This window comes from Pseudomonas sp. FW305-E2, assembly GCF_058782925.1.
On sequence record NZ_JBYSYE010000015.1, the window covers coordinates 56,980 to 109,900 of the forward strand.

69 protein-coding genes and 1 pseudogene (1 of these 70 cut by a window edge) are annotated in these 52,921 nt (G+C 58.8%); 50 read left to right on the forward strand and 20 right to left on the reverse strand.

Going from position 1 to position 52,921, the window contains the following annotated elements:
* Window positions 1-218, reverse strand: partial view of a phosphohydrolase gene (locus AC3WLP_RS13855; protein WP_232862742.1) — the start only. The gene continues 703 nt to the left of window position 1, outside the view; 218 of the gene's 921 nt are visible here — the first part of the coding sequence; the start codon lies at window positions 216-218; its stop codon lies off the left edge, out of view.
* A gap of 72 nt (window positions 219-290) precedes the next feature.
* Here AC3WLP_RS13855 and AC3WLP_RS13860 point away from each other — a divergent pair, with 72 nt between their 5' ends.
* Window positions 291-476, forward strand: a complete 186-nt coding sequence (locus AC3WLP_RS13860) for a hypothetical protein (protein ID WP_064490681.1) — start codon at window positions 291-293, stop codon at window positions 474-476.
* A 16-nt stretch (window positions 477-492) separates the two neighbouring features.
* Here the strand turns inward: AC3WLP_RS13860 and AC3WLP_RS13865 are convergent, their stop codons facing one another.
* The 6 genes from AC3WLP_RS13865 to AC3WLP_RS13890 are packed head-to-tail and all read right to left on the reverse strand — an operon-like array spanning window position 493 to window position 2,514.
* Window positions 493-723 (reverse strand): hypothetical protein, encoded by a 231-nt coding sequence (locus AC3WLP_RS13865; RefSeq protein ID WP_064490680.1) that lies wholly within the window; start codon window positions 721-723, stop codon window positions 493-495.
* A gap of 43 nt (window positions 724-766) precedes the next feature.
* A complete protein-coding gene (locus AC3WLP_RS13870; protein WP_027609605.1) occupies window positions 767-1,102 on the reverse strand; it encodes a hypothetical protein in 336 nt (111 codons plus the stop codon).
* Window positions 1,099-1,551 (reverse strand): DUF2591 domain-containing protein, encoded by a 453-nt coding sequence (locus AC3WLP_RS13875; protein ID WP_088512221.1) that lies wholly within the window; start codon window positions 1,549-1,551, stop codon window positions 1,099-1,101. The genes AC3WLP_RS13870 and AC3WLP_RS13875 overlap by 4 nt, the downstream gene beginning before the upstream one ends.
* Window positions 1,548-1,871 (reverse strand): hypothetical protein, encoded by a 324-nt coding sequence (locus AC3WLP_RS13880; RefSeq protein WP_088512220.1) that lies wholly within the window; start codon window positions 1,869-1,871, stop codon window positions 1,548-1,550. The genes AC3WLP_RS13875 and AC3WLP_RS13880 overlap by 4 nt, the downstream gene beginning before the upstream one ends.
* The gene (locus AC3WLP_RS13885; RefSeq protein ID WP_088512219.1) at window positions 1,868-2,137 is read right to left on the reverse strand and encodes a hypothetical protein; all 270 of its coding nucleotides are present in this window, start codon (window positions 2,135-2,137) and stop codon (window positions 1,868-1,870) included. The genes AC3WLP_RS13880 and AC3WLP_RS13885 overlap by 4 nt, the downstream gene beginning before the upstream one ends.
* On the reverse strand, window positions 2,134-2,514 hold the full coding sequence (locus tag AC3WLP_RS13890) for a hypothetical protein (protein WP_256596064.1): 381 nt from the start codon (window positions 2,512-2,514) through the stop codon (window positions 2,134-2,136). Before AC3WLP_RS13890 ends, AC3WLP_RS13885 begins: the two co-directional genes overlap by 4 nt.
* A gap of 143 nt (window positions 2,515-2,657) precedes the next feature.
* On the opposite strand from AC3WLP_RS13890, the gene AC3WLP_RS13895 reads away from it, so the two are divergent.
* Window positions 2,658-2,882, forward strand: a complete 225-nt coding sequence (locus AC3WLP_RS13895; RefSeq protein WP_088512218.1) for a hypothetical protein — start codon at window positions 2,658-2,660, stop codon at window positions 2,880-2,882.
* 12 nt (window positions 2,883-2,894) lie between these two features.
* Here the strand turns inward: AC3WLP_RS13895 and AC3WLP_RS13900 are convergent, their stop codons facing one another.
* The gene (locus tag AC3WLP_RS13900) at window positions 2,895-3,545 is read right to left on the reverse strand and encodes a Lar family restriction alleviation protein (protein ID WP_088512217.1); all 651 of its coding nucleotides are present in this window, start codon (window positions 3,543-3,545) and stop codon (window positions 2,895-2,897) included.
* A 71-nt stretch (window positions 3,546-3,616) separates the two neighbouring features.
* Here AC3WLP_RS13900 and AC3WLP_RS13905 point away from each other — a divergent pair, with 71 nt between their 5' ends.
* Complete coding sequence (locus AC3WLP_RS13905; protein ID WP_088512216.1) at window positions 3,617-4,276, forward strand: DUF2971 domain-containing protein; 660 nt, start codon at window positions 3,617-3,619, stop codon at window positions 4,274-4,276.
* A gap of 11 nt (window positions 4,277-4,287) precedes the next feature.
* Here the strand turns inward: AC3WLP_RS13905 and AC3WLP_RS13910 are convergent, their stop codons facing one another.
* The gene (locus tag AC3WLP_RS13910; protein WP_088512215.1) at window positions 4,288-6,072 is read right to left on the reverse strand and encodes a DNA cytosine methyltransferase; all 1,785 of its coding nucleotides are present in this window, start codon (window positions 6,070-6,072) and stop codon (window positions 4,288-4,290) included.
* A gap of 105 nt (window positions 6,073-6,177) precedes the next feature.
* On the opposite strand from AC3WLP_RS13910, the gene AC3WLP_RS13915 reads away from it, so the two are divergent.
* A complete protein-coding gene (locus AC3WLP_RS13915) occupies window positions 6,178-6,687 on the forward strand; it encodes a hypothetical protein (protein WP_143516701.1) in 510 nt (169 codons plus the stop codon).
* A 57-nt stretch (window positions 6,688-6,744) separates the two neighbouring features.
* Here AC3WLP_RS13915 and AC3WLP_RS13920 read toward each other — a convergent pair.
* Window positions 6,745-6,990: pseudogene (locus AC3WLP_RS13920) on the reverse strand (DNA cytosine methyltransferase); the annotation flags it as partial.
* 58 nt (window positions 6,991-7,048) lie between these two features.
* Between AC3WLP_RS13920 and AC3WLP_RS13925 the strand changes: the two are divergent.
* Window positions 7,049-8,017 (forward strand): DUF4238 domain-containing protein, encoded by a 969-nt coding sequence (locus tag AC3WLP_RS13925; RefSeq protein WP_088512214.1) that lies wholly within the window; start codon window positions 7,049-7,051, stop codon window positions 8,015-8,017.
* A gap of 31 nt (window positions 8,018-8,048) precedes the next feature.
* Here the strand turns inward: AC3WLP_RS13925 and AC3WLP_RS13930 are convergent, their stop codons facing one another.
* The 9 genes from AC3WLP_RS13930 to AC3WLP_RS13970 all read right to left on the reverse strand — a co-directional run bounded on the left by AC3WLP_RS13930 (window position 8,049) and on the right by AC3WLP_RS13970 (window position 12,622).
* The gene (locus AC3WLP_RS13930; protein WP_088512213.1) at window positions 8,049-8,864 is read right to left on the reverse strand and encodes a DUF2303 family protein; all 816 of its coding nucleotides are present in this window, start codon (window positions 8,862-8,864) and stop codon (window positions 8,049-8,051) included.
* A 24-nt stretch (window positions 8,865-8,888) separates the two neighbouring features.
* Window positions 8,889-9,236, reverse strand: coding sequence for a YfdP family phage-associated protein (locus AC3WLP_RS13935; protein WP_088512212.1), 348 nt, complete (start codon window positions 9,234-9,236; stop codon window positions 8,889-8,891).
* An 88-nt stretch (window positions 9,237-9,324) separates the two neighbouring features.
* Complete coding sequence (locus AC3WLP_RS13940; RefSeq protein WP_088512211.1) at window positions 9,325-9,783, reverse strand: hypothetical protein; 459 nt, start codon at window positions 9,781-9,783, stop codon at window positions 9,325-9,327.
* Window positions 9,780-10,049, reverse strand: a complete 270-nt coding sequence (locus tag AC3WLP_RS13945; protein WP_088512210.1) for a hypothetical protein — start codon at window positions 10,047-10,049, stop codon at window positions 9,780-9,782. Before AC3WLP_RS13945 ends, AC3WLP_RS13940 begins: the two co-directional genes overlap by 4 nt.
* Window positions 10,050-10,068: 19 nt before the next feature.
* A complete protein-coding gene (locus AC3WLP_RS13950) occupies window positions 10,069-10,452 on the reverse strand; it encodes a helix-turn-helix domain-containing protein (RefSeq protein ID WP_088512209.1) in 384 nt (127 codons plus the stop codon).
* Window positions 10,453-10,597: 145 nt separating this feature from the next.
* Complete coding sequence (locus tag AC3WLP_RS13955; protein ID WP_088512208.1) at window positions 10,598-10,903, reverse strand: hypothetical protein; 306 nt, start codon at window positions 10,901-10,903, stop codon at window positions 10,598-10,600.
* Between the two features lie 58 nt (window positions 10,904-10,961).
* A complete protein-coding gene (locus AC3WLP_RS13960; RefSeq protein ID WP_088512207.1) occupies window positions 10,962-11,183 on the reverse strand; it encodes a hypothetical protein in 222 nt (73 codons plus the stop codon).
* A 312-nt stretch (window positions 11,184-11,495) separates the two neighbouring features.
* Entirely contained in the window at window positions 11,496-11,744 is a 249-nt protein-coding gene (locus tag AC3WLP_RS13965) for a DUF1654 domain-containing protein (RefSeq protein ID WP_088512206.1), read from the reverse strand.
* 146 nt (window positions 11,745-11,890) lie between these two features.
* Complete coding sequence (locus tag AC3WLP_RS13970; protein ID WP_088512205.1) at window positions 11,891-12,622, reverse strand: LexA family protein; 732 nt, start codon at window positions 12,620-12,622, stop codon at window positions 11,891-11,893.
* A 30-nt stretch (window positions 12,623-12,652) separates the two neighbouring features.
* Between AC3WLP_RS13970 and AC3WLP_RS13975 the strand changes: the two genes are divergently transcribed.
* From AC3WLP_RS13975 to AC3WLP_RS14170, 40 genes are all read left to right on the forward strand, one after another.
* Window positions 12,653-12,886, forward strand: a complete 234-nt coding sequence (locus AC3WLP_RS13975) for a transcriptional regulator (protein ID WP_088512204.1) — start codon at window positions 12,653-12,655, stop codon at window positions 12,884-12,886.
* A 133-nt stretch (window positions 12,887-13,019) separates the two neighbouring features.
* Window positions 13,020-13,877, forward strand: coding sequence for a phage replication initiator YdaU family protein (locus AC3WLP_RS13980; protein WP_088512203.1), 858 nt, complete (start codon window positions 13,020-13,022; stop codon window positions 13,875-13,877).
* Window positions 13,867-14,661, forward strand: coding sequence for an ATP-binding protein (locus AC3WLP_RS13985; RefSeq protein ID WP_088512202.1), 795 nt, complete (start codon window positions 13,867-13,869; stop codon window positions 14,659-14,661). The genes AC3WLP_RS13980 and AC3WLP_RS13985 overlap by 11 nt, the downstream gene beginning before the upstream one ends.
* Window positions 14,661-14,957 (forward strand): DUF1364 domain-containing protein, encoded by a 297-nt coding sequence (locus AC3WLP_RS13990; RefSeq protein ID WP_070096471.1) that lies wholly within the window; start codon window positions 14,661-14,663, stop codon window positions 14,955-14,957. The genes AC3WLP_RS13985 and AC3WLP_RS13990 overlap by 1 nt, the downstream gene beginning before the upstream one ends.
* Entirely contained in the window at window positions 14,954-15,382 is a 429-nt protein-coding gene (locus tag AC3WLP_RS13995; protein ID WP_088512201.1) for a VRR-NUC domain-containing protein, read from the forward strand. The genes AC3WLP_RS13990 and AC3WLP_RS13995 overlap by 4 nt, the downstream gene beginning before the upstream one ends.
* A complete protein-coding gene (locus tag AC3WLP_RS14000; protein WP_088512200.1) occupies window positions 15,379-16,677 on the forward strand; it encodes a tyrosine-type recombinase/integrase in 1,299 nt (432 codons plus the stop codon). The genes AC3WLP_RS13995 and AC3WLP_RS14000 overlap by 4 nt, the downstream gene beginning before the upstream one ends.
* The gene (locus tag AC3WLP_RS14005) at window positions 16,674-16,994 is read left to right on the forward strand and encodes a hypothetical protein (protein WP_088512199.1); all 321 of its coding nucleotides are present in this window, start codon (window positions 16,674-16,676) and stop codon (window positions 16,992-16,994) included. The genes AC3WLP_RS14000 and AC3WLP_RS14005 overlap by 4 nt, the downstream gene beginning before the upstream one ends.
* Before the next feature lie 12 nt (window positions 16,995-17,006).
* Window positions 17,007-17,693, forward strand: a complete 687-nt coding sequence (locus AC3WLP_RS14010; RefSeq protein WP_088512198.1) for a hypothetical protein — start codon at window positions 17,007-17,009, stop codon at window positions 17,691-17,693.
* A gap of 177 nt (window positions 17,694-17,870) precedes the next feature.
* On the forward strand, window positions 17,871-18,779 hold the full coding sequence (locus AC3WLP_RS14015; RefSeq protein ID WP_088512197.1) for a hypothetical protein: 909 nt from the start codon (window positions 17,871-17,873) through the stop codon (window positions 18,777-18,779).
* A 79-nt stretch (window positions 18,780-18,858) separates the two neighbouring features.
* Window positions 18,859-19,179 carry a phage holin family protein gene (locus AC3WLP_RS14020; RefSeq protein WP_088512196.1) on the forward strand — a complete coding sequence of 107 codons (321 nt, stop codon included), beginning with the start codon at window positions 18,859-18,861 and terminating at the stop codon, window positions 19,177-19,179.
* The gene (locus AC3WLP_RS14025; protein WP_088512195.1) at window positions 19,179-19,517 is read left to right on the forward strand and encodes an HNH endonuclease; all 339 of its coding nucleotides are present in this window, start codon (window positions 19,179-19,181) and stop codon (window positions 19,515-19,517) included. Before AC3WLP_RS14020 ends, AC3WLP_RS14025 begins: the two co-directional genes overlap by 1 nt.
* Window positions 19,518-19,676: 159 nt before the next feature.
* Window positions 19,677-20,153 carry a terminase small subunit gene (locus tag AC3WLP_RS14030; protein WP_088512194.1) on the forward strand — a complete coding sequence of 159 codons (477 nt, stop codon included), beginning with the start codon at window positions 19,677-19,679 and terminating at the stop codon, window positions 20,151-20,153.
* Window positions 20,154-20,156: 3 nt separating this feature from the next.
* A complete protein-coding gene (locus AC3WLP_RS14035) occupies window positions 20,157-21,836 on the forward strand; it encodes a terminase large subunit (protein ID WP_014591182.1) in 1,680 nt (559 codons plus the stop codon).
* Window positions 21,833-21,994, forward strand: coding sequence for a hypothetical protein (locus AC3WLP_RS14040; protein ID WP_085983377.1), 162 nt, complete (start codon window positions 21,833-21,835; stop codon window positions 21,992-21,994). The genes AC3WLP_RS14035 and AC3WLP_RS14040 overlap by 4 nt, the downstream gene beginning before the upstream one ends.
* On the forward strand, window positions 21,987-23,297 hold the full coding sequence (locus tag AC3WLP_RS14045) for a phage portal protein (RefSeq protein WP_088512193.1): 1,311 nt from the start codon (window positions 21,987-21,989) through the stop codon (window positions 23,295-23,297). The genes AC3WLP_RS14040 and AC3WLP_RS14045 overlap by 8 nt, the downstream gene beginning before the upstream one ends.
* Window positions 23,298-23,300: 3 nt before the next feature.
* Window positions 23,301-24,158 carry a head maturation protease, ClpP-related gene (locus AC3WLP_RS14050; protein ID WP_088512192.1) on the forward strand — a complete coding sequence of 286 codons (858 nt, stop codon included), beginning with the start codon at window positions 23,301-23,303 and terminating at the stop codon, window positions 24,156-24,158.
* 2 nt (window positions 24,159-24,160) lie between these two features.
* A complete protein-coding gene (locus AC3WLP_RS14055) occupies window positions 24,161-25,345 on the forward strand; it encodes a phage major capsid protein (protein WP_076402804.1) in 1,185 nt (394 codons plus the stop codon).
* Window positions 25,346-25,392: 47 nt separating this feature from the next.
* On the forward strand, window positions 25,393-25,926 hold the full coding sequence (locus tag AC3WLP_RS14060; protein ID WP_158249200.1) for a hypothetical protein: 534 nt from the start codon (window positions 25,393-25,395) through the stop codon (window positions 25,924-25,926).
* 3 nt (window positions 25,927-25,929) lie between these two features.
* The gene (locus AC3WLP_RS14065; protein WP_088512191.1) at window positions 25,930-26,271 is read left to right on the forward strand and encodes a head-tail connector protein; all 342 of its coding nucleotides are present in this window, start codon (window positions 25,930-25,932) and stop codon (window positions 26,269-26,271) included.
* A complete protein-coding gene (locus AC3WLP_RS14070; RefSeq protein ID WP_088512190.1) occupies window positions 26,268-26,594 on the forward strand; it encodes a phage head closure protein in 327 nt (108 codons plus the stop codon). The genes AC3WLP_RS14065 and AC3WLP_RS14070 overlap by 4 nt, the downstream gene beginning before the upstream one ends.
* Window positions 26,595-26,602: 8 nt before the next feature.
* Entirely contained in the window at window positions 26,603-26,782 is a 180-nt protein-coding gene (locus AC3WLP_RS14075; protein WP_088512189.1) for a hypothetical protein, read from the forward strand.
* A gap of 3 nt (window positions 26,783-26,785) precedes the next feature.
* Complete coding sequence (locus AC3WLP_RS14080) at window positions 26,786-27,286, forward strand: HK97 gp10 family phage protein (RefSeq protein WP_088512188.1); 501 nt, start codon at window positions 26,786-26,788, stop codon at window positions 27,284-27,286.
* Window positions 27,279-27,665: a DUF3168 domain-containing protein gene (locus tag AC3WLP_RS14085; RefSeq protein WP_014591175.1), complete on the forward strand. Its 387-nt coding sequence runs from the start codon at window positions 27,279-27,281 to the stop codon at window positions 27,663-27,665. The genes AC3WLP_RS14080 and AC3WLP_RS14085 overlap by 8 nt, the downstream gene beginning before the upstream one ends.
* Window positions 27,666-27,720: 55 nt before the next feature.
* Window positions 27,721-28,218, forward strand: a complete 498-nt coding sequence (locus tag AC3WLP_RS14090; protein ID WP_088512187.1) for a hypothetical protein — start codon at window positions 27,721-27,723, stop codon at window positions 28,216-28,218.
* Between the two features lie 12 nt (window positions 28,219-28,230).
* Window positions 28,231-28,560: a hypothetical protein gene (locus tag AC3WLP_RS14095; protein ID WP_088512186.1), complete on the forward strand. Its 330-nt coding sequence runs from the start codon at window positions 28,231-28,233 to the stop codon at window positions 28,558-28,560.
* Between the two features lie 334 nt (window positions 28,561-28,894).
* Entirely contained in the window at window positions 28,895-29,335 is a 441-nt protein-coding gene (locus AC3WLP_RS14100) for a hypothetical protein (RefSeq protein WP_088512184.1), read from the forward strand.
* Window positions 29,336-29,408: 73 nt separating this feature from the next.
* Window positions 29,409-32,624 (forward strand): phage tail tape measure protein, encoded by a 3,216-nt coding sequence (locus tag AC3WLP_RS14105; RefSeq protein WP_088512183.1) that lies wholly within the window; start codon window positions 29,409-29,411, stop codon window positions 32,622-32,624.
* Between the two features lie 46 nt (window positions 32,625-32,670).
* A complete protein-coding gene (locus AC3WLP_RS14110) occupies window positions 32,671-33,255 on the forward strand; it encodes a hypothetical protein (RefSeq protein WP_088512182.1) in 585 nt (194 codons plus the stop codon).
* Window positions 33,255-33,860, forward strand: coding sequence for a hypothetical protein (locus AC3WLP_RS14115; protein ID WP_076402815.1), 606 nt, complete (start codon window positions 33,255-33,257; stop codon window positions 33,858-33,860). Before AC3WLP_RS14110 ends, AC3WLP_RS14115 begins: the two co-directional genes overlap by 1 nt.
* Before the next feature lie 2 nt (window positions 33,861-33,862).
* Window positions 33,863-34,261: a DUF6950 family protein gene (locus tag AC3WLP_RS14120; RefSeq protein WP_076402816.1), complete on the forward strand. Its 399-nt coding sequence runs from the start codon at window positions 33,863-33,865 to the stop codon at window positions 34,259-34,261.
* Window positions 34,258-42,921 carry a phage tail tip fiber protein gene (locus AC3WLP_RS14125; protein WP_088512181.1) on the forward strand — a complete coding sequence of 2,888 codons (8,664 nt, stop codon included), beginning with the start codon at window positions 34,258-34,260 and terminating at the stop codon, window positions 42,919-42,921. The genes AC3WLP_RS14120 and AC3WLP_RS14125 overlap by 4 nt, the downstream gene beginning before the upstream one ends.
* A gap of 50 nt (window positions 42,922-42,971) precedes the next feature.
* Complete coding sequence (locus AC3WLP_RS14130; protein ID WP_232862769.1) at window positions 42,972-43,976, forward strand: hypothetical protein; 1,005 nt, start codon at window positions 42,972-42,974, stop codon at window positions 43,974-43,976.
* 9 nt (window positions 43,977-43,985) lie between these two features.
* A complete protein-coding gene (locus AC3WLP_RS14135) occupies window positions 43,986-44,582 on the forward strand; it encodes a hypothetical protein (protein ID WP_103340212.1) in 597 nt (198 codons plus the stop codon).
* Window positions 44,582-45,181: a tail fiber assembly protein gene (locus tag AC3WLP_RS14140; RefSeq protein WP_232862770.1), complete on the forward strand. Its 600-nt coding sequence runs from the start codon at window positions 44,582-44,584 to the stop codon at window positions 45,179-45,181. Before AC3WLP_RS14135 ends, AC3WLP_RS14140 begins: the two co-directional genes overlap by 1 nt.
* Window positions 45,182-45,242: 61 nt before the next feature.
* A complete protein-coding gene (locus AC3WLP_RS14145; RefSeq protein WP_088512179.1) occupies window positions 45,243-45,473 on the forward strand; it encodes a hypothetical protein in 231 nt (76 codons plus the stop codon).
* Entirely contained in the window at window positions 45,470-45,919 is a 450-nt protein-coding gene (locus tag AC3WLP_RS14150) for a structural protein P5 (RefSeq protein ID WP_088512178.1), read from the forward strand. Before AC3WLP_RS14145 ends, AC3WLP_RS14150 begins: the two co-directional genes overlap by 4 nt.
* Entirely contained in the window at window positions 45,916-46,422 is a 507-nt protein-coding gene (locus AC3WLP_RS14155) for a DUF2514 domain-containing protein (RefSeq protein ID WP_076402823.1), read from the forward strand. Before AC3WLP_RS14150 ends, AC3WLP_RS14155 begins: the two co-directional genes overlap by 4 nt.
* A gap of 178 nt (window positions 46,423-46,600) precedes the next feature.
* Entirely contained in the window at window positions 46,601-47,395 is a 795-nt protein-coding gene (locus AC3WLP_RS14160) for a DNA adenine methylase (protein ID WP_076402824.1), read from the forward strand.
* Between the two features lie 79 nt (window positions 47,396-47,474).
* A complete protein-coding gene (locus AC3WLP_RS14165) occupies window positions 47,475-47,687 on the forward strand; it encodes a hypothetical protein (protein WP_076402825.1) in 213 nt (70 codons plus the stop codon).
* A gap of 28 nt (window positions 47,688-47,715) precedes the next feature.
* Window positions 47,716-47,922 carry a hypothetical protein gene (locus AC3WLP_RS14170; RefSeq protein WP_076402826.1) on the forward strand — a complete coding sequence of 69 codons (207 nt, stop codon included), beginning with the start codon at window positions 47,716-47,718 and terminating at the stop codon, window positions 47,920-47,922.
* Here the strand turns inward: AC3WLP_RS14170 and AC3WLP_RS14175 are convergent.
* On the reverse strand, window positions 47,885-48,604 hold the full coding sequence (locus AC3WLP_RS14175) for an SOS response-associated peptidase family protein (RefSeq protein WP_088512533.1): 720 nt from the start codon (window positions 48,602-48,604) through the stop codon (window positions 47,885-47,887). The two genes, AC3WLP_RS14170 and AC3WLP_RS14175, sit on opposite strands and share 38 nt — an antisense overlap.
* A 102-nt stretch (window positions 48,605-48,706) precedes the next feature.
* Here AC3WLP_RS14175 and AC3WLP_RS14180 point away from each other — a divergent pair, with 102 nt between their 5' ends.
* The 5 genes from AC3WLP_RS14180 (at window position 48,707) to AC3WLP_RS14200 (ending at window position 52,321) form a co-directional block, all read left to right on the forward strand.
* Window positions 48,707-49,135 carry a LexA family protein gene (locus AC3WLP_RS14180; protein WP_041166989.1) on the forward strand — a complete coding sequence of 143 codons (429 nt, stop codon included), beginning with the start codon at window positions 48,707-48,709 and terminating at the stop codon, window positions 49,133-49,135.
* Complete coding sequence (locus AC3WLP_RS14185) at window positions 49,125-50,399, forward strand: Y-family DNA polymerase (RefSeq protein ID WP_088512177.1); 1,275 nt, start codon at window positions 49,125-49,127, stop codon at window positions 50,397-50,399. Before AC3WLP_RS14180 ends, AC3WLP_RS14185 begins: the two co-directional genes overlap by 11 nt.
* Window positions 50,400-50,442: 43 nt before the next feature.
* A complete protein-coding gene (locus AC3WLP_RS14190) occupies window positions 50,443-50,613 on the forward strand; it encodes a hypothetical protein (protein WP_256596062.1) in 171 nt (56 codons plus the stop codon).
* Between the two features lie 408 nt (window positions 50,614-51,021).
* Window positions 51,022-51,924, forward strand: a complete 903-nt coding sequence (locus tag AC3WLP_RS14195) for an endonuclease/exonuclease/phosphatase family protein (protein ID WP_143516700.1) — start codon at window positions 51,022-51,024, stop codon at window positions 51,922-51,924.
* Complete coding sequence (locus AC3WLP_RS14200) at window positions 51,917-52,321, forward strand: hypothetical protein (RefSeq protein WP_088512174.1); 405 nt, start codon at window positions 51,917-51,919, stop codon at window positions 52,319-52,321. The genes AC3WLP_RS14195 and AC3WLP_RS14200 overlap by 8 nt, the downstream gene beginning before the upstream one ends.
* The last annotated feature ends 600 nt before the right edge of the window (window positions 52,322-52,921 follow it).

Genomic DNA, 52,921 nt, shown 5'->3' on the forward strand with positions numbered 1-52,921 from the left:
ATGCTGTTGGCCTTCCAGCTCAGCCTGGCCATGACTTCGTACTTGTAACTGAAGTCGACGATGATCACGTCTTTGTCGGTGACATCAGGTGGCTCCTGACCATGCACGCCGGCAACGAACTCAACCTGCTCGCCTAAGGCCTTGCGGACGACCCAGGCGCCGCCGAAGCCGTCAGCGCAGTTGCCATGGTAGATGCACATCGTTTTGCGTTCAGACATAGAGGTTCCTCGCCCGCGCACAGCGGCGGGCACGCATGTTTAAATAGTGCCCCCAAAACAAGGAGCATTGAAATGGCAAAGGAAGTCAGGAAGCCATTTGGCTATGTAGCGGTCACGCTCATACCCACGGGCATCGGGTTCGTTATGGGCGGGCTGCTGTCTGACCAGCCGGCATTCCTCTACAGCGGCCTGGGCATGGCTATACCTGGGGTGTTGCTAGCCGCGACGCACTTCTGGACGACCCGTCGGCGGGCTTGAGTGGTAGGGGAAGGGGTTAACGCTTCTCGAGGTCGGTGGTGACGGCTTCGACGATCACCGGGCCCAGGATGCGGGTTGTGGCGACGTGATCCTTGAAGACGTTATTCAATCGCCCAATTGCCGCTTCGCGTGCTTGGCGGTAGACCTGGTCCAGGGTGCAGTCCGGGCCCCATGAGCCGAGATTCGTCATCTCGATGGTGATAGTGACTTTCGCGCCGGTGCTGGTTCGTGCGTGCGGCTTGCTCATCGCGGCCCCCTGTAGATCAGGTAGGCCATGTAGGCGAGGGCGATCATGGCTTCCACCTCTTGCCCACGCGGTACACCATCATCATGTTGTGATGGAGCGGAACTTTGAGGACGTGGTCGAAGAACTCGCCCTTTCCAGAGATGAATCCGGTAGGCACTTTGGTTCCCCCAGCGCCGAATTCACGCCAGCATTCTTCGCCGCCGTTCTTTTCCCAGTAGGCACGCTCGCGCTTTGGAATCTCATCGTAGGTTTTTTCGAACACGGAGATGTCCGGGATATCGCAGATCCGGCGCCATGCGGGATTGCGTTTGCACCATTCAGCAGCATGCTGAGAGGCTTGATCGACAGAGTAGAATTCCTTGGTACTTTGTTCGGTCATGACATCAGCTCCTTCGGCACCTGGACTGAATCGCCGAACTCAAGCTGGGCGATTGCCTGCATGGCCACGGTCAGTGGGTTATCGGGGTGGTGGAATGCCGTGCGGCGGTGCTTGCGCTCCTTGCCAAAAATCGTGCTACTCCAGACGCCGGCCTCGTAGTAGCCGTTGCGCTTGTCCATGTAGCCAAAGTTGCGGTGCACGGCGCTTTTCGGTGGCGACAGCGAAACTTGATACTTCTCGATAAGCTTCCCGCCCAGAGCCCAGTCTTCCCACGGATTGAACCGCTTGGTGTGCTCGATGGCTTGGCCCTGGTACCGGGCGAATACCCGCCAGGGGTTTCCGTACTGCGGCGGGACCAGTTCAAGGTTCAGCCCTTCGGCCTTGCCAACGGCCCAGCCCAGCGCCTCGCCTACCAGGTCTGAAGTCTTCACTTCGATCAGCTCGTTCATCCTCGGCGCCTCTCGGGGTTGCCATAGATGTCGTATTCCGGGCGTCCTGGCGGGTAGGCTTCTGCCGTCAGAGCCTGGTCGATGGCCGCTCGCAAGTTCTCGTTGTAGTTTTCACCGAGTACCCGCCGGTTTGGCTTGCCCATGTAGTGGCCAATGATCTCGATGCCAATGCAATAGTCGCCGTCCATGCCATTCGAATGACTCTCGAAACTAACATCCCAGCAGCATGACTCCAGCGCGTTCAATCGCTCGCGGTCGCGGCGCAACTCCTCCAGATCTGCGCTGGAAACGATGGTGAAGTGGCTTTTCTTCCTGCTCACAGCTGATACCTCTCATCAATCCAGCGCCCAGGCGCCAGTGCGGGTGTAGGTTCGGGTTGTGTTTCGTGCGGGGAGAGCTGGCGCTCGTTGCCGGCCTGCAGCTGGCTGTCGGGGATGCAGCTGATGCCGCCCTTGTAGTAGTGGCCGCTGTATACCCAGCAGGTTACGGCGCGCTTGTCGTCGTGGATGACCTCGACGTTTGGGGTCACTTGTTCTGCGCTGGCGCCGGTGGCCAGCAGCAGGAGGCAGAGGGCGAGGCGGGTCATTGCTGCACCTCCACGCTGGGCATCAGCTCTTCGGCCAGAGCTTTCGCCATGCCTACGGGCCACCAGTAGAGCGGACGCTGATATCGCGGGTTTCGCGTCTCGCGGATGATCAGGCCCTTGCTTTCCAGCGCCTTGAAGGTGCTGAGCACCGAGGACGCGCCAAGGCCCAGCCGACCACCTACTTGCCAGGTCAGGCCGCCGAGGCCGAATACGCACGCTTCGTCGCCTTTCAGCAGCTTCTCGCAATCCTGCTGGTACAGGTGTGGCGTCTTGCTCCGGTAGCGGACCGCGTTGTCTCGACCGATGTCTCGCAGTGTCTCGAGAACATCCTGCTGCCGATCAGTGAGCTTCAGGGCCGCGGCCTTTTCTTCAGGCATGACTTCGTCCTTGGCCGCCATATCGCGGCAGTGAATAGAGGGGAGAGGGGTTACAGCGGAGAGTACAAATGTGCTCTTGTGTGTTTTTCACATCCGGGTCATCAGGTGGGGACTAGACTGAGCTTCCCAACTGGAGAGCAGCCATGACCACAGAAAGGGTTGTGCATTTGGAACACGCGCTGGCGGCGGTCTTTGCAGCAGCGGAGCAACAGGGCATCGACATCGGTGAACTGCGCCGCCAGGCCATTGGCGGGCTCATAGGCAACACGTCCTGGCAATGGGTAGATGCCGAGCTGGTGCCTGGCGCAATCGCAGAGATCGAAAGTGCTCTCTGGCTGCTGGAGCAAGAGCCAGAGGAGGCTGGTTAAAACGACTTTATTTCAGGCCTGCGCAACTGGCGCGCTCGACTCTGCGCTGGCGGATAGGGCTTTGTAGTCCCTGGCAATTGCTTCAACGACCTCAGCGTATGGATGGTCGCGCCAGAAATTGGCGTGATCTACGACGCGATCCAGCAACCCATCCCGCTCGGCCAGCTCGGCGCGCTGGGATTCGATGATGGCCAACTTGTCTTTGCAAGCCTTGCTTAGCTTGCGCAGCAGGTCCTTCAACTGTTTGTTTTCCCCGCGCAGCCGCTCAACATCGCCAGGATCGGTGTGGGCGTAGAACTCCTCGACAATGTACCCATCTCGCAGCGCTATCTCGGCGCTGCGTTTGTGCACGGAGTAAAACCAGCCCCTGGCAGGGGTCTTCCTGTATCTCCAAAGCACCGGCTCGCCCTGGTGCTGCTGGGCTCTCGAATTCCACAGCTCGACCGCCTTGTCGCGGCCTGGCTGCTCCTCGCCTTCATTCTGCGCTACGCCCACTGGGCCACAGGCCAGGCAGGCCTCATGCGGACCGGTCAGGCCTTGGCAGATCACCACTGAAGCGTCGTTGTCTAGGCGCTCGATGAGTACGTCCTGCTGGCCGCAGAAGGGGCACGGCAGCAGTTCGCTGACCATCTCTGTGTTGCTGGATCGGTTTTCTGTGGGCATGGGGATGTCTCGTGGGTATATTTAGCTCATAACTATTATTCGTCGGATGATCTAGGAAGTGAGTCAATGCCATGATGGTTTATCATTTTTGCAATGAGCAGTACGGGCTACAAAATATCGAAAAGTCTAGATTAAAAGTTGCGACCGTAATGGATCTCAATGATCCATTCGAAATGATGTGCCTCTCTTCAGATGACCCGAAAATCAGAGAGGGTCTAAGGTTTTTCAAAAAACGGGTGGCTGATATCTATGGAATGCTTTGCTTTAGCAGAACATATGCAAGTCCTGTTCAATGGGGGCATTACGGCGATAGGCACAGAGGATTATGTTTGGCTTTTGAAATAGACGAAGAATCCCTCGATTTTGTTGAGTATCTTAGCGAGCGAATGATTTTTGACGCGAATGAATACCTTAGCAAGACCAAAGACCAGAAGTCTGAATTCATGCGGCGTCAGCTTCGGATAAAGCATTTAGAGTGGTCTTACGAGAAAGAGGTGAGTAAAATATTTTCATTAGACAAGGCTGAGACTTCTGGGGGGCTGTACTTTATGCCCTTTGCCGCTATCGGAAAGCTTTGTCAAGTAATTGTTGGCTGCAACTCATCACTTGAGAAGTCAAAGCTTTCTGCCGTTCTAGAGAGCCATCATCCTGAAGTCGAAGTTTTCAAAGTCAGGACTGCTTTCAAAGGCTACGAAATTGTGAGAAATCGCAACGACAATCTCTGGAAGTGAATATTTTTCACTTATGCTGCCAGTCGTTGGTATAGTTCAATGAGGTCCGAGGCGTTGGCTGCAACCAGTGCCCGAGCTTCGTCCTTGCAGACGCTGTTGCCCAGCAGCTTCACTTGGTTAGCTCCTGAAATTTCTTTCCAGTACAGCTGTCCTGTTTCCTCGTCGATGAAGAGCCCGCGGTCGATGATGTAGTCAGCCCGGAAGCCTTGGGCGCGCTTCAGCTCGTGCGGCTTGAGCATGCGAAGCGTGATGTCGACCATAACGTAGTCGTCGACCATCACCACGTCGGCGTGCTCGGTGAAGTGCTGCGGAAGGTATTTTCGCATGAACGCAGCGCACTTGCGGGCGCCGGCCAGTTGCTCTTCTGTCAGCGTGTGCGTTTGCAACTGCACGACCTGCACCACGGCCATGCGATCCTTCGACGGGATGGTGTGCATCGGCTCTCGCATAGAGATGCCGTCTTTCTCGGCACCGTAGTACTTGACCAGATAGGCCGTGACCAGCCGCTGATTGGAGCCCTTGCCCAGTATCGTCGAGAAGGGGTCTACTGCACTGCGGCCATCGCCTTTGTAAAACCCGCCGTTCGCCTGCTCGAGGTGGGCTGACGCTATGGCGTGGTGCCCGCCACTCTGGGTGATGCAGCCGACCGGTTTGGCCATTGGGGCACCGACGCAACCGCTGCGCAGGGTGACCAGGTTGGCAGTGATCAGCGCGAAGTGTCCGCCCTTGACCTGGGCCACTTGCGTCCGGAGCGGCTCTTCGGCATCGAAGGTCCGCTGAGTTGAACCATTGGCATGCTCTGTCAGGCAGCCGGCCACGGCCATTGTTGGCTGCACCAGCGCGTGATGGGTGCCGCCCCCACTGATTGTCGAGACCGGATCGGCGACGCTGTGGGTGCTGGTGTGCGACTTCGAAGTGCCGCGCATAGGGACAATGAACGGATCGTTGCTGGCCAGGGTGTGTCGCCACAGCCCTTTGGCGATGCGATTCATGGTGTTCTCCACCAGAGCATCGTCGCGAAAGATCGTGCGCCCCTGCAGCTCCCAGTCAATGCACTCGGCGGCAGACCGCCAGGCTTTCTGACCCTTGCCCGGGTTCTTGTGGTGCGTCGGCGCCGGCCAGACGATGGGCTTACCATCGCGCCGGGCGATGCCGTACAGGCGCTTGCGGATCGTTGGCGCACCCTGATCGGCCGCTACGCGCACCTGGTGTTCGAAGTTGTAGCGAAGGCCGCGCACCAGTGCTTCCTTGGGTACGTGGTCGCCGATCTCGGCCATGATCTCAGGCAGGTCCGGGTGATCCTCGGGTATGCCGTTGCCCAACACGTTCACGAAGGCCTGGAACGTCCTGCCTTTCTCGGCCTTGATCGGCCGTCCTTCGTCGTCGAGCGGCCCCCAGTCGGCGAACTCCTCCACGTTTTCGAGGAAGATCAGCCGCGGGCTGGTCTGGTAGGCCCAGCGGAGGATCACCCAAGCCAGGCCGCGAATCTTGCGGTTGCGCGGCTTTCCGCCCTTGGCTTTGCTGTGGTGCCGGCAGTCGGGCGATGCCCACAAGATGCCGACCGGCTGACCCTTGGTAGCCAGGGCCGGGTCCACCTCAAACACGTCAGCCACGTAGTGCTTGGTGTTCGGGTGGTTGGCACGGTGAACAGCCAAGGCGATTGGGTTGTGGTTGACAGCCACATCCGGTTCGCGGTACGCCTCAGCGATGCCACTGCTGGCGCCGCCGCCTCCGGCGAAGAGATCGACAACCAGCTCCTTTTCGAAGGGCAGGGCGAGGGAGGTTATACAGGTCATTTTGTTGTCCTTGCGTGCAGGCGCCGCCCTCGCCGGGGTGGCGTGATTCATTTAATTGGGATATTTGTGATCGCTTCAGCGTGGTACTGGCAGTGAGGGGGGGTAATGAGCTGGGAATGCATTTCGTATTGGATTGAAAGTCACCCAGGGCTCGCTTCTTGGGTTCAAGCGTTCGGCTCAATTGGTGCAATTTTTGTTGCGATCTGGGTATCAGGCGGAGACAGGCGCCACAGAGCAAAAGTTGAAAAGGCAGCACGTCGAGACGCCATAGATAGAGCCATTTCAGCCAGTGAACACGCGAGAAAAATTACCAAGAATAATCACGACTTTTTCTCTTGCACCCGTCCGCCTTCAGGCGAAGTGCCAAGATATCTGGCTGTGATTGATCATGCCGCTGCGCGAATTAGGGACGTATCCGCAAGCCCTGGCGTTGATAGCGAAGTGCTAGGTCACGTCTCCGAGGTAAGCAGTGCTCTGGTCGACGTGAAAGGGTTGGTGGAGCAAACAATGAAGTCTGCTGATGGAACCGCGCTGGTCGACCTAGGATATCTAAAAGGGAATGTCGATCGAATCGACCGTGCAATTGATAACTTGAAAGCTATCCGAACCAGCTAAGCGATGTCGGCCTACTTGACTACACCTTCGTTGCGAGTGGGCAGGGTTGCCCGACTACTTGCCGCGTGCCTTGGCGTGGCCCTGGCAGCAGGGCGAGGCAAGTTGGATGTCGTGGGACGGCACCTGCTCCCAGCGCGCCTGGTGTAGGTCCTGGCAAACGTGCTCCGTGTCGGGGTGATCGGCGCTGTGCCATTCAACGGCTACCGGCCAGTGGTGTTCCGCCCAAAGTACCTGGACGCCTGTGGCGCGCGCGCCGGTACTCCATCCGCCGAGGCCGGCGAATAGGTCGATTGCGGTAGTCATAGGTTGCTTTCTCAGGTGTACTATTCCCGATGTAGGGACGGGCTATGGAAAAGGACTAATGAGCCGGGAAATTTTTGTAAAAAAAAGACATCACTATGTCTGGGCTCACTACATAAGAAACTGGGCAGTTGATAAGCATATTTTCTATGTGAGCCCTAAGGGAAGGATTTCTCAAGCTAACGCCAATGCATTAGCGGCTGAGAAAGAATTTTATAGGATCAGTCACCTAGATGATGACGACATTAAATATGTTTGGTCTTGGATTGAAGAATCTGAGCCAGGTTTAAAAAAGCTCCACATTGATTTTTTCCAAGATTTCATCGTTCGGGCTGGGCTGGTAAAAATGGCATCTAGGTTGTCTGCATCAGACGAGGTGCAACTGGCATCGGATGCTATAGAGTTCAACTCTCTTGAAGATGTACACTCGAATTTTGAGTCTGGCGCCAGAGAAGTGATGGATCATCTGTCCGCAGGAAGGGGAGAGGTTCTATATAATGATCAGAGCATGCTGGACCTGTGCACTTATCTCGGGCACCAGCTGACTCGGACAAAATTTTTTCGAGACAAGACACTAGGTGCTATCAAGGCCAATTTGTCAGGCAGTGCTGAGCACGCTCGATACCTGTACTTGACTGAGAAAAATTGGTGGTATGTGAATTTTCTGCAGGGGCTGAACGCAGGGTGGTCATTTTACTCTACCCGGAAAAACAAAAAAATTATATTTCTTGTTAATAAGACGGACGTGGGGTTCGTTACCAGCGATAATCCGGTAATCAATATTCACCCCAGCGTCGATATTCTTTTGCCGGGACAGGCTCCTGTTAGCATGGATTTGTTTTTTCCTATATCGCCTAGATATGCAATCATGATGAACGAATCGAATCATTACATGCATATGGAGAAGGGTGTTTCCGTAGATGATGTAGTTCTTTTAAATAAAAAGGTTGCGCGAAGTGCCTACGAAAGCATTTATGGGAGTCAGAGCGATGTTTTGAAAGCGATTAATTGGAAGCCGCAGGCAAAATAGGCGATCCGGCAGTACCGGATCGCTCACTGGTCTATTTCGAGTCAAAAAGCCCAAGAACCAATTTTGCGGCGGTACCGACCTTTGCATCTAGAACAGCCTTGAATTCCTGAGCGATGGTCTCGCGCTGGGCTTCTTCGCCGATCCAGCGCAGTTTCAGCACAGGCTGCGCGCCGCCGGTGATGACGGAAACGCGCAGGCGAATCACTTGCTCACCCAAGCCTTCGAACGGAATTACCTTGAAGTCCAGCCAGGCCGGCAGGGTTTCTTTGCTGCTCGCCTCGATCTGGTCCATGGTGCTGCGGCTGGCACGGGTCTCGCCGACGGCGTGATCGCTTTCCGAAGACGCCTTCACGGTGATGGTGCGAACTGCGGCGATCGCTTTGGCGATGGTCATGGTCTCGCCATTCTCATCGGTCGCCGACAAGTGCTGGTTCCAGTCTTCGATCCAGTCGCTCATGGCCTTCTGCGCCAGGCTATGGCCACACACCGCCTGAACGGCTGCAAATGCGGCTGATGCCTTGAGCCGCAGCACGGCGCGGTCATCGGCATGGCCTGGCTCTTCGGCTGTACCGATGTTGAACAGCACGATGCAACTCATGCTGTCTTGGTCGATGAAACCTCGGGCGGCCGGGGCCGCGCGCTCAACGACGTAGGCACTGTAGTCGGCCAGCGAGTGGGTGGAGTAGGTGCCACGGAAGCGGTTGCGGCCTTCCTGGTAACGTTCCAGATCAACTACGTTGAAGTTTTGCGGCACGACGACAACCGGGCCCAAGGCCGGCAGGTCGCGACCAACCGCGGCAATGGTGTTTTCCTGGATCAGTTCGAGAGCTTCTTTGCTGAGAGACATGCGCTTTTCCTTGTAGGTGCTGAGTTACGAGCGTGGGTGAACTGGTGCTTCTTCACGGGTGAAGAGCTGGTCGTGTTTTTCCGGGAACAACGAAATGTTGCCGCCGGTTCCGACGTACATCGGGGTGTCCAGGCTAGTGTTCTCGCTTCGGTCGCCGCGCTTAGTCGGCACCTTGTAGGCGAGCTTGTGCTTGATCTTCACCTGGTGAGAGTCGCCGATCTGGCTGAAGTCCAGGGTGATGGTGATCTTCCCTGGCTTACCGTGATCGACGACGCCCGCGGCTACCTCGGACAGGGCGTGGCCAATCTGGCTGGCGAAGGCGCCGCCGTTGAGTTCGTTGAGAAATTCGCTGGTGTCGGTTGGCTTAGGCATTTCTTCGTTCCCTCGGGAGGTATGCCGCTGGGCGGCAGATTGATGTGCTGCTGGCGCCGGCCGTGCCGGACGCGCGCGGTGATGCGTTTCATGCTGCTTTCTGCTGATTCCAGGCGCCGACAGCGGCAAAGATCTTTGCGGCCTCTGCTTCGTCGAGCGTTGTGTCTGTGGATATGGCGATCCAGCCGGCCGCCAGCAGGTGATTAGGGTTGGCGGTGGCCCGCAAGTCCATGTAGGTCGACTCAATCACGTCGGTCAGGTGCTCGGCGCGGTAGTTACCTTGGGGCGCGACCTCGATCGACTTGTGGTACCGCTCCCCGAACTCCGTCCGGCAAAGCACGCTGAGATAGATGGTCCAGCGGTGCGGGATGTCGCAGACCGCGTCGACGACTTGCCGCACGCAGATCTGCTTGAGGTTCTTCCAGTTGATCAGCACCTGCTGGCCGCTGGGGTCGATGTTGACCACCGCCGCATGGTTTGCCGACACCAGGGCCCTACAGGTCCGCTCCAGCCTGGCCCGCATGTTGTGGGGTTTGCGCTTGCTCATTGCCGCGTGCCTGTTTTGCTGGCCGCGCCGGCCTCCATCGCATCCACGAACCGCAGCGCGGCCCGGTAGCTAAATGCGAAGCCCTGCACCGCGCCTGTGGCGATCTCAACCACATCCCACGTTCCGCCCTTGCCAGATGCCTGGTAGCGCGGTGCCTGCTGGCCCACCTTGGCGTGCGCCTCGGTCCTGGCTGACTTGCTGCGCTCGAGCAGGGCCGCGAGCACGGCAATCTTCTGCTCGAAAGCGGGGTGCATTGCTGTCTGCATGGGGTGATCCTCGGGTGGGTCAGGCGTGGTATTCGAAGGCCTCGGCCTTGCGAACGATTCGAACTTGGGCGGTGCGGCGCTCCGGCGTGCGGCGATCGCGGCGCATTGGGTCGCTGTCATCGATCACCGCGTGCATGGTGATGAGGGCTGCCAAGGCGATGCAGAGCGGGCTGATGATCTGGCGGCGCATGGCTTCGGCTACGGCCGCGGCACGGCGGGCAACGCCCAGCTTCAACATGGCGTCGCCGATGCGCTTCTCGACACCGCTTTCGCTGATGCCGAAGTGCCTGGCTATCTCCTTGGTGGTGAAGCCCTGGGCGACATCGAGGATGCATTGCAATTCGCGAGGCGCCAGGCCACGGCCGAGGTGGCCGATCCATGCGCCGATAGTGATCGTGTCCATGATTTGCTCTTGCGGGGTGGCTGCATTGGTCGTGACGCTCGCTGCCGTCTACCTCCCGGACCAAGGGGAGGGCGAACGCCACGACCGATACAGCCTGGTGATGGGGAACCAGGTGGATCGGGCTGTCTCTCCAGCTGTCAGGGAATCAAATAATTGCAGTCAGCGAGCGGGTGCCATCAGCGTGCTGTGTGGTGATGTTCATGCCGATGTGATGCGGCGCGCTTCGTTGAATCGCCACGGCGGCCTTGCTGAAGCGCTCATCGAAAGCGCCTTCACCATCAGGCAAATGAGAGGTGCAGGTCAGGCGGGAGCAGTCTTCGCCGTTCGGGCCTTCACCATCGTGGGCGATGTTGAAGCTGGCGATCATTGCAATGCCGTGCTCACGGCAAACGCCGATGATGTTCTGCATCAGCGGGCTGATTCGGCTGTCGTAGATTTCTTCTTTGTTCACGGTGATGCCCTCGGGTTGATTTCCCGTCTGGCCCTGTCGCTAAGGCCAGCCAGTGAAATCAGGCAGCACTAGCCAGTTCCGCCTGGGCCTGCAGCTCAGTCACAGCCTCGTCCGGCGTGCAGCCGTCTGCGTATAGGTCATGCAGGTCGCTTTCTTGCTGCGAGCCCAGGGCGACCTGGTGGCCGAGCAGATCGGACGCCTTGCCGATCCAGCGGTAGTAGGTGCGCTCTTCAGCGTCTGCGCGGCATTCATCAGCCGCCATGGTTGCCATGTTGAACATCGTGAATCCCTCCGATTGATTTCCCTGATGCCCCTCTGGAGAAGGGCATCGAGGAAATCGGTGTTGCTCAGCAAACCTGCGGGCCGACATGTCGAGCGAGGAAGCTTGCTGCGTTGCGTACTGTCCACCAGGGCTCAACGGCCGGCTTAACTCGGCGCCTAGTGGCTCATCTGCTGGTTTTTAAAGAGCGGTGGCTGCCGGAGCCGCCAATAACCTGTGTTATGGATCGAATGATAACTCAGGTTTTCACGCTGTCAATAACTCAAGTTATAAATCTAGTCAAAAAAAAGCCCGCACATGGCGGGCAGGTGTTCATGCTTCGGTAAATCCTCGCCATCCGATCCGGACGAGGCCTGATTCCAGGGTTTCGATCGTGATGCCTGAAGTCTCCTCCAGGTCGGAAATCAAGCGCTTCCAGTCCGCAGGTGATTCATCTGCGCTCGGCTTGACTTCAACAAACTGTCTTTTCTGGACGTGAGGTGAAGCGATCGCTTGCTGGATGCGGTATCCGAGCCGCTCGTAGGACAGGGATGGGGAATGTGAGAAGGCGGGCTGAAGCATGATTGAAAACTCCCTTTTACTGTGTGTGCATACAGTTATCCGTCGCGGAAGGAAATTTCAATAGCCTTGAGCTAATTTTATTTAGCTTTCGCTTATTGCTTGCGAAAAAAAGCCCAGCATTACGCTGGGCTATCTGGAAGGGCGGGTTAGAGCTTGATGGTAGCGCGTACCACAACCCCTACGATTCTGCAGCCTTCCATGCACATTTCCATGGGGTAGGCCGGATTGAGGGGCTTCAAGAACCTTCGCCCCCCGTCTTCTACCAGTTTCTTGAACGTCGCTTCGTTGCTATCAGCAAGCTTGGCAACGACAAGCTTCCCTGGAATGGCCTCGGCTTCGGTGTCGACCAGGATCAGCATTCCTTCCGGGATGCTTGTGCCGACAGGGGAGGTCATCGAGTCGCCTTTAACCTCTAGCCAGAATGCGACCCCTTTCGAATCGTAATCTGACATTTCATAGCGATCCGAGAAGCCTGGCGGAAATGGCTCGACAGCTTCTGCCCAAGCGCCCGCAGCTACCCAGCTGATCACCGGATACTTGAAAGACTCGGGCTGCTCACTCAGCTCCCTGACATTACTCGCTTCACGCTGCGCGCTCTGGCCGGATGCCAACCATTCGGCAGTAACTCCAAGAGCCCTCGCTATTTCAAGCAGCTTTTTGGAGGTCGAGTTCCGACCGCTTTCAAGGTGCTGGATCGTGACCTGGCTTACTCCCGATTTCTCCGCTAGCTGAGCCTGGCTGAGGCCAAGTGCTGTGCGTCGTTCAAGGATTCGGTCTTTGAGCATTTCGGAAGGTTTGTTCATGCCTGCAAGGGTAAAACACACGTTATTACTCATCAAATAACATGTGTTTGCCTTATCTATAACTTGAGTTATCATCGAGTGTACGATCCATTGAGGCACGCAGACATGCCGAACACAGAAAGACCAATTGACCAGGTCGTGCGCTTGGCCGGAGGCCAGGCAGAGCTCGCACGAAGATGCAAAACCAGCCAGCCGCGCATTTGGCAGTGCGTACATCGTAACCAGAAGGTACCGGCAGATCTGGTGATCCCATTTGAGAAGGCGGTGGACGGGAAAGTCACTCGCCATCAGCTAAGGCCAGACCTTTATCCGACAGAGGATCAGGCCGCTTCGTGTTGAGCATTTTGCAACGACTGGCGTTGCGCCAGTAGTGGGGCCGTCCAGCTGTTCAGGCATCCAGTAGCTAAATAGCAGACGAAAAAAAACCGCCTGGCAGGGCGGCTTTCTCTACAGCTTCAAACGAGATCAAAGCATGACAAACATCGTCCCACTTGACAAGTCCAGGGGGTTCACCCGGATGGACAACCAGCTCATGGATGGCCTGCTGGCTATCGATCTCCCAGCCCGGGAGATGAAGATTGTGCTGTACGTGGCCAAGGTCACCATCAACTTCGGTGCGGGCGCCCAGCGCATCCCGGCTACCGAAATCGCGAAAGCCATCCACGCTCACCCAGATACCGTGTCGAAGGCGATTTCCAGCCTGCTGCGCCGAGGCGTATTGTTCCGCGAGGGTGGTGCCCGTGGCAACATCGGTGTGAATGACCCGAAAGACTGGGTCTATGTCACTGAGCCGAAACAGACCAAAACAGCCGAATCGGCTCAAGTGGTCCGAATCGGCGAAGACTCGAAACAGACCAAAACCGCCGACTCCCTTCTTTATTCTAAGAAAGGAACCCCCTATGTAAATCTTCCTTCGGAAGATGTTACATGCCCCCCCAGTGAATCGGGGCAGTCCCCGGCGAAGGCTGAGCGCAAGGCTCCCTTCGGCAAGGTAGCGATGCTGGCCGACAACCCGCATGACCTGAGCGAGGCGCTGATCGCTGATTACCTAGCTATCCGCAAGGCCAAGCGTGCGCCGCTGACTGCACGCATCTGGTCGGCGCTGAATTCCAAGCTCGATCGGTGCAAGGCCTTCGGTGTTCAGCCCAGCAAAGCGATGGAGATCGCCATCGAGAGCGGATGGCAAGGTTTCGAAGTGGAATGGGTCACCAAGCGTTTTGCATCCCAATCGCCCGCCCAGGGCAAGCCCAACAGCCGTCACCACGGCTTCAACGACCGCGACTATCACGATGGCCTTATTCCACGGGGGGATGGCTCCTATGCGTTCTGAAAAAGTGGTTCACCTGTCCAGCATTGCCGGCCCGCAGGTCACCTCCATGGCCATGTGCGAAGAGCATGGCCCGTATGAGGCAACTACCCACCAGGTACTCAACCACACCTTTCGCTCTCCATGCCCAGGCTGCAAGGCGGCGCAGGTTGCAAAAAGCCAGGCCGAGGACGTCAAGCGTCAGCGTGTTGACCTCGCCTACAAGCTGGGTGACTCGCTGATTCCAAAGCGATTCAAGGACAAGACCTTCGACAGCTACGCGGTGAGCTGCGACGGCCAGCAAAAGGCCAAAGCGCGCTGCGAACGTTACGCCGCCGAGTTTGATGCCAACCTGGCCGCCGGGCGCTGCCTAATTCTGGTGGGTAACCCCGGCACCGGCAAAACCCATCTTGGGGTGTCGATCGCCCAAGCGGTGATGGCCAATTCCACCCATACGGCTGCCTATCGGACCCTTGGTGGAATCCTGCAGGCCATCCGCGCCACGTTCGATGGGGGTTCCGGCCAGACCGAGGGGAGCATCCTTGACGCATTGATTCGCCCGTCACTGCTGGTTCTCGATGAAGTCGGAGCGAGCAAGGAGGCCCCCAGCGATTTCGAGCTGAGCCGGCTGTTCTCGATCATCAACGGTCGCTACGAGCGGATGCTGCCGACCATCGTGATTTCCAACCTTGGCGCGAAGGAGTTGCCAGCGGCTATGGGCGAGCGATCGGCCGACCGGCTGCGGGAGGGCGGCGGCATCGTCCTGCCGTTCGACTGGGCGTCCCACCGCGGGCGGGAGTCGATCTGATGCGCCAGTCCAAGCTGACCAAGGCCGCGCGCGGGCGTGAGTGCCAGGTGCGCATCCCAGGCGTATGCAACGGCAACCCCGAGACCACCGTACTTGCGCACTATCGCCTGGCGGGCACCTGCGGCGTCGGCAAGAAGCCGCACGACCTGCAAGGCGCCTGGTGCTGCAGCGCTTGTCACGACGCGTGCGACGGACGCAGCCGGGCAGTGGATCGCGACACCGCACGCCGGTACCACGCCGAGGGCGTCATGCGCACCCAGGCGCTGCTGCTCAATGAGGGGGTGCTGATCGCATGAATTCGCCCGCCATTCGCCCGTTCAGGGCCAAGCCGACTCGCGTCAAGCCCGTCGACCGGGAAGGGCAGGAGCAGGCCGCGCTGATGCAGGAGCTGCAACTACGCTACCCGCAGGCTTACAAGCTGATCTACCACGTCCCGAACGGCGGGCACCGGGTCAAGGCAGTGGCTGCCAAGCTGAAGGGGCAGGGCGTGAAGGCCGGTGTGCCTGACCTGGTGCTGCCCATGGCGCGCGGTGGCTACTTCGGCCTGTACATCGAGTTCAAGGCCATGCCGCCCTATGACGCGCCGGTATCCCCGAGTCAGGACGCCTACCTGCAGGCGCTCGCCGACCAAGGCTACCTAGCCATCGTTTGCCGGGGCAATATCGACGCGGTCGAAGCGATCCGCGCCTATCTGCTGCTGCCTGCCACGGTGGCCGCATGAGCGCGACCCGTGAAGTGAAGCTGAGCGAAGCCGAAGTGCGCCGGCAGGCCGCCGACAAGTCGGTGCGCGACCTGCGCGATCCGCGTCACCCTGGCCTGTACCTGCGCTTCTGGAGCAACCGCGAGCGCGGTACCTGGCACCTGGTGCGCGGCAAGAAGTGGGTGCCGATTGCCCGTTGGCCTGACCTGACCGTGTCGGCGGTGATTGCCGAGCTGCCTGCGCTGCGTCAGCGTTTGCTGCGGGACCCGGCGACGGCGCCGGTGGTTTCCGGCATGGCCACCGTGGGCCAGCTGCTGGACTGGTACGGTGACCGCATGGCCCGTGACCGCTCGTTGTCGGCTAAGCGCAAGGCCGGCGCCAAGTCCGCGATTGCCCAGCACCTCAAGCCGCGCCTGGATGATCTGGCCCTGGCTGACGTGTCTGCCGATGCGTTGGACAAGCACCTGATGTGGCCGTGCCAGGCCGAGGTGTCGCTGTCCTACCTGCGGCAGATGTTCGCGCTGTTGCTGACCTCCTTCCGCCAGGCCCTGCAACTGGGCCTGATTGACCGAAACCCCATGGCCGGGATGCGCTTCAACGACTTCACCAAGGCCAAGATCCTGCCCAAGGCAGCCCGCCTGCGTGACGTGCAGTTGCCGGAGCTGATGCAACAGCTTGCCCAGGCGTTCCAGCAGGAGCCGGGTGACGCCATGCTGGCCCTGATGATGCTGGCCCACGGCACACGGATCGGTGAGACCCGTATGGCCCGCTGGAACGAGATCTCGCTGGCGGCTGCCGAGTGGTTCATCCCCGCTGCCAATGCCAAGACACGCACCGAACACCGCTTGCCACTGACCGCCCAGGTGCAGGCGCTACTGACTCGGTACCGGGCTATCCAGCAGGCCGAGGGCTACGAAGGTGTGTACCTGTTCCCGAATCGCCGGGGCCTGTGCCTGAGCGAGACGCAGGCCAGCAACGTGTTCAAGCGCCTGGGGCAGGGTGAGTGGACCAGTCACGACCTGCGCAAGGTGTCCCGCAGCACCTGGACCGACCTCGGCATCGACGGCCACATCGGCGAGATGCTGCTGAACCACAAGCTGGGCAAGATCGCCAGCACCTACATCCACACCCAGGCCATGCAGCAGCGTCGCGCCGCGCTGGAGAAGTGGCACGCCTGGCTTGATCGGATCGGCTTTGCAGCCATTCACGGCCTTACCAAGGCCTTATTTGAAATTTCGCAGAATTCGCCAGAGGCCACAGCAGCCGTGGCGCCGAACGACCTTACCGCATTTGTAATTAGCGAGGATTCAAAGTGACAGGGAAGAGCCATGGCCCTGCCTTCAAGAAGGCTGTGATCAGGTTGGCTCATTGCCCTTTGTGCCGCGGGAGAGCGGTCACTCAGGGTGTGTTTCACGAACTGCCATGCGACCACTGCAACGCCTCGGGCTTTGTAGCGGCAGCAACCGGAGAAGCCCTGCCCCTAGATGAACTGGTGACCCAGCTCAGCATGAGGCTACGGGCAGCGCTCCGGCAGATCGAGCAGTTGAAGAACCCTCAGGCATCCGGGCCTGAGGCTACATATCAGGGAAGCAACCGGCGCGGCGCCGGCGGCACCAACTACACCGGGGATTGAGGGGGAAAGACCATGGTTTACAGCAGTGTTTCGGGTGCAGTCGTTGCCGCTCTGGCGGCGGGCGAGAAGGGTTCGGCGAAGGCCCAGGCTTGGCAGAAGCTGTACAAATCGGCTGAAGAGGAGGGTGGGTGCTTGGCCTCACTGGGTGGGCGGTCGGACGGCATCGATCGCACCCAGGTCGATTACTGGCTGTCGGCGCGCTTGCATCACATGCTCAAGGGGCGGCACTGGGATGCCCTGGTAGCAAAATACAGCACCAATAAGGCGAAAAAGGTGCAGGCGATCACGCTGATCCGACCACTGATCGCGAGCCCGGCACCGGCACTGTTCATCTACAAGGCAGTGACAGCCTGGGCCATCCCAAAGCTCAAGGGCACACGCCGGAAAGCGCCGCAGCCTGTCTCGGTCGAGATCCCGCTGGACGCATCGGCTTGGCGTGTTGCAGTCACTGTGGTTGCTGCCGTGGCTGCCGGCAAGGCAGCCAAGAAGCGTGTCGAAGCGCTCGAAGAGGATGTGATCATCCTGCCGGACAGCTTCTATGACATGAATACCTGGGATCTCGATGCCACGCCGGAGTCGACGCGCCGTCGCTGGAGGCTTGAGATTAACGAGAAGCTCGACGGGATGATCGACGACGCGCTGGCAGAGGTTCGGGTGATATTGGAGGCCGAAGGTCTGCTGAATAAAGAGGCTGCATGATTGCCTGTTGACATCAGTGAGCGACTGAGCGAAATTATCTCCATCCTGTCATTCCTGCGCACGTTGAGGACTGACCCGAGAAGCCCAGCCATAGTGCTGGGCTTTTTCGTGGTCAAGCTGATAGCAAAATGATGTCTGGAAATGTAGAGTCCTTTCGCACTGAGAAAGGAGTCTGCTGTGAACGATATCGTTGTCTCTTTACCGCTCGCGTTCTACTTTGATACCAAGACGCCTGTACCTATCCCTGAAATCATCAAGTCCCTTGATGGCCTAGATAAGCTGGCGAAATCGTTACCAAGATTCTTCACTGAGCTCAGCGGCGCGAAAATCGACGGTGTCGAGCTTAAGGTCGAGCGGATTGAGACAGGTAGCCTCAAAGAAAACTTCGAATGCCTCTTGATGTTCCTGACAGAGGCAGAGAAGGAAAAATTCAAGGTATGGCTTCAGGGGACGAAGATGGGGACGGGGCTGCGGTATGTGGCTTGTGCTGGTGTGGTAGCGGCCGCCTTGACCATGGTGGCTGTAGGAGCGGTTGCGGCCTACGACAGCTTCACTGGTGGTAATACTCCATCGATCCAAGCCAACAACAATACGATCATTAACATCGGCGCCGACGCCCTTTCTGTGTCGGAAGACCAGCTGAAGAAAGCGATCGACGCGGCTTTGTCCAAAGACAAGAAAAAAGCAGTTGCTGCTGCCATGAACTTCATTGCCCCAGCCGGTACTGAGAACGGCGGAACCCTATACGCGGGTGACAAGGGCGCGGAGTTGAACGTTTCCGTCGAAATGGCGCGTGACACTCCGCAGGCTCCGGATTTCAAAGTTAAGGACCAGGTGCTGGCTTACGAGCGGGTTCCCGTCTCAATCAGGGCGCTTGATCGCGACAAGGAAGACACCGGCTGGTGGGTCGTGCTACCGACCATATCTGCTGAGAAAAGGCTCCGGATGACTTTTGCTGATGATGCCGATACCGCTAAAGCTAAAACTGAGTCCGAGATCGTAGCTGACGTGCTGGTCACCTACAGCCAAGACTTCAGCCAAGGGACTTTAGTGCCGAAGGGCGTCGAGATTCAGAAAATTTACTAGCGGTACCTAGTTTCACCAACAAGCCCTGGCAATTGTCAGGGCTTTTTCATTTGTGCTCCCCGCAACGGGAGGAACCGAGATGGCCCATATGCCAGAGAAAGACCCATCCTTCTGGGTGCTTGTACTAACAGCCCTAAGAGAGAACGGCCTGGCGATGGGCCTGACATTCGCCCTGACCTGGTTGCGTATTCAATACGATGGCCAAGAAACTCGCCCAGTCCGGCAGCTGATTGAGGCCACTCTTGGCGCGTTGATCGTGATGGTGGTCGGTCTGACCGTGAAGGAGTTCGGCCTCAGCATCGCTTGGTCGTTCGCCACCGCTGGCTTTGTCGGCGTGCTTGGCGTTGAGCAGGCTCGCCAGCTTGGCAGGCGCTGGGCGGAACGGAAGGTCGACGGCTGATGGCCAGGCTCAAGACACTCGGTTCTCGCATCAAGGAGAGCACAGGCTCAAGGATCAAGGCGGTGACGCCCGGCAGCTGGCGTAGCGGAATGACCAGCTCCCAGCGTGGTTACGACTACAAGTGGCAGAAGGCGCGGGAGCAGTACCTCAATGACAACCCGCTATGCGTCTACTGCGAGCGGAACGGCCGCACAACTGCGGCCAGGGTTGTCGACCACATCGTTGCTCACCGTGGAGACATGGTTCTCTTCTGGGATCAGACCAACTGGCAGAGCCTCTGCAAGCCTTGCCACGACTCCGTCAAGCAGGCCGAGGAGGCGGCTGGCCTGGGTGGCTGACACGTCAGCGGATCGCCGAAACTCAATGCGGCGATCAAGAGGCACGCCAGTGACGTTCCGCGAAAGGGGTAGGGGGGGGCAAAAGCTTGGGATTCTCATCTAGCTAGACCGCCACCGACCCCACGTACACATTTTTTCCCGTTTCAGGAAAAGTTAACCATGGCTTTAACCGACAAGAAGCGGCGGTTTGTTGACGCTTTGTTGTCGGGGGCCTCAAATCGCGAATCGGCGATCGCCGCCGGATATTCCGAGAAGACCGCGTCGCAAGCGGGCTCCAAGCTTGCGAAGGACCCCGATGTCCTCGCAGAAGTCGGGCGCCGGTTGAAACAAAAGCAGGCTTCCAGCACCGAGGTTAAACCCTCCCGAAAAGTTAAAGATGAACAGCCCCAAGACCTACAGACCGGCGAGCTGTCGTTAACCGAGACCGACGACCCGCGAGCCTTCCTTACTGAGCTCATGAATGCGGAAGGCGCCGACATGCGCCTGCGCTTGGAAGCGGCAAAAACCCTTATGCCGTATTCGCACGGCAAGGTCGCGGACCAGGGCAAGAAAGAGCAGAAGGCCGAGGCCGCGAAACAGGTCGCCAAAGGCAAGTACTCCCAAGGCAAGCCGCCCCTCTCCGTAGTGAAGAATTGATCTATGCAATGGACAACAGCCTGCCCGGACTGGTGGAGGTGCCTGGCTGCGGGCGAATCAATCATTCCTGATCCGCTGTTTCCAGACGAAGCAGAAGCCGGCCTTGAGGTGTTCAAGGGGCTGAAGATCGTTGATGCCCCGGGCAGTCCCACCATTGAGGCCGCCTGTGCACCGTGGGTCCTGGCGTTCGCCGGGGCCATCTTCGGAAGCTACAACAGCGAGACCGGCGAGCGCCTAATTCGGGAGGTGATGCTCTGCATCCCCAAAAAGAACAGCAAATCCACGATTGCTGCCGGGATCATGCTGACGGCGCTGATCCGCAACTGGCGGCTTTCGGCTGAGTTCATCATTTTGGCGCCGACCAAGGAGATTGCCGACAACTCGTTCATCCCGGCCAAGGACATGGTCAACAATGACGACGAGCTGAAAGCGCTGTTGCATGTCCAGCCGCACCTGCGGCTGATCACCCATCGCGAGACCGGCGCCACCTTGAAAGTGGTGGCTGCGGATAGCGACGTGGTTGGCGGCAAGAAGGCGGTCGGCGTCCTGATCGATGAGGCCTGGCTGTTCGGCAAGAACCCCAAAGCCGCTGACATGATCCGCGAGGCCACTGGTGGTCTGCTGTCGCGACCTGAGGGCTTCATCATCTGGTTGACGACCCAGTCGAACGAGCCGCCGGCTGGCGTGTTCCGCTCCAAGCTCAACTACGCACGCGGCGTGCGTGATGGTCGGATCGACGACAACCGCTTCCTGCCGATCATCTATGAGTTCTCTCAAGAGATGATCAAGAGCGGCGAGGCGCGGAAGCCTGAGAACTTCCACCTGGTCAATCCGAACATCGACTACTCCGTCGACCGACCTACGCTTGAGCGCCTGTTTATGCAGGCTGAGCTGGACGGCGAGGCTGAATTGCGCGGCTTCCTGGCCAAGCACCTCAACATCGAGATCGGCCTTGCGCTGATGTCCGATGCTTGGGTCGGGGCAGAGTTTTGGGAGCCGCAAGGAGCAACGTGGCTAAACCTCGATGAAATTCTCACGCGGTGCGAGGTCATTGATGTGGGCGGGGACGGCGGTGGGCTTGATGACCTGCTAGGTCTTGCTGTGATGGGCCGGGAGGCTGGAACCCGCAGGTGGTTCCACTGGGCTCACGCCTGGGCGCACCCTTCGGTTCTGGAGCGCCGCAAGTCAGAAGCGCCACGGTTGAGGGACCTAGAAAAGGCAGGCGACATCACCATTGTGGAGCGCATCGGTGATGACGTTGAGCAGTTTGCGGCCATCGTTGCCCGCGTCAATGACACCGGCCTACTCGACAAAGTTGGCCTCGACCCGGCTGGCATCGGGGCAGTACTCGACGCGCTTGCGGATGCTGGCGTTGAGGAAGACAAGATCGTGGGCATCTCGCAAGGTTGGAAGCTCACCGGTGCAATCAAAACCACGGAACGCAAGCTTGCCGAGGGCACGCTGCTCCATTGTGGTCAGCCGCTCATGGCCTGGTCCTGCGGAAATGCCAAGGGCGTGCCTTCAGCCAACGCCTTCTTGATCACCAAGCAAGCATCGGGAACCGCAAAGATTGACCCGTTGATGGCAACTTTCAACGCTGTTTCGCTGCTGAGCCTGAATCCAGAGGGCAGGGGCGGAATGGATAACTTTATGGCAGGCATTCGGGATCCACTGATCGCATGAACGCATTTCATATTTTCATCGCCTGCGCAGTGATCGCTTTCTGCTTAGCATGCGGCGGGGTCTGGATGCTGGCTGGTACCGGCTGGGCTTTGCTGGCGGGATCGCTGAGTTTCTTCTGCATCGCCGGCTTCATCCGCAGAGGGCTTGTCAGTGATTAAAACCCTATCCCAGGCATTGGGGGCTGCTGCCACCAAGCCTTCAGCCAGTATGAGTGAATGGCTGGGCAAAACCATCAAGCTGTCGGATGGAGGTTTCTGGAGTGCCTTCAACGGCGCCCAGTCCAGTAGTGGTAAGTCAGTCAGCGTCGATAAGGCCATGCGCCTTTCTACCGTGTGGGCATGCGTTCGGATCATCTCGACCTCGGTAGCAGGCTTGCCGTTGAGCATATACCGGCGCATGCCAGATGGCAGTCGCGAGAGTGCGCGAGACTTCCCGCTCTACGATGTGGTGCACACCAGTCCCAATGAAGACATGGCTGCGTTCCATTTCTGGCAGGCTGTCGTCGCCTCGATGCTTTTATGGGGCAACGCTTATTGCGAGATCCACCGGTCAGCCGGGCGTGTGATTGCCCTGGATTTCCTGATGCCATCGAGGGTCGATCTTGAGTTCGACGATGATGGCCGGCTGAGGTATTTCTTCAGGCCCCGAAAGGGGGCGAGGCGAGAGATCCAGCGGCAGGACATGCTGCACATCCCGGCCTTTACCCTGGATGGGCGAGTTGGCCTTTCTGCTATTCGGTACGGTGCGGATGTGTTCGGTTCGGCAATGTCGGCAGACGATGCCGCCAACAGCACTTTCCGCAACGGCATGATGCCCACGGTCGCATTCTCGGTCGACAAGACGCTGAACCCGGCGCAGCGCGTCGAGTTCCGTGAGTACGTGAAGACGATCTCCGGGGCGTTGAATGCAGGCAAGAGCCCTGTGCTTGAGCAGGGTGTGAAGCCGGAGATGATTGGTATCAACCCCGCCGATGCGCAACTGCTGGAGTCGAGAGGGCACAGTATCGAGGAGATCTGTCGATGGTTCGGTGTCCCTCCCTGGATGGTGATGAAGACCGATAAGGGAAGCAACTGGGGCACAGGACTGGAGCAGCAGCAGATCGCGTTTCTCACCTACTGCATCATGTCCTTCACGGCGCCAATTGAGCAGTGTGTGAACAAGTGGTGCATGACGGCCGTTGACCGGATCAAGTTCTATGCCGAGTACTCGCTTGAAGCATTCCTGCGTGCAGATAGCGCAGGCCGTGCGGCCTATCTCAGCACGATGGGGCAGAACGGCTACCTGACTCGAAACGAGGGGCGGCGGAAAGAGAACCTTCCAAGCATGCCTGGTGGCGATGTGCTGACCGTGCAATCGAACCTGGTGCCGCTGGACCAACTGGGCAAGCAAAACGATGGGCAGGCCGCCCGGGCCGCACTGATGAACTGGCTGCAAGAGCCGGAAAGCAAATCACGGGAGTAATCCATGAAACACAAGATCCAGTCTCGCGGCCTGCGCAGCGAGATGAGCCCGCGCGCGCTCGACAAATGGAATCCCGCGATCCAGGCGGCCGTTGAAAACACTTCGGACACCATCACGGTGTACGGCGTGATTGGTGAAGACTGGTATGGCGAGGGCGTCACGCTGAAACGAATCGATGCCGCCTTGCGGGCCATCGGCGAGCGCGACGTGACCGTTTACATCAACTCGCCGGGCGGCGACATGTTCGAAGGCATCGCCATATACAACCGCCTCCAAGAGCACAGTCATGAGGTCACCACCAAGGTGCTCGGCATGGCGGCCAGCGCTGCCTCGATCGTTTTTCTGGCTGGCAAGAAGCGAGAGGTGGCCAGCAGTGCCTTCCTCATGATCCACAACTGCTGGACCTGGCTTGCCGGAAATCGCAACTACTTGCGCGACATCGCCAACGACATGGAGGAGTTCGACGCCGCGATGGCCGACCTCTATGCCGAGACCAGCGGGCAATCGGCGGAGGACATGGCCGAACTGATGGACGACGAAACCTATATCCGTGGCAAGCGTGCCGTGGAGCTTGGCTTGGCCACCGGGCTGTTGTCGTCCACCGAGGTAACCGAGCGAGAAACCGAAGATGCCGCCCAGGCCAATGCACTCAAGGCCATGGATGTAGCCCTGGCCAAAGGTGGCATGACTCGCTCAGAGCGTCGCGAACTGTTCGCCAATTTCAAGTCCGGCATGCCTCGCGCTGCCGGCAGGGGTACGCATAACGCTGCCCCGCCCGATAAGCCTCGCGCTGTCGCGCCAGACCTCTCCGCCTCTCTGAGCGCGGCAACCAACATCCTCAATTCTCTGAAAGGAAAGTGACCATGGACTTTGAAGCCCAAGTCAAGGAACTCAACGCCAGCCTCAAGGGCATTGGCGATCAGATCAAAAGCCAGGCCGAGGCCACCGAGAAGCAGATCAAGGCCTCCGGTGAAATGAATATCGAAACCCGCGCCAAGGTCGATGAACTTCTGACCAAGCAGGGCGAGCTTCAGGCACGCCTGGGCGAGGCCGAGCAGAAGCTCGTGAACGCCAGTCGCGATCGCAATCATCAAGAAGAACCGCAGAAGTCGGTTGGCGCGCTCGTGATCGAAAGCGAAGAAATGAAGGACATGAATTCGTCCTTCCGCGGCTCTCGTCGTGTCTCTGTACCGCGGGCTGCTATCACCACCGCAACTGGCGGCGACCTAGTAGAGACTCAGCGCTTGCCGGGGATCATTGCTCCGCCGCAACGCCGACTGACCGTCCGCGACCTGGTCGCGCCGGGCACCACCGAATCGAACTCTATTGAGTACGTCCGTGAAACCGGCTTCACCAACAACGCCCGTACCGTGGCGGAGACCACGGCCAAGCCATACTCCGACCTGACCTTTGGCTTGGCCACTGCGAATGTGCGGACCATCGCCCATTTGTTCAAAGCCAGCCGGCAGATGCTGGACGATGCCAAAGCCCTGCAGAGCTATATCGACGGTCGGGCACGGTACGGCCTCAACATGGCGGAAGAAGCTCAGTTGCTTTACGGCAACGGCACTGGCGTGAACCTGCAGGGCCTCATGACCGTTGCGCAACTGTACGCCGCCCCGGCTGGCGTAGCTGTGGTGGGCGAGCAGCGCATTGATCGCCTGCGCCTGGCGCTGCTGCAGGCCGAACTGGCCGAGTTCCCATCCGACGGCATCGTGCTCAACCCGATCGACTGGGCGGCCATTGAGCTGACCAAGGACGGGGAAGGCCGCTACATCATCGGCCAGCCTCAGGAAGGCACCAACCCGAAACTCTGGAATCGCCCTGTGGTTTCTACCCAGGCCATGACCCAAGACGACTTCCTCGTCGGCGCGTTCAAGCTCGGCGCGCAGATCTTCGACCGGATGGAAATCGAAGTGCTGATCTCGACCGAGAACAGCGACGACTTCGAGAAGAACATGGCGACGATCCGTGCTGAAGAGCGTCTGGCCTTCGCCATTTACCGCGAAGAGGCCTTTGTGACCGGCCAGCTGACCGGCACGCCTTAACTCTTCGTAATGTGGCGTCAGCAATGGCGCCCTATTGGAGTACTCCGATGGCACGTAAACAGGAAACACCCGCTACCCCGGTTGAGGCGAAAGTCCCTGCCGAGGCCACTGAATTCAGCACCGGCCGGACTGAAGGCTCCGGCTCTTCTCCATCACCTAACGCTGCACTCGCGCCAGAACAAGGTGAGGCGGGGGCTCCTGCAGCTGCTTTAGGTTCAGCGGAAGGCTCAGGCCAAGTGACACGAGAAGGACAAGCAACCGCGGGCTCTGGAGTGGATGTAATTGAGCCCGACCAGGGTGCCGGTGCTGATGTCTCCGTTAGTGGCGCCGCGGCATCCGAAGGCGCGAGCCAAGTAGCTTCAGACTTGACTGATAGCGGCCTCGATACTGATCCGTTGGCCGAAGGCGATCAGGTCGCGGCAAACCTCAATCCAGCGACTCTTCAGATTTATCCGCTGCGGTCGTACATGGATGAAGGCGAGCTTCGCCGTCGCGGCGGTCCAGCGTACACGGTAGCCCGCCGCCATGCTGAGGATCTGGTGCAGCGGAAATTGGCATCACTTGAGCCGCTGAAGGAGTAGATGATGTCGGTTATCAGCATGTCCATCGCTCGGCATCATCTCCGGGACCCCGACGATGCTGACGAATACCTGGAGCTCCTGATCGAGGCGGCGGAAGGGCAGGCGATGGACTATCTGAACCGCCGCTTTTATGCCGATCAGCAGGCGCTGGATGAGGCAATCGCTTCCGGCGAGGCTGGCGACTCTCCCATGGTCAGCAACAAGCAGATCAACGCTGCCTGTTTGCTGATCCTCGGCCACCTGTACGCGAACCGTGAGGACGTTGTGATCGGGACCATTGCCACCGAGTTGCCGAAAGGCTCGGTGGCGCTCCTGACCCCTCATCGTATTGGGTGGGGCGTATGAGAGCCGGTCCGCTACGTCACCGTTTTCAGGTGACGTTCCCGCACGAGGAGCGCAACAAGTCCGGGGGCGCCACGGTGACCTGGCTGCCCGCAGCTCGCCCCGAAATGTGGGGAGAAATACGGACGCCCAGTGGTCGGGTAGCGCCTATTGCTGAAAAGCTTGAGGCCGTCGTATCTGCCGAGATCATCGCCAGGCCGCGCGCCGACATTGCTGCCGGCTGGCGAGTCACCCGGCGCGGGGTCACTTACAGGGTCGAGGCTGTATTGCCTGACAATGAGAACACACTGATGCGGCTACTGTGCTCATCGGTACCCAACCCATGAGGTCAATCATGAAAATCCAAGCATTGGGCCCGCTGACCGGTGCGTCTGGCGAGCGCGAGAAGGGCGAAATCTTTGACGTGAAGAAGGAATATGGCGAGGGCCTGATCGCCCGTGGCTACGCGGTGGAAATCAAAGATCAGCCGGCCGCAACCGAAAAGCCCGCGAAGGCCGTCCAGGTCAAGGAGTAGGCTATGGCGCGCCGGTCCAGCATTCGCGGCGATATCCGGCTGCGCCGAACGCTGCGCAATATTCATAAGACGATGGACAACGAACTTCAGCCAGCGATGCTGGAGGCGGCAAACCGGATCCTTGAGACGCAGCGGCAGCTCATGCCCAAGGACACCGGGGCAGCAGCAGCAGCGTTGACGGTGTACGTTTCGCCGAGTGGCCTGGACGCCCAGATCGGCATCCGTGGCAAGCGCGCCAACAGGAAGTTCTACTACCTGCGCTTCATCGAGTACGGCACCAAGGGCTACCTAGGCGGGAAGCGCGCAGGGAATCGTAACCGCAAGGCCACCAACAAAAGTGACGGCACGCATTTTTTCGGCAAGTACCCTGACATCCCAGCCAGGCCCGCGCACCCGTGGCTTCGACCGTCGATGCAGGTCAACCGTGAGTACGTGATGGCAGACGTCGAAGCGGCCGTTCGCCGCACGTTGCGCAAGGCAAGCCAGGGGGTAGGCAATGGCTGATCCATCACTGGCCCTGCAGGAGGCTATCTTTGCCAGGCTTCAGGCCGAGGTTAGTTGTCCGATCTATGACGGCGCCCCTCTGAACGCGGACATGCCGTACGTCTCCATTGACCGAGAGGTCTCGGTAAACAGCAGCCCAATCTCGGGCCGAAAGCGCGAAACGCGCCTGCTGTACCTATCAGTCTGGTCCGATGCCGTGGGCCAGGCGGAGGTCAAGCGCATCAACGGCGAAGTCATCGCCGCTTTGGACGAGCGCCGGCTGCCGTTGGAGGTTGGCCGCGCGGTTTCCGTCCGGGTTGAGCAGGCCGACGCCCAGCGCGATGCCGACGGCATCACCTACCAGGGTTCGATCACCGTCCGCGTGATCACCACCCACTGAACCACCCAACGGCCGCTCCGCGGCTTTTATCCAATGTGCCTTTGGAGGACTCCCCATGGCCGAAGACAACCTAAATACAGCTGCTGGCTGCCGCCTCTTCATCGGTGGCAAGACCGGCGCAGATACGGAAACCGAATACAAGGCCGATACCTACGTCGAAGTGGGCGAGATCGAGGACCTGGGCGAGTTCGGTGACACCTTCAGCAACGTGAATTTCACTTCGCTGAAAGACGGGCGCGTGCGCAAGTACAAGGGTACCGCTGATGCTGGCGACCTGACCGTTACTGTCGGCTTGGATAGCGGTGATGCTGGCCAGCGCGCAGTGAAGACTGCTCACAAGGACCGCAGCAAGGGCGATTACAACGTCAAGATTACCCTGAACGACGGTGATCCGACCGCTACCCCTGTGATCAACCCGACCACCTTCTACATGCGCGTCAAGGTGATGAACAACACCGTTGCACCAGGCGCCGCTGACAATGTGGTACGCCGCAACATCACCATGGGCATCAACTCCGACGTGCTGGAAATCCCGGCCGCCGCCGTTGCCTGATAGGGGGCTTCTGTGAGCAAAACTCTGCACGGTACCGTGACCGTCAAGCTGGGCGATGAAGAGTTCACTCTCCAGCCAACCCTAAAGGCAGTTCGTGCTATCGAAAGTCGCTTCGGCGGCCTGCGCGGGGCATCCGCAGCCCTGCATGCAGTAGGTGTAGATGTGGTGGCATTCATCATCGCCGCTGGCGCTGGCATGGATGGGAAGGCTGCCGAAACGCTGCCCGAAAAGGTCTGGCAGGAAGGCGTGGCTGGGCTGACACCGCCAGTCACCAAGTATCTCGGCGCGCTATACAATCCGCGAGGCGGTGACCCGGGAAAAGACCAAGCCGGAACGGCGTAAGCGCTGTCGAGGAGGGCAGCTACGTCGACCGGCTGTATGGGATAGCTACTGGCTGGATGGGCTGGGCGCCGGATGTGGCGTGGTCTACCCCACTCCCTGAGCTGTTCATGGCCATGGATGCCAGGATTGAGTGGGCGCAGATGACGAACCCATTTGGGGGCGGCACCAAGTCCGGTGGAGGCGAGAAACCAAGGCCGACGACAGTTGCCGACAAGCTTCGCCAGGCGCTGACTGGGCGGAATCGGTGAGGCGTTTATGGATTCATTGGCCTCGACGCCTTTTTGGTATTTTCCCACGGTGTTAGATTGCCACCCTATTTCAGGGAGGGTGAAACATGCGAAAAGCAGCAGGCATAGGCTTAGTGGCATTGATGGTCGCGGGTTGCGAAACCACAGCGGTTGACCCGGATCAGGCGAAGGAAGTGCCCCTTTCGGACGTCCATGCATTCGGCAAGCAGCGAAGCCTGGATGACGCCAGGATCGTGTTTACCCAGGATGCCGGAGCCATGAGCTGTTTTGGTGCAGGTATGTCCATCTACCTGGACGGAATACTGGCAGCGGAGACTAGCCAAGGTCGTACCGTTAAGTTGTTCCATGCGCCTGGGCCAATGCAGCTGAGCATTAAGAACAATGCCAGGTGCGCTGGCGGCGGCCAGGTCGGACTTTTGCTGGATCTCAAGCCTGGCTATTCGTATCAGGTCCGGGGTTACCGCGATATGTGGGACAAGCCATCGCCTATGCTTTCAGCCCCTTCGCCGTACAGATACACCAAATAATCAGCTCCTGAGCTCAGGCCTGCTGAAGACTGATCTTGAACCCGCTTCGGCGGGTTTTGTTTTTGGGGAAGCCATGGCTGATCAACAAGTCCAAGGTATGCTCGTTCAGATCGAGGCTACCACTGCGCAATTGCGGCGAGAGCTGGCAAACGCAGATCAATTGGTATCAAAGACCAGTCAGGCGATTGATCGCAACCTGGCCACTGTTGATTCAGCTTTTGACCGAGCAGGGACGGCAGCCCAGAGCGCAGGGGCGATCATGCGCGGCGCATTTGCCGCGGTTGCCGGGGCGGGCTTAATTGGTGGAATCATCAAGCAGGTTGATGCCTATGGGCAGATGTCTGATCGGTTGAGGGCGGCCGCAGGGAGTGCGGATGAATATCAATTGGTGCAAGAGCACCTGATGCAGACTGCCCAAGAGACGTACCGGCCACTTGCCGAAGCCCAAGAGCTCTACATCCGCACGGCAGATGTGATGCGCACCCTGGGCTTCAACACCCAACAGACGCTCGACATTACGGACAGCTTCAGCTTTCTCTTGGTCACCAACGCCGCTTCTGCGGATAAGGCTAGCTCGGCCCTAGATGCTTACTCCAAAGCGCTAGCGACAGGGAAAGTGGATGCGGATGGCTGGATTTCTATCCAGGCGGCGATGCCGACAGTGGTTGCCGCAATTGCTAGCGCGACAGGAAAGAGCACCGACGAGGTGCGCAAGCTGGGCAGCGAGGGCAAGCTCGCTCTAGATGACATTAATATCGGCCTGCTGAAAAATGTTGAGGTAAATCGCAAAGCAGCGGCGGACATGTCTACCAGTGTTCAAGATGCCTTGAACAACATCAGCAACGCCACCGGCACCTTCCTGGGTAAACTGGAGGAGCAAATCGGCGCTGTCGCTGGGGTATCTAAGTTCTTGGTACTGCTGGCGGACAATGTTGACTTGGTAGCGGTAGCGATGGGAGGTGCAGGCGCCGCAGCTCTTACCACATATGCTGCAAAAGCCTACGTCGCTGTGAAAGCGCTGTTGGTTCAGAGGGCCGCTGCGGTTAGGAGTGCAGAAGCAGCAGTAATCGCTGCTGACGCTCAAAGGCTTTTCGCTCAAGCGCAACTGCAGCAAGCTGAGGCTTCTGTGGCTGCGGCTACAGGCCTGCAGCGTTTGACCTTAGTCCAGACGCAGCTAATCCCAAGGCAGGCGGCGCTCACTGCCTCAACTGAGGCCCTAGCCATTGCTCAGGCTAGCTTGGCTCAAACAACTATCCGCGGCGGTTTCCTTGCTGCACTGGGAGGCCCAGCGGGTCTTGCCGTGCTTGCCGGTACAGCTGCCGCCAGTTTCCTGCTGTTGCGGGACAACTCGGACTCCCTCGAAAAGAAGCTCGGCGACCTGAGTGACCCCCTCGACAAGCTGGTCGATCGCTTCAACAAGCTGAACAGCGCGACCCAGGCTGTGGCGCTGCGCGAGCTTCAGGGCAAGATCGAAGATACGCAGAGTCAACTGTCTCAGGTGTCGGGCTCGATTGCCGATCGCTTCGAGAATGATCTGCGTGGTGTCGGAGCAGCTGGTGTCGACGGCCTGATGACTGGTCTGGTGCCAATGCCTACGGAGGCTCAAAAAGCGCTCGACCTAGTGCGCGACGCGGCGAACGATTTCGCCAAGGGCGCGGTTGTGGACTGGAAAGCAGTCGCCGACCAGGTGCGTAGAGTTCCCGGCGTAACCGAAGCGATGGCCCAGGCCATCGAAACGGGGCAGATCAAAGCCTCCGACCTAAGTAGTGAGCTGCAGAGCCTGAAGACCAGGCTCGCCGAGTTAACTGGCGAGACGGATCGCAACACAGCCGCCACGACGGCCAACAATGCCGCCAAGACCGGCATGACTACCGCGGGGCAGACTTATCTAGACACGCTGCAGAAACAGCTTGCCGGCCTGCAAGACAATGGCGACGCTACCAAAAGTGCCAATAGATATCTTGCGGAGCATACCGATCTCACCGAAACCGACCGACAGGCAATCCTGTCGGCGGCGAGCGCGATCGAGGCGCAGAAGAAGGCGAACCAAGGGGCCAAGCAGGAAACCAAGGATGCTACCTCGGCGCAGACCAAGCTCACCCAGCAGCTCAAAGAGGCGGAAACCGCATACCAGCAGCTGAAGAAAGCCTACGACCCGGTCGGCGCAGCGTCCGATGATTTTCAGAAGCAGACCAAGAGTCTCGACTTGCTGCTGGCGCAGAAGAAGATCACGACCGGGGAGTACGGTAAGGCTATCGGCGCACTTGCCGAACAATTCAATAATGCCGTGCAGGCCTCGACCGGCCTGTCGCGGGCCATGAAGTACCAGGCCGATCTGGAGCGCCAGTTGGCGCTTGCCCAGCAACAGGGCGATGCCGCAGCTGCAGCGATAGGTATGGGCGATAAGCGGGCCGGCCGTGCTCAGTCGCGCCTGGCCCTCGAGCAGGAAAACAACAGCAAGATCCTGGCCCTGCGAGACGAGCTGGCTACAGCCAGCTCCGAGAAACAGCGCCAGGAGCTTGAGAAACAGATTGCCTTGAGGCAAGAGTACGGGGCCAAGCTTGTACAGGTCCAAGAGGACACCTTCGTCAAGATCGATGCGGCCCAGTCTGGCTGGAACAATGGCGCATCAGCTGCCTTGGAGAACTATCTTGATAGCGCTTCTGACGTAGCTGGCCAGACGCAGGAGTTGTTCTCCAATGCCTTCGGCAACCTGGAAGATGGCATCACCCAATTCGTGAAAACCGGCAAGTTCCAGTTCAAGGACTTCGCCGACTCGGTGATTGAGGATTTGATTCGCATCCAGGTACGCCAGGCGGCTGCCGGCTTTCTCAGCTCGGCGTTCGGTTTCCTTGGTGGCGGTACCCAGACACTTGGCCAAGGCACGACCGGCTTCAGTGAAGTCATCCCGAATGCCAAGGGTGGGGTCTACGACTCGCCCAGCCTGTCGGCCTATTCCGGTGGGGTTTACGATAGCCCGCAAATGTTCGCCTTTGCCAAGGGCGCTGGTGTCTTCGCTGAGGCCGGGCCGGAGGCGATTCTGCCCTTGCACCGTGGCCCTGATGGCTCCCTCGGCGTCATGGCTGCTGGTGCCAGCGGCGGAGGCGGAGAGTCGTCCATCAGCTTTGGCGGTATCACCCAGCACATCCAGGTAGGGGGGCAGGCCAATGCCGCAACTATCGCCGATGTTAGACGCGCGGCAGAGCAGGGCGCCCGCGATGGCTACGAGCTCATGCTGCGTGACTTCAAGACCAATGGCGCCGGGCGGCAGATGCTGCAGCGGCGGTAACTATGCTTGGCTCGCTTCGGCGGGCGTTCTTTTTTTGGAGTGACCAATGGCGGAGGAATGGCCCGAGGACCTGGAGCCCACTGAGGTCACCTGGGGCGTCGTCTACAACAACCGAGGGTTCACTTCCTCGCTGTCGAATGCCCAGCAGATCGTGGCTCAGCCTGGCTCCTACTGGAAATGCACCATGACCTTCGGCTTCCTGTATGAAGAGGATGAGCGCGAGCTAACTTCGCTTCTGGGCCGCCTGCACGGCATGTTCGGCACGGTGAACATTCCATACCTCACTCGCACGCGATCCGACAACATTGGCGCGCCGACCGTTGCGGTAGCGAATGCGCAAGCAAGTAGCATGCAGTTGCAGGGCCTGCTGGCCAGCAGGAAAGTTTTCAGTCGGGGCGATCTCATCACGATCAGGGGCGAGATGTTCGAGATAGTGGAAAATGCCACTTCTGACGCTGCCGGAAAGGCCGTGGTTTCGGTGAACAAGCGAATCCGCAAGCTGATAGCCGCCGGCAGCGCAGTCGAATACAAGAATCCCTATTGCGAAATGCGCCGCATGGATGACACCAACGAGTGGACCGCCAAGCCGGTGGTGTCGAACTCTACCCTACAATTTCGGGAGGCATTCTGATGGCCAGTGGCGTGTTTCCTTTCAGCCAAACCGTTGTCGACATCATCGCCAAAGGTAACTTCATGGCGGTCTATGCCTGCCAGCTGGACTTCCCTGATGGGATGGTCTTTGCGCACACCGGTACCGGCGACCTGGTGATCGACGGCATCACCTATCAGGGTGTAGGCAGCTTCGGTGCAGTAGGCCAGTCGCAGGAAAGCAGCAACTCGGGATCGCCGATGTCCGTTGACCTGACGCTCAACGGCCTGGATACCCAAATCATTACCGAAACCTCACTGAAGGGCTGCCGAGGCCGCAACGGCAAGCTGATGTTCGTTGTGTTCGACGAGGATGGCACCTACGCCGCCGACATCCTGTTCAGCGGACGTATGGATGCCGCCAAGTTCTCCTACGCCGGCAATGGCGAGGCAGGCAACAGCATCACGGTTCCTCTGATCGACCGGATGGCCGAATGGAACCGAACTGGTACCGAGCGCTGGACCGACGAGAACCACCGCGCGCGCCGGCAGGATGACCGTTTCTTCTTCGCGATCGCCCAGATCGCGGACTGGCCCATTTACTGGGGCGCCTCCAAGGACGCGCCGAAGTTCACCTACGAGACATAGCCATGCGAAAGCGCGATTGGACGACACAGCTTGCCAATACGATCAAGGCCGCCATCGAGCGGCCTTTTTCATGGGGCGAATTTGACTGCTGCCTGTTTGCCGCTGACTGCGCCCTGGCTGTGTGCGGTGTGGACCCCGCCGAAGCCTACCGCGGCTGCTACTCGTCCGAGGCCGGGGCCAAGCGCTTGTTGAAGAAGCTGCACGGCTCGCTGGAGGGAGCCTGGGACGCCTGCTTCGCCCGCATTCCGCCAGGCCTGCTGCAGCGGGGCGATATCGCCCTGTACGACGGGCCAAACGGCCGGGGTGTGGCGGTGTTCTGGGCTGATGAGTTCTGGTCGGTGTCTCCCGAAGGAGTCTGCCGTATCGAGTGTGAGCCGTTGACGGTGTGGAGAGTTGAATGAGTTCAGCAGTCAGCAAGGTTGCCCAGATCGCTGTCGGTGCGGTGATCGGCTTCGTTCAGGGTGGGCCATGGGGAGCTGCGGCCGGTGCGGCCTTGGCCTTCTACGTGTCGTCGCAGCAGGACAAGCTTGATACCGGCTCGCTGCGTGCCAGTGAACCATCCAGCCAGACCCTGCGCTCGTCGAAGGCAGCTGCCCGGTTTGTGTTGGGCCGCGTGAGCACCGGCGGCGTGCTGGCTTGGGGGCAGGAGCAGGCCGGCGACCAGACCGATGGCGAATGGTTGCACATGGTCTATGTCCTGTCCGAGGGGGAGATCGACGGGCTGGAAGACATTTTCCTGGGGGAGGAAGTGATCGCGGCCTATGGGGGCCATGCTTCCTACGAGCTGGTCACCAACCCGACCCAGGTGAACGCCTTCCTCAAAGCCAACAGCCCGGATTGGCGAGATACCCAGATCGGCCGAGGGCTGTCGTTCGTGCGCGTGTCGTTCAAGTACAGCGCCGAGAAGTACCCGTCCGGCATCCCGGATGTGCGCTTCGTGATCCGCGGTCGCCGGGACATCTACGACCCCAGGATTGGCAGCGCCGGCTATAGCGAGAACACCGCACTGCACATCCTCTGGTTCCTGCGGAACCGCTGCGGTGTGCCGGACGACGAGATCGTGTTCGCCAGCTTTGCCAACAGTGCCAGCGTTTGCGACGAGATGGTGGCTAACCCGGATGGCAGCACCGCCCCGCGGTACCGCTCTGGCTGCGTGATCGGCGCGGATGAGTCGCGCACTCAGGTCATGCAGAAGCTCGAGGCTGCTTGCGGTGGCAAACTGATCCGTGTCGGTGGCCGCTGGATGCTTCAAGTCGGGGCCTATTATGGCCCGTATGACTTCGAGATCACCGAAGACATGGTCACCGGCACTGTTACAGGCAGCTCTGAGCCGTCCAACGATTCGGCACTCAACACCGTGCGCGGCACCTTCATTGATCCGTCGCAGGCTTGGGCCGAGACGGACTACCCCGAAGTGTCGATCAGCGAGTGGGTGATTGCTGACGGTGGCGAGGCGGCAGAGACCCTGTCGTTTTCCTATGTCAGCGACCCTTATCAGGCCCAGCGCCTGGCCAACATCGAGCTGCGTCGCCGCCGGGCTGGTGGAACCTTGTCGATTCCCATGAACTTCGCAGGTTACAACTGCCGGCCGGGCCGATCGGTGAAGGTCAACCTGCCTTCGCTGAACATGGTTGGCGAGTTCATTGTCACCGACTGGTCCATGAGTGCTGACAGCGGCTGCACCGTGTCGGTCTCGCAGAACGAGCCGGCGATCTTTGACGATGCCGTGGGGCAGCCATACAACCCTATCGGCTTCATCAGCCTGCCAACAGGCGGCCTGGGCAGCCCAACCGGGCTAACCTGGTCCACCCAGGACAACGCTGAAGTGGTTCAGGGTACCCTGTCGTGGCTGGCACCCAATGGCGTGGTTACCGGTTACGCCATTACTGTGCGGCAGGGAGCGACTGCGGTTCAGGCTCAGCAGGTGCCGGCCACTACCTTGCAGCTGCCTCTTTCTGGTCTGCCGTCTGGCAGCTATACGATGAGCGTTGCCGCCGTCGGCCCGCTGACCCGCTCCGGTGAAGCCAGCATTGCCGTGGGCATTGACGGACCGCCGATTCCGGAGTCGTGCGTGGTTCAGGCCACCATCGACACCATCACGCTGATCCCTGGCAACGCGCTGCATGGCTTGAACGGCGGCACCTACGAGTACTTCTTCTCGACCACCCCTCAGGCAACGCAAGGCGAGTATCTGGGGCAAGGCCTGACCCTGACCCATACAGGGCTGGCGTTCGCCACTAACTACGCCTATTTCGTGCGCTCGAAGAACGCATACGGTGTGAGTGCATTCCTAAAGGTGGTCGCCTCCACGTCGACGAGCGTGGACAACATGCTCGATGCGTTGAAGGACAAAATCGATAACGGCCAGCTCGCCCCGGCTTTGCGGGAAGAAATCGCCTTGATCTCCGGGCCGCCCGACCTTCCGGGGTCGGTCAACAGCCGCCTGGAAGAGTTGGACGAGCAGGTCATCGAGATCACCGACCAACTGGGCGAGGCGGTCACGCAGGTTCAATCCAACCTCGACACCGCTACTCAACAGGCTCAGCAAGCGATCGACCAGGTGGCCGAGGCAGCCCGGCAGGTGCAACAGGACCTCGACGAAGCCACGCAAGACCTGCAGGGCCAAATCGACAGCGTCAGCCAGATCGCCAAGTCGCTGCCGTACAACGCCGACAAAACCTACACGTCTGGCCAGACTGTGCTGGGGACCGATGGCAAGCTCTACCAGGCGTCGAAGGCGGTACCGAAAAACACCGCGCCGCCGAATACCAGCTATTGGACTGATGTCGGCCAGGTTGTGCAGTCGGCGAACGGGCTTGCCGCCCGCGTGCAGACCGTGGAGACCAAGGTTACCAACCTGGAGGGCACCACCACTTCGCAAGCCACCCAGCTCACCGGCTTGCAGTCCAGCCTGACCACCACCAACCAGAACGTCACGGCGGCTCAGCAAGCGGCGCAGGATGCGGCGACCCTCGCGGGCGGCAAGGGCAAGGTCATTGTCCAGGCTGCAGCGCCTGCTGTTGCTGACCGCTTGGCGCAGAACCTCTGGATCGATACCACCAGCAACGCCAACACGCCGAAACGCTGGAGTGGCAGCGCTTGGGTGGCGGTCACCGACAAGGTCGCGACGGATGCAGCCGCTGCAGCAGCGAATGCACTGACTGTGGCGCAGACCAAAGCCGATGCTTCGGTGGTCAACAACCTGTCGACCCGGGTCACTGATGCTGAGGGGGTAATTACCTCGCAGGGCCAGGCTATGACCGGCCTGCAGAACAGCTTGGTCACGACCAACCAGAACGTGTCGGCCGCCCAGCAGGCTGCGCAGGATGCGTCCACCCTGGCGGGCGGGAAGGGCAAAGTGATCGTGCAATCTGCTGCCCCGGCTGCCGCTGATCGACTGGCGCAGAACCTCTGGATCGATACCACAGGCAACGCCAACACACCCAAGCGGTGGACTGGTAGTGCCTGGGTGGCGGTGACGGACAAGGTGGCGACCGATGCGGCAGCCGCCGCGGCCAATGCATTGTCGGTCGCGCAAACCAAAGCCGATGCCTCGGCTGTTGATTCGCTGTTCACGACCGTGACTCAGCAGGGCAACACCATCACGTCGCAAGGCCAGGCACTCACTGGCCTCAACAACAGCTTGACCACCACCAACCAGAACGTCACTGCAGCTCAGCAGGCAGCCCAATTTGCTTCCGACCTGGCCGGCGGTAAGGGCAAGGTGCTGTTCCAAGCAACAACACCGGCGGTTGCTGATCGCGCGGCCCAGAACCTCTGGATCGACACCACCGGCAACGCCAACACTCCGAAACGCTGGAACGGTAGTGCCTGGGTGGCTGTGACCGATAAAGTGGCCACTGATGCGGCGGCTGCCGCTGCTGCAGCAAGCGCGCTGGCGCAGACCAAGGCCGACGCCTCGACAGTGACCGAGCTGTCCAACACGGTGACCCAGCAAGGCAGCACGATCACCGCCCAAGGCCAGGCCCTCACGAACATTCAGGCCAGCATCGGGAACATCTCCGGTGAGAACCTGCTGTCGGACCCATCTTTCTCCAGTAGCAACGGCGTCAACGCTCAGCCCGGCATCCTGGTGCTGAACCGAAACGATTCCAGCGTGCCGGCACTGGCTCCCACAGCGCGCGTGGTGAAGTGGGACGTGCCCGCCAGTACGGGGAACACCTATGTTGGATTTACGTCTGCCCTCAACGTCAGGCCTCCTGAGAGCTCCAACGCGACCCAGATCGCTGTGGCGGCCGGCGAGGTTTACGACTTCGAACTGGTACTGCACAGCGAGAAGGTGAGGCAGTTCGGCCTGTGGGCGCAGTATTACGCATTGGACGGGGCCTCCGTTACCCATGGCTGGGTCCAGCAGGGAGGGGATGGCCTCAACATTGCCACCACCGCAGGTCAGTGGGTGAAGCTGACGGGTATGGTGACGGTCCCGGCCGGCGCCGTGCGCATGGCGATGACGGTTCGCATGTCTACCGGCGACGCCTTGGTTGCTTACATGGCCGCCCCGGCCGTACGCAAGCGTGCCGCCCAGACTAATGCGCTGGCGTCTGCTACGCAGTCTCTGGATGCGCGGGTCGCGCAGACCGAGGCCGGCCTGACCTCGCAGAGCTCGTCGATTATCTCCCTGCAGAGCAGCCTGACGACTACGAACCAAAACGTCACCGCCGCGCAGCAGGCTGCCCAGGCAGCATCCGACCTGGCGGGCAGCAAGGGCAAGGTGATCGTGCAAACGGCTACCCCTGCGGTACCTGACCGCCTCGCGCAAAACCTGTGGATCGACACCACAGGCGGCGCCAACACGCCTAAGCGCTGGAGTGGGTCTGCCTGGGTAGCGGTAACGGACAAAGTTGCCACGGATGCGGCGGCTGCGGCCGCTAATGCTCTGGCCGTGGCTCAGACCAAGGCCGATGCAACTGCGGTGAACAACTTGGGTACCCGGGTAACCAGCGCTGAAGGCAAGATCGAGGCGCAGGGAACCGCGCTAACTAATGTGCAGGCAGCGGTGGGCGACATTGCGGGCAATGGTGCCAACCTAGTGCCGGCCGAATACGCTGTGTTTGGTCCGGCAGTTCCTGCTCTGGTGATGGGTGGAGGGCAGTCGGCCGCGGTTGAGGCTGATGCGCACGGGTTCAACGGCTATGTCCTGCGCCTGCTTCAGAGCTCCGGTACCGGCACCACGTACTTTGCGCCGAGCAATATCTACTCGGGGGCAAACATCGCCCTAAAGAACAAGAAGTACATCCTGGCTTGGGACGCCAAAAGTACTTCCGGGGCCAAGCAGATGCAGGTCAGCCTACGGACTATTGCCGCCGACGGTGCTGTTAGGTTCGCACCTGGGCAGGATGTCGCCATTACCGATCAGTGGGGTCGGTACAGCGTGGTGTTTGACCTGACCAGCGCCGCTTTCGTAGCTGATCGGATGGTGGTGTGCATATCTGCGTCGCCCAACCCGAAGGATGGGATAGCGGTGCTGATAGACCGCATCATGCTCGAGGAGCAGGTCGGGGCCGGCACAACTCCATCGACCTTCAACATTGGCAACAGTGCTGGTCAGGTCGGCGCCTTAGCCAACTCGGTCAACCAGCTCGATGCCCGAGTGGTTCAGACGGAAACGGGCCTGACCTCACAAGGAATCGCGCTGACTGGCCTGCAAAACAGCCTGACTACGACCAATCAGAACGTCACTGCTGCCCAACAAGCAGCACAGGCGGCGTCCGATCTTGCGGGCGGGAAGGGTAAGGTGATGTATCAGTCCACGGCCCCGGCAGTAGTGGACCGCCTGCCGCAGAACCTCTGGATCGATACAACCGGTAGCGCGAACACGCCGAAACGCTGGAGCGGAACTGCATGGGTGGCGGTTACCGACAAGGTGGCCACGGATGCAGCTTCGGCGGCCGCCAGTGCACTATCCCAAGTGGCGACGAAAGCCGATGCCTCGACTGTGCAACAACTGAGCAACACAGTTTCGCAGCAGGGGCAGACGGTGACCGCCCAGGGGCAGGCAATTACCAACATCCAGATATCGGTTGGAAACTCATCGCAGGACAATCTGTTGCGTAACCCCGACTTCAATGCGGCCGGCGATCTGCTGAATAACAGCACCGCCGACTTCAAGATGGAGTACTTCAGCAAGACGGATGCGGGTGTACCAGCGGCAGCACCTGCCAATCGATTGCTTTGTATGTCCAAGTTGCGGGATGTATCTGGATGGGGCGGTCAGGCGCTGGTGTTCACCAACGGCAGCGTGCGCACCGCCGCGACGCCGGGGGAAGTGCTTAACGTGGAATGCCAGATGTTCTGCGAAAACGCGACGACCAATGCAGGCAAGATCGCTATCACGTACTGGATCGACGGCAACACCAGCGTCAGTGGTAACGTCCGAATCCTTGGCTACAAAGCTGCTGATGGTGGATGGCAGAAGCTTACCGTTCAAGTAACTGTCCCAGCCCAGACGACTGAGATTTCGTTGTACGTCGTGCCGGATGGTCCTGCCGTGGTCGGTTTCAAAATGTGGATCGCGAACTTGAAAATCGCCAGGCAGGGGGCTGGCGAGGCGGCGCTTGCATCTGCCACTCAGCAGCTGGATTCCCGGGTGAGCCAGAACGAGTCGGGGTTGACTTCCCAAGGTTCGGCAATCACGAACCTCACCAACAGTCTCTCTACTACCAACCAGAACGTCACCGCAGCGCAGCAGGCTGCGCAGGCGGCTTCGGACCTGGCCGGCGGCAAGGGCAAGGTGATCATCCAGAGTGCTACGCCGGCCACGGCTGACCGCCTGGCCCAAAACCTCTGGATCGATACCACGGGCAACGCCAACACACCCAAGCGGTGGAGCGGTAGCGCTTGGGTAGCGGTGACGGACAAGGTGGCAACGGATGCTGCTACCGCAGCAGCCAGTGCGTTGAGTCAGGTTGCTGCTAAGGCTGATGCGTCAACGGTCCAGGCGCTGAGCAATACAGTCACCCAACAGGGCACAACCATCACAGCGCAAGGCAGCGAGATCACCAACATCAAGGCTTCGGTCGGTGTGGTTTTGGCTGAGAACCTGCTGTTCAACCCGACCTTTGCGGACGGTCCGGTGTTCTCTGGTTCGCCAGGTTTCAGCGTACTGGCGCGCAATGATGCCTCGGTGCCTGCTGGCGCGCCGTCGCCCCGGGTGGTGAAGTGGCCTGTGGCAACGTCTACCGGCAACAACTACCTGGGCTTCCAGAGCGCCCTCAACGTCCGTCCGCCCGAGAATGCGGTGACCTCCCAAATCTCGGTCGCTGCTGGCGAGGTCTACGACTTCGAGCTGTATGCCTACAGTTCAGTGGCGCGTCAGCACGGGTTGTGGATTCAGTTCTACGATCTAGATGGCACAAGCGTGGGTCACAACTGGGTGGTTGCAGCAGGCGACGGGGTTCGCCTCACGAACGTTGCACAGACCTGGACGAAGCTGACGGGGCAGGCCACCGTTCCGGCTGGTTGCGTGCGCATGGCGATGACTTTCCGCGTGTCGGTGGGGGAGGCCACCGATGTATTCCTGTCGTCGCCGATCGCTCGCAAGCGCGCCGGTCAGGACAATGCCCAGGCGAGCGCACTGCAGTCGGTCGATGCCCGTGTTTCGGTGACTGAGGGCGCGGTCTCCAGCCAGGGATCAGCCATCACCCAGTTGAACAATGCCGTAGCGGGCAAGGCAGACAACAGCGCACTGCAGAGCCTGCAGGGAACCGTGACCCAGCAGGGCAACACGCTGAGTTCGCAGGGGCAGGCGGTGACCCAGCTGCAGAGCACCGTGGGAGGTATTGGCGGTGCTGGTACGAACCTGATCCCTGCAGAGTATTCGTCCTTCACCGAGACGCTGCCGGCGATTCAGAGGCGCAACACGACGACCGTAACCGCTGAAGGGTTCAGTGCCGCCTACGGCACGCATCGTCTGAAGGTGTCCGATTCGACCACTGACGGCAATGGCTACTTCTGCTTGTATGCCAGCAACGAGATGCTGAATCTGAGGCTGAAGCCCAGCACCAAATACATCTTCTCTGCGTGGGCGCAGAGCGCGACGGCCGCCCGCACTGCGCGCCTAAGGCACCGATACGTCAATGCGGCCGGCTCCCAGGTCGAAGCGAATTTGGCCAACCTGGCCCTGACCACGGAATGGGGCAGGATCTCGGTTTCGTTTACGACGCCGGCAGCGCTGGTGGACAGAGCGGAACTGTTGATCTTCACCACACCTGGCGCAGGTTCGCAGGATTCCTGGTGGGATGGCTTCATGCTCGAGGAGCAGATTGGAGCCAGCGTAACGCCCAGCTCATTCGCCCCGGGCACATCGACGTACCAGGCCGCGGGTCAGGCCACCGCCATCAGCCAGCTGAACACCACGGTGAATCAGCAGGGTACGGCGATCACCGCGCAGGCCAGCCGCCTGGACGGGCTGTATGTGCAGGTCAACCCGGAAATGGAGGGCGACAGCACCGGGCTGGCGGGCGAGACAGGTAGCCTGGTCGGTGTCTGGACGGAGCAATCCGCCCGCATCGAGGACGGCGTTGCCATGGGCAAGCGTGTGGACACGGTTCAGTCGCAAGTGGGTGATGTCAGCGCCTCTGTGCAGCAGGTGAGCGAAACAATTGCGGGGGTCGATGGCAGGGTTTCGGCCATGACCACTATCAAGGCCGAAACTGTCTCTGGTGGGCGCCGCGTGATGGCTGGCTTGGCGCTGGGGAGCGATGGGGAGACCAGTGAAATCCTGGCCTATGCCCAGCGGTTCGCGATTGTGGATCAGTCGTCTGGCGAGATTACGCTCCCGTTCGTGGTATCGAACGGACAGGTGTTCATTAACCAGGCGATCATCAACACTGCGTTCATCCAGCAGATCGTGGCAGGCATGACCATTCGCTCTGCTGCCCTCAACTCTCAGGGATTGCCTTTGTTGGAAATCAACTTCGCCGCCGGCACGTTCACGCTCCGCGGGCAGGACGCCAACGGTTCGACGCTGCTGAACAACGGAGGGTTGTATGTTTACGACGCCAACGGCACCGAGCGTACCGCGGTGGGGAGGCTTACCTAATGGCTGATCTGTACGGGCTCCGGACGCGGGATGCGTCCGGGGTCATTTCCATGGACACAACCATCACGCCCATCCGCTCGCTGAAAATGATGCAGGTGGCGGGCAATGGGGCGTTCGACCAGTACATCTCCATACCGGAGATCCAGGCAGCCTCGTTCGTGGTAGTGGACGCGCTGTTTGACGCAGGCGAAAACACCTACAGCCCGCAAGCGTGGTATTCAACTGGGCAGTTGCAGCTTCGCCAGCCTCGTACGCTCTCGTGGCAGGTGATGATCCTGTCACAGGGGGGCGAGCCCTTTGCAGCCCCTGGCAGCTATGGTATCCGGGCCAGCAACAGCAACGTCCGGACCCAGATTGACGCGATCAACAAGGTGCTGACGGTGAGGTACAACGGTGCGCTCAACCTCGGGCAGCAAGGGCCTGGGTCGGGAAGTTTCATTCAATGGGGCGAGGTGACATTCCCCCAGCCGGTGACGACCTACGAGCGGCCACTCGTGTTCTTCAATGCAGCTGACTACATGATGATCGGCAGCTTCCATGTCAAAGGCTCGCCAGGAAATTGGACCGGGTTCCGGATAAAGTCCTTTCCGGCCAGGCAGGCCCATGGGGATATAGCTCTTTACCCGATGGCGATTAAGTGGTTCTGCGCGAGCTACATGACGCCGAATACGCCCGCTGATGGTTATGGAGCATCGGTCAAGGATGCCGGTGGTAACCGTCTCTTTGTCACCTCTGCCAACCTTTCGATGCTGAACAGCCAGCCCGCGACCAACTCATTTGCAACTGCCGGAACACCGATTACTGGTGCCGGCTACTACGCATCTCCTGCGCAGATGGGCTGGACAGGCAGTTACGAAGACTACGTGCTTGGGAATGCGCTTTTTTCCAGCACCAACGTTGGGCAAACAACGCAGCCGATCCGCGCCAACTTCGGAGGTTTCCTCCCAGGTAATCGTGGCGTGCTGCAGATGTACTGCGAAAATCACGACGGAATAAATCCTGTGAGTGTGAACGGCCGGACACTGTTTGCCTCGCGACCGATGAAGCCCCTTTAAGGAACTCTCATGGCTAAACAAGTAATCAGCCTTGGAACAGCGCCAAGCGGCGCCGGTGGCGATGACAGGCGTAGCGCCTGGTTCAAGGCAATCAGCAACTTTACTGAGCTCTACGATTTTCTCGCAGGTACCGCAGGTTCTACGGCACTCCCCGCCAGCTTGGCTGCTGCGATCAGTGCCGCTGGCGGCTACAGGAAAGCGACCATACTTGGTGCCGTTGGACAATCCGGTGGCGTACCAACTGGCGCGATCATTGAGCGAGGAAATAACGCGAACGGGGAGTACGTTCGTTTTGCAGATGGTACGCAGATATGCACTTTCAAAAATCGCACTATTCGGACCGCGAACATTGCGACGGGCCCTTTGTTTCATGGAGGCCTTGAGGCGGCGAGATCGTTCCCGATAGCTTTCGCAACAGCACCGATCATCCAAATTAGTGCAGGACTGGAAGTAGGTGAGGGATGGTTCGCCATGGCGGCGGGAGCTTTACCAGACGGATTATTGTTGTCTACGACTCGGTGGCCCGGTGGTTATGTATTTACCCAAGTTTCTCGCTCTGCAACTATAATTTGTGTCGATTACCTCGCTGTTGGAAGGTGGTTCTGATGCTAATCAAACTATCGCCGGTTCGTGCTGATAGTGAGCTAACCGTGTTCAAGCAAGGTGACAGCTTGACCTTGAATGGTCTCACATTGGATTTTTCGCCATTGCCAGAAGGCGCCTCTCTCCCAGCTACAGCTACTGGCTGCGAATGGGTTGTGGGTGATGTAGTTCGGATCAATGGACAACTGATCATTACCTTGAGTCTGCCTCACGGTCCAGACGCTTCCGAAGCTGCTCGATTCCCTGCTGACATTGTCGAACCGGCAAATGGAAGAGTGGCCCTGCCAATCCCTGGTGCCTTGCAGCCTTCGCCGAGCCAAGGTTATGCGGCCATTGATTGGGGTCAGATAGTGACGGCCGAGGACCAGGCCCTGGCGGCAATTCAGCATGAACATGAAATTGCCGTCGCTGAACTCGCCCGCCGTAGGTTGGTGGCAGACGCAGCAATCGCGCCGTTGCAGGATGCCGTTGACCTGGAGGACGCGACCACAGAAGAAGCCGAGGCGCTCAAGGCTTGGAAGCGGTATCGGATTGTTCTGAGCCGGTTGCCCGAGCAGGCAGGCTACCCACACGAAATTGACTGGCCTGAAGTGCCGGCCTGATTTTCAGTAACACCCAAACCAAACCGCCACCCGGCGGTATTTTTTTGCCTGGAGAAAACCCATGCCTTTCATCGTCATCGACACTACCAACGACTACAACCCAATCAACAAACGCCAGTTCGCCACCGAGACTGAAGCCGAGGCAGCTGCTACACAGGAGCTGCAGGCCAATCCACGGGTGGTTCTTTCCACCGCGAAGGTGCTCAAGGTCTTCAAAGCTGAGGTGACCGTTACTGCCCAGGCGCCGGAAGAGGTCGTACCCGAAGATGCACCCGAGGAGGCTTCTGAATGAGCACTCCTCGCGGCGTCCGGAACAACAATCCAGGCAACATCGATTTCAACCCCCGTAATGCGTGGCAGGGCCAGCTTGGCTTGGAGGTGGGAGTGACCAAGCCCCGTTTCGCGCGGTTTGATCAAGCCGAGAATGGTATCCGGGCCTTGGCCAAGCTACTGCTCAACTACCGCGGCAAGGATGGCATGCCTGGGGTGGGTCGACCTGGCATCGACACCCCACTGGAATTCATCAACCGCTGGGCGCCGGCCAGCGAGAACAACACCCTGGCCTATGCGCAGGCCATCGCCAAGCGCCTCGGCTTGGGCGTGCGCGACTCCATCGACATTTCCAAGCCGCAGGTTCTGCGTGAGGCTGTGGTGGGCATCATCGTCCACGAGAACGGCGGCAACCCATACAAGGCTGAAGTGGTCGACGAGGGTGTGCGGCGGGCCCTGACTTCATGAGCCCGTGGGCTGGAGTTGCCGCAGGCCTGGTGCTTATAGCTTCCCACTGGGCGACCTATGAGCACGGCCGTTCAGTGGAACTTGCCAAGGCCGGGCAGCAATCAGCGAAGCGGGACAGCGGCGACCGACTCGCCGAAGTGATTGGCGAGCGATCGGCGCGTCAGGAAGAACACCGGCGCGCAGATGCGCAGCAAGAGGCGAGGGTAAAAGCCCATGAAGAAAGAACGATTGCTGATGCTGGTGCTGCTGACGCCGATGCTGCTGGCCAGCGGCTGCGCAGTGACGCCGCCCAGTTCGCTGCCGCCGTCAGTTGCTCCGGCACGGATACCGCCGCTGTCGCCCGAGGCGAGACAGCCACCCGCGCCGCCATGGTGCTCTCCGACCTGCTCGAGCGGTCTGTCGCTACGAATCGAGAGCTGGCGCAGGCTTATGACCGAGCCAGAATCGCCGGTGAACAATGCGCCCGCGAGCATGACGCACTAGTCGCAAGCGAGCGTCAGTAAGCGCTCGCTAGTAATTCGAAGGCCTCATGCAAAGAGAGCGGCCACCGGGGATGCGTCAACATCCCTGCTGACCGCCGAACCCGCAGATCATACCTGCAAGCCCAGCCAAGGCTCCCGCTCTGTGCACAAAGCACGGCGAGCCTAGCACCTGTTCATCCATACAGTAAAGGTTTGCAAAGTGACTACCCCAATCATTCCGTGGATGGGCGGCAAGCGCCGCCTGGCCGACCGCTTGATCCCGCTTTTCCCCGCTCATGAATGCTATGTTGAGGTCTTCGCCGGTGGCGCTGCTCTCTACTTCATGCGGCCTCAACCCGCCCAGGTTGAGGTCTTGAATGATCTCAACGGCGATTTGGTCAACCTGTACCGGGTGGTGCAGAACCACCTGGAGGAATTTGTCCGGCAGTTCAAATGGGCGCTTTCATCCCGGCAGATTTTCGAGTGGCAGAAAATGGCGAGACCGGAGACGTTGACCGATATCCAGCGAGCGGCCCGATTCTTTTACCTGCAGCAGCACGCTTTTGGGGGGAAGGTTACGGGGCAAACGTTCGGAACTGCCACCACCGGGCCTGCCATCAACCTACTGCGCATTGAGGAGAATCTTTCCTCAGCCTGGCAACGGTTGGCCGGTACGTACGTCGAGAACCTGTCGTGGCTCGATTGCGCCCAGCGTTACGATCGAGATCACACTTTTTTCTACATGGATCCGCCTTACTGGCAAACCGCTGGCTACGGAGTCGACTTTCCGTTCCACCAATATGAGCGCATGGCGGAATTCATGCGCACTTGCAAAGGTAAGGTGATGGTGAGCATCAACGATCACCCAGATATTCGCCGTGCTTTCGATGGCTTCCACTTTGAGAGCGTTGATATTCGCTACACGACGACCAACCAGCGTCAGGGCAAAGCAGAGATTACCGGTGAGTTGATTATCATGAACTGGACGCCTGCGGAGTTGGGGCAACTGTTCTGAAACACCGAGATCTTTGTCCTCTGCAGCTGCTTGGTTCGTTTTACCCTATGCTTTCTCCATCAGCCGCTAGGAGTGACTTGTGGTCAAGCGTTCTTTCATAGGGATTGTTGAGGCCGGCGAGGCTCTGATTCAGCAGGCGATCGACGCCATGAGGGAGTTCCGGGCAGCTGAGGCCGCCAACGCGCCTGCTGAAGAAGTGGAGCGGCTACGCGTTCTCGCGGACTCCCTCTATCATGCAGTCATCGATTTTCAGCTGATCGAAGCCAAACAGCCGCCCGATACTATTCATTGAAAAGCGACTGCTGAATGAGGGCTCCGTAATGTCAAAAGCTCCTTTGTTACTGTTCCCAGATCATCCGATGTACACCGATGCAGTCGAAGCTATGAAGCGTTATCACCAAGCCCAAGCCGATGGCGCGTCACCCCTTGAAATTGAGCGACTACGACTGATCGCAGAAGCCCAATTCCAAGCGGTTACCGATTACCAGCTTAAAGTCCTAGGTCGCCCTGGCGACTCCCCTCACTAACAGGTTTTATGAGTGCTGGCCCCTGGTTGCGGACATTGCCCACTGCCTTACTTATCGGGAACCATCGGAAATCCTGAGAAGGGCGGCATTCATCTTTGACGATCGCCGCTGCTCGTTCGGGTGAGGTGGCGGGGGCCAGCCATTCCCGTGCGGGTTCGGGTGTCAGTACTAAAGGTTTTCGATCGTGGATGTCGATAAGCCCCTGGTCCGCAGCTGCAGTGATGATCACGAATCCATCGCGCTCATCCGGCTCGAAGCTATGGTGCACCTCAGCAAGCGCAGCGAAGTAGAGCGGCCCTCCATCGGCGCTTGTGATGTAGTACGGCTGTTTCCGTTTCGGGTCTACTGGGTCGGGTATCCATTCGAACCAGCCGTTAGCAGGAGCTAAAGCCCTGCCACCTGGCCACAGCCCCTTAAAGAATTTTCCCGTCACCACAGTCTCTGCCCGAGCATTGATCGGATCAGGACGTTTCCCCTTCGCCCAAAACGGCGACCATCCCCACTTGACCCGATCCACGCTCAATCCATCCCCCACTTGGCGAATGATTTCTACGTGAGTGGACGGCGCTACGTTGTATCGGTTGATCGGCTCATGGTCGTAGCCGTTGATGACCACTAGGTCCAACGATAGCTGACGCAGATAGTGATCCATCGACTCGTAGATCGAGTACCGTCCGCACATCTTCCACCTCTCGCCCGTCAGAAATTTCACCGCCCAGGATTGACCGGGCATCCGATGCCAGATTTACTGTATATACATACAGTTTGCATTGGACCTTCCGTCATGACCATCACATTCTTGGGTACGCCTACCGGTGGTACCGAACCGCTACCGCTGTACTCATTCCACGTCCCGGCCGGGTTCCCTTCGCCTGCAGCGGACCACTTGGAGGGCCATATTTCCCTCGATGAGCTATTCGACCTCCGCGCGCCCCATGTGTATCTAGTGAAAGTTGAAGGCGACAGCATGCAAGGCGCAGGCATCTACTCGGGTGACCTCGTTATCGTAGACCGAGGCCGCGAGGCTGAGCACGGCGACATCGTGATTGCTGCCGTTAACAGCGAGCCTGTGTGCAAGCGTTTGCACCGACGCGATGGCGTGGTGATCCTCAAGTCAGAGAATCCGGCGTATCCGCCGCGGTACATCATGGAGGGCGATGATCTCGTCGTATGGGGCGTTGTGCGTTACAGCGTTCGCGACCATGCGCAGTGATCACGTTTTCGCACTCATTGATTGCAACTCGTTTTACGCGAGCTGCGAGCGTGTATTCCGGCCCGACCTGGCCAAGACCCCGATCGTCGTACTGAGCAACAACGATGGCTGCGTGATTGCCAGGTCATACGACGCCAAGCCTTTCGTGAAGATGGGCGAGCCGTACTTCAAGGCGAAGGACAAGCTACGTCGGCACGGCATCATGGCCTTTAGCAGTAATTACGCGCTTTACGGCGACATGAGCGAGCGTGTCATGTCGTTGATCGAGTCGATGGTGCCTGCCACCGAGATCTACAGCATCGACGAGTGCTTCGCTGATCTGTCCGGTATTCAGGAAAACTTGACCCAGTTCGGGCGAAAGCTGAGGTCCAGGATCTTCCAGTGCACTGGCATACCTGTGGGGGTTGGGATCGCCAGCACAAAGACCTTGGCCAAGCTGGCCAATCACATGGCCAAGCGCCTGCAGGCCCAGACCGGCGGCGTGGTCGACATCACCGATCCGTTCAAGCGAGATTGGGTGCTGCGCAATACCGAGGTGAAAGAGGTGTGGGGAGTTGGCCGCCGTATGACTGCCCACCTTGAAGCGATGGGCATTCACACGGCGATGGATCTGGCCAAGGCTGATGCCAGGACGCTGCGACAGAAATTCAGTGTGGTGGTAGAGAAGACTGCCCGCGAACTGGCTGGAACGCCTTGCCTGGAGCTGGATGAGGCCGAGCCCCCGAAGCAGGAAATCTGCTGCAGCCGGATGTTCGGCAAGCGGCTGACTGAGCTAGCGCCGATCAAGCAGGCAGTGGCTACCTACGTTGGCCGAGCAGCGGAAAAGCTGCGTGCCCAGGGATCGGTTTGCAAGCGCATGCGCGTCAGCATCCGCACCGGGATGTTCAACCCGGATGAGGCGCACCACGCCCAAGGGGCATTGGTAGAACTGCCATACCCCACCTGCGACACGCTGCTGATGACCAGGCTGGCGACCGACGCGGTTGGCCGGATCTTCAGGCCAGGGTTTCGATACAGCAAGGCAGAGGTGCTGTTGATGGATCTGCGGCAACCAGGTGAATTCTCAGAAGATTTGTTCGCGCTCAAACAGGCGGTGGCGTGTGACCGGCTGATGCAGGTGATGGATGGCATCAACGAGCGCTGGGGGAGGGGGACAGTGCGGTCCGCCAGCGTGCCGGCGACACCGGACTGGGGTATGAGGAGGGAGATGATGAGCCAATCCTATACCACGCGGATCGACCAGCTATGGACGGTCAAATGTTGAGCCGCCATCGGGTTGGCTGGCCGAGCTGAATGACCAGCCTGCCTTGTTGACCGATCCCGATGGCAGGGCCGCGGTGCTCGTTGAGCTAGCGTTTTCCGCGCACCGACGCAGCGACGTTGACGCAGACCAGTTGGCTGACATGCTGGAGTTCACCGAGGCGGCCAAGCTGTGGGCGCTGCTTGAAACTGAAGACTTTAGTTTACCTGCTCGCTGAGCGAGCGTCGGGCTATATGAGTCCGTGCGCTCTCCAGGGCGCTCAACAGAGAATCAGCAAGTTCAGCACGAGATATTGTGACCTTGTCATTGACCTGCCACGTTGTGGACGCAGTTCAGGGACGCAGGGCTAGCGGTTAAGTTTTTGTTTTTACTGGTTTTTGATGTTTTTTCGCAACGCCGGCACAGAGGTAGGTGCCGTATCTACGTTTTTCGCTGCGCATTTGTACTAGACCTTCCAACACAGGCAAACTTTGGTTAAGCTTCTGTCATATTTTCTCAACTCAGCATGGCGCTAGTTAAGGTGCGCCCCAAGCTGTTAATGGTGAAGGCTAGTATTTCTGTAATGCAATAACGCGTTAAATCAATCGTCTTATGGTTGGAGTCGGCTTGTGCTAGGGAAAGTCGGATGGACATAACGTTCGCATGGTGGAATGTAGGCCTCAAACCACCCGTTGCGTCTGCTAAGGAACCGAGTGCTGCTTCCGCGCTACGGCCATGGTTTGGTTTCTGCCATCTTGATGAATTGATGAGCCTGGACTTGATCGCCTTCGGAGAGGTTTCGGACTCTTTCGTACAAACTTTAGGTCAGTCATTTGTTCGGAGGGGGTTCGAGCCTTTAAGCATCACAGGTAAAGAAGGTAGAATAATATTCGATATTGGGATTTTTTATCGTAGTGAGAAGCTGAAGTTTGTTGAGAGTCGAAATATAATTTACCCTCATTATTCCGGTAGCCTCAGGGTGGCTGTTAGGGTTGTGTTTGAAATAGCTGGCAGTGGAGAGATAATCTATTTTTATGTCTCACATTGGCCTAGTCAAATGTCACGTCCTGAATTGGGGCGCGACGAACTGGGTTATGCTTTAAGAGCAGATATAGACTCCGTTTTTGATGAAGAAGGCTTTGCTGCTAAAATAATACTCATGGGGGATTACAATAACGAACCGTTTGACAAACCTATCTATGACAAACTGGTAGCAACCAGGGATAGGCGGGTTGTGGCCGAAAAACCGTACATTATGTATAATCCATTTTGGCGTAGTTTGGGTGGGCTCAAACCCTATAGTCGTAATGGGAAGGTTTCCCCCTGTCATGGCACTTATTATTACAAGTCCAGTTCTCATGTGACTAAATGGTTTACCTTTGATCAGATAATAGTGTCATCTGCGTTTATGGGCCATAGCTCATGGCACTTGGATGAGGAGTGTACGAGCGTTTTTAATTATCATGAGGACGCTTACCTGAATGAAGGTTTTTTCAAAAATTTTGATCATCTGCCAATTTTCGGAAGGATAACCAAGCACTATGATTGATTTCAGATCTGCACTCCAAGCTGGGCTCAGTTCGGCAAAGAAAATTGATTTAAACAAAAAAGAGATAGAGCAAAAACTCCGAAATATTTCGGATATGATCTCGGAGGTTACATTAGATAAAGTCGCTTTGGTTTTTGATGAATACCCAAGTCATAGAGCGAGTATGCTGGGGGATAGAGTAGATAGTATTTTTGTTGTGTCTCAGGTGGATAAAGGGAAAGGGTCGAGGATAGGTACGATCATCCGTAATTCGGAAAATGGGTTTCCTGTGATAATTGAGGTGGACCATTCTAAGTTCGTTTGTGGAACTGTGGATGAGATCGAGCAGGCGTTTTCCGAGGTGGTTCAAATTAATTTTGTGGCTAACGCCATCTTTAGTTTGATCTCGGAGGGGTGAGATGGTTTGGTTTGTTGGGTTTATGCAATAACGTATTAAGTAAGGCGCGCGGTGTAAACGCTGATTGGCGTCACCTAGTGTGTTGGTTGCACATCGGGGGCGCTACTGCTAAGTCTCACATCGGGATTCTTCAAGTTGATGAGCTGCTGCTTCCACAGGAAGCTCACACAATGCAGATGGTGTGGAGGCTTAAAACCTAGGTGCGCTCTTTGCGAAAGAATAACAGCTTGTAATCTTGACCGAATCTCTGCTCTGAGGTTTTTAATGTCTAGGTCACTCGCAGCGGGAGCTGAGGGTGTTTTTTTCGCGTACTGCATAACTAGCAGTTGTTCACATGGAATAGGTACGAGCCGGCGTAATGCGCGAGGCATGCTAACGTCTCAATCGTTGTGCCTATCTGACGCTCCGAGCCCCGTTCGTTGAATGGCTTCGTCAACTGCCCGTAACGATCGAGTAGCCGAGCTCTATGAAGGCCACATGGAGCCCTTTGGTGAAAGCGTTCTTAATCTATCGGTTGTCGAGTAGCTAGATGTTGATGCGTATCGATGGTAGAAAAAATTGAAGTGCTCGGATGTCTATGGTGAGCTTCTTTCAGTGTTG

What these genes read in the sequence shown, in the direction of transcription:
- AC3WLP_RS14035 (WP_014591182.1), top strand. Translation starts at nt 20,157, where the DNA reads ATGCAATGGACAACAGCCTGCCCGGACTGGTGGAGGTGCCTGGCTGCG.
- AC3WLP_RS14100 (WP_088512184.1), top strand. Translation starts at nt 28,895, where the DNA reads ATGCGAAAAGCAGCAGGCATAGGCTTAGTGGCATTGATGGTCGCGGGT.
- AC3WLP_RS14040 (WP_085983377.1), top strand. Translation starts at nt 21,833, where the DNA reads ATGAACGCATTTCATATTTTCATCGCCTGCGCAGTGATCGCTTTCTGC.
- AC3WLP_RS13970 (WP_088512205.1), bottom strand. Translation starts at nt 12,622, where the DNA reads ATGATAACTCAAGTTATAGATAAGGCAAACACATGTTATTTGATGAGT.
- AC3WLP_RS13940 (WP_088512211.1), bottom strand. Translation starts at nt 9,783, where the DNA reads ATGAGCAAGCGCAAACCCCACAACATGCGGGCCAGGCTGGAGCGGACC.
- AC3WLP_RS13905 (WP_088512216.1), top strand. Translation starts at nt 3,617, where the DNA reads ATGATGGTTTATCATTTTTGCAATGAGCAGTACGGGCTACAAAATATC.
- AC3WLP_RS14050 (WP_088512192.1), top strand. Translation starts at nt 23,301, where the DNA reads ATGAAACACAAGATCCAGTCTCGCGGCCTGCGCAGCGAGATGAGCCCG.
- AC3WLP_RS14170 (WP_076402826.1), top strand. Translation starts at nt 47,716, where the DNA reads ATGTCAAAAGCTCCTTTGTTACTGTTCCCAGATCATCCGATGTACACC.
- AC3WLP_RS14185 (WP_088512177.1), top strand. Translation starts at nt 49,125, where the DNA reads ATGCGCAGTGATCACGTTTTCGCACTCATTGATTGCAACTCGTTTTAC.
- AC3WLP_RS14130 (WP_232862769.1), top strand. Translation starts at nt 42,972, where the DNA reads ATGGACACAACCATCACGCCCATCCGCTCGCTGAAAATGATGCAGGTG.
- AC3WLP_RS14115 (WP_076402815.1), top strand. Translation starts at nt 33,255, where the DNA reads ATGGCCAGTGGCGTGTTTCCTTTCAGCCAAACCGTTGTCGACATCATC.
- AC3WLP_RS13875 (WP_088512221.1), bottom strand. Translation starts at nt 1,551, where the DNA reads ATGAACGAGCTGATCGAAGTGAAGACTTCAGACCTGGTAGGCGAGGCG.
- AC3WLP_RS13860 (WP_064490681.1), top strand. Translation starts at nt 291, where the DNA reads ATGGCAAAGGAAGTCAGGAAGCCATTTGGCTATGTAGCGGTCACGCTC.
- AC3WLP_RS14010 (WP_088512198.1), top strand. Translation starts at nt 17,007, where the DNA reads ATGGTTTACAGCAGTGTTTCGGGTGCAGTCGTTGCCGCTCTGGCGGCG.
- AC3WLP_RS14110 (WP_088512182.1), top strand. Translation starts at nt 32,671, where the DNA reads ATGGCGGAGGAATGGCCCGAGGACCTGGAGCCCACTGAGGTCACCTGG.
- AC3WLP_RS13935 (WP_088512212.1), bottom strand. Translation starts at nt 9,236, where the DNA reads ATGCCTAAGCCAACCGACACCAGCGAATTTCTCAACGAACTCAACGGC.
- AC3WLP_RS13910 (WP_088512215.1), bottom strand. Translation starts at nt 6,072, where the DNA reads ATGACCTGTATAACCTCCCTCGCCCTGCCCTTCGAAAAGGAGCTGGTT.
- AC3WLP_RS13865 (WP_064490680.1), bottom strand. Translation starts at nt 723, where the DNA reads ATGAGCAAGCCGCACGCACGAACCAGCACCGGCGCGAAAGTCACTATC.
- AC3WLP_RS14080 (WP_088512188.1), top strand. Translation starts at nt 26,786, where the DNA reads ATGGCGCGCCGGTCCAGCATTCGCGGCGATATCCGGCTGCGCCGAACG.
- AC3WLP_RS13995 (WP_088512201.1), top strand. Translation starts at nt 14,954, where the DNA reads ATGAATTCGCCCGCCATTCGCCCGTTCAGGGCCAAGCCGACTCGCGTC.
- AC3WLP_RS14075 (WP_088512189.1), top strand. Translation starts at nt 26,603, where the DNA reads ATGAAAATCCAAGCATTGGGCCCGCTGACCGGTGCGTCTGGCGAGCGC.
- AC3WLP_RS13915 (WP_143516701.1), top strand. Translation starts at nt 6,178, where the DNA reads ATGAGCTGGGAATGCATTTCGTATTGGATTGAAAGTCACCCAGGGCTC.
- AC3WLP_RS13980 (WP_088512203.1), top strand. Translation starts at nt 13,020, where the DNA reads ATGACAAACATCGTCCCACTTGACAAGTCCAGGGGGTTCACCCGGATG.
- AC3WLP_RS14025 (WP_088512195.1), top strand. Translation starts at nt 19,179, where the DNA reads ATGGCCAGGCTCAAGACACTCGGTTCTCGCATCAAGGAGAGCACAGGC.
- AC3WLP_RS13895 (WP_088512218.1), top strand. Translation starts at nt 2,658, where the DNA reads ATGACCACAGAAAGGGTTGTGCATTTGGAACACGCGCTGGCGGCGGTC.
- AC3WLP_RS13990 (WP_070096471.1), top strand. Translation starts at nt 14,661, where the DNA reads ATGCGCCAGTCCAAGCTGACCAAGGCCGCGCGCGGGCGTGAGTGCCAG.
- AC3WLP_RS14155 (WP_076402823.1), top strand. Translation starts at nt 45,916, where the DNA reads ATGAGCCCGTGGGCTGGAGTTGCCGCAGGCCTGGTGCTTATAGCTTCC.
- AC3WLP_RS13965 (WP_088512206.1), bottom strand. Translation starts at nt 11,744, where the DNA reads ATGCTTCAGCCCGCCTTCTCACATTCCCCATCCCTGTCCTACGAGCGG.
- AC3WLP_RS13925 (WP_088512214.1), top strand. Translation starts at nt 7,049, where the DNA reads ATGAGCCGGGAAATTTTTGTAAAAAAAAGACATCACTATGTCTGGGCT.
- AC3WLP_RS14060 (WP_158249200.1), top strand. Translation starts at nt 25,393, where the DNA reads ATGGCACGTAAACAGGAAACACCCGCTACCCCGGTTGAGGCGAAAGTC.
- AC3WLP_RS14105 (WP_088512183.1), top strand. Translation starts at nt 29,409, where the DNA reads ATGGCTGATCAACAAGTCCAAGGTATGCTCGTTCAGATCGAGGCTACC.
- AC3WLP_RS14125 (WP_088512181.1), top strand. Translation starts at nt 34,258, where the DNA reads ATGAGTTCAGCAGTCAGCAAGGTTGCCCAGATCGCTGTCGGTGCGGTG.
- AC3WLP_RS14145 (WP_088512179.1), top strand. Translation starts at nt 45,243, where the DNA reads ATGCCTTTCATCGTCATCGACACTACCAACGACTACAACCCAATCAAC.
- AC3WLP_RS13900 (WP_088512217.1), bottom strand. Translation starts at nt 3,545, where the DNA reads ATGCCCACAGAAAACCGATCCAGCAACACAGAGATGGTCAGCGAACTG.
- AC3WLP_RS14065 (WP_088512191.1), top strand. Translation starts at nt 25,930, where the DNA reads ATGTCGGTTATCAGCATGTCCATCGCTCGGCATCATCTCCGGGACCCC.
- AC3WLP_RS14195 (WP_143516700.1), top strand. Translation starts at nt 51,022, where the DNA reads ATGGACATAACGTTCGCATGGTGGAATGTAGGCCTCAAACCACCCGTT.
- AC3WLP_RS14055 (WP_076402804.1), top strand. Translation starts at nt 24,161, where the DNA reads ATGGACTTTGAAGCCCAAGTCAAGGAACTCAACGCCAGCCTCAAGGGC.
- AC3WLP_RS13945 (WP_088512210.1), bottom strand. Translation starts at nt 10,049, where the DNA reads ATGCAGACAGCAATGCACCCCGCTTTCGAGCAGAAGATTGCCGTGCTC.
- AC3WLP_RS13975 (WP_088512204.1), top strand. Translation starts at nt 12,653, where the DNA reads ATGCCGAACACAGAAAGACCAATTGACCAGGTCGTGCGCTTGGCCGGA.
- AC3WLP_RS14175 (WP_088512533.1), bottom strand. Translation starts at nt 48,604, where the DNA reads ATGTGCGGACGGTACTCGATCTACGAGTCGATGGATCACTATCTGCGT.
- AC3WLP_RS14085 (WP_014591175.1), top strand. Translation starts at nt 27,279, where the DNA reads ATGGCTGATCCATCACTGGCCCTGCAGGAGGCTATCTTTGCCAGGCTT.
- AC3WLP_RS14140 (WP_232862770.1), top strand. Translation starts at nt 44,582, where the DNA reads ATGCTAATCAAACTATCGCCGGTTCGTGCTGATAGTGAGCTAACCGTG.
- AC3WLP_RS13870 (WP_027609605.1), bottom strand. Translation starts at nt 1,102, where the DNA reads ATGACCGAACAAAGTACCAAGGAATTCTACTCTGTCGATCAAGCCTCT.
- AC3WLP_RS14150 (WP_088512178.1), top strand. Translation starts at nt 45,470, where the DNA reads ATGAGCACTCCTCGCGGCGTCCGGAACAACAATCCAGGCAACATCGAT.
- AC3WLP_RS14120 (WP_076402816.1), top strand. Translation starts at nt 33,863, where the DNA reads ATGCGAAAGCGCGATTGGACGACACAGCTTGCCAATACGATCAAGGCC.
- AC3WLP_RS13890 (WP_256596064.1), bottom strand. Translation starts at nt 2,514, where the DNA reads ATGCCTGAAGAAAAGGCCGCGGCCCTGAAGCTCACTGATCGGCAGCAG.
- AC3WLP_RS14020 (WP_088512196.1), top strand. Translation starts at nt 18,859, where the DNA reads ATGGCCCATATGCCAGAGAAAGACCCATCCTTCTGGGTGCTTGTACTA.
- AC3WLP_RS14070 (WP_088512190.1), top strand. Translation starts at nt 26,268, where the DNA reads ATGAGAGCCGGTCCGCTACGTCACCGTTTTCAGGTGACGTTCCCGCAC.
- AC3WLP_RS13985 (WP_088512202.1), top strand. Translation starts at nt 13,867, where the DNA reads ATGCGTTCTGAAAAAGTGGTTCACCTGTCCAGCATTGCCGGCCCGCAG.
- AC3WLP_RS14200 (WP_088512174.1), top strand. Translation starts at nt 51,917, where the DNA reads ATGATTGATTTCAGATCTGCACTCCAAGCTGGGCTCAGTTCGGCAAAG.
- AC3WLP_RS13960 (WP_088512207.1), bottom strand. Translation starts at nt 11,183, where the DNA reads ATGTTCAACATGGCAACCATGGCGGCTGATGAATGCCGCGCAGACGCT.
- AC3WLP_RS14090 (WP_088512187.1), top strand. Translation starts at nt 27,721, where the DNA reads ATGGCCGAAGACAACCTAAATACAGCTGCTGGCTGCCGCCTCTTCATC.
- AC3WLP_RS14030 (WP_088512194.1), top strand. Translation starts at nt 19,677, where the DNA reads ATGGCTTTAACCGACAAGAAGCGGCGGTTTGTTGACGCTTTGTTGTCG.
- AC3WLP_RS13950 (WP_088512209.1), bottom strand. Translation starts at nt 10,452, where the DNA reads ATGGACACGATCACTATCGGCGCATGGATCGGCCACCTCGGCCGTGGC.
- AC3WLP_RS14000 (WP_088512200.1), top strand. Translation starts at nt 15,379, where the DNA reads ATGAGCGCGACCCGTGAAGTGAAGCTGAGCGAAGCCGAAGTGCGCCGG.
- AC3WLP_RS13885 (WP_088512219.1), bottom strand. Translation starts at nt 2,137, where the DNA reads ATGACCCGCCTCGCCCTCTGCCTCCTGCTGCTGGCCACCGGCGCCAGC.
- AC3WLP_RS14135 (WP_103340212.1), top strand. Translation starts at nt 43,986, where the DNA reads ATGGCTAAACAAGTAATCAGCCTTGGAACAGCGCCAAGCGGCGCCGGT.
- AC3WLP_RS13930 (WP_088512213.1), bottom strand. Translation starts at nt 8,864, where the DNA reads ATGTCTCTCAGCAAAGAAGCTCTCGAACTGATCCAGGAAAACACCATT.
- AC3WLP_RS14180 (WP_041166989.1), top strand. Translation starts at nt 48,707, where the DNA reads ATGACCATCACATTCTTGGGTACGCCTACCGGTGGTACCGAACCGCTA.